This is a genomic window from Marinobacter sp. 1-4A (genome assembly GCF_016597725.1).
Taxonomy (GTDB): domain Bacteria; phylum Pseudomonadota; class Gammaproteobacteria; order Pseudomonadales; family Oleiphilaceae; genus Marinobacter.
The window spans coordinates 401,526-458,198 of record NZ_VCGY01000002.1 but is presented as its reverse complement, the minus strand read 5'-3'; the positions used below and the strand labels follow the sequence as shown (position 1 = coordinate 458,198).

The 56,673-nt window shown below is 53.6% G+C and carries 51 protein-coding genes; 26 read left to right on the top strand and 25 right to left on the bottom strand.

Going from position 1 to position 56,673, the window contains the following annotated elements; all coding sequences use genetic code 11:
• Positions 1–170: 170 nt before the first annotated feature.
• Complete coding sequence (locus FE845_RS05850; protein ID WP_200362316.1) at positions 171–920, bottom strand: THxN family PEP-CTERM protein; 750 nt, start codon at positions 918–920, stop codon at positions 171–173.
• A gap of 158 nt (positions 921–1,078) precedes the next feature.
• Complete coding sequence (locus tag FE845_RS05845) at positions 1,079–2,335, bottom strand: lytic murein transglycosylase (protein WP_320159667.1); 1,257 nt, start codon at positions 2,333–2,335, stop codon at positions 1,079–1,081.
• Between the two features lie 250 nt (positions 2,336–2,585).
• On the opposite strand from FE845_RS05845, the gene FE845_RS05840 reads away from it, so the two are divergent.
• The gene (locus FE845_RS05840) at positions 2,586–3,467 is read left to right on the top strand and encodes a response regulator (protein ID WP_200362314.1); all 882 of its coding nucleotides are present in this window, start codon (positions 2,586–2,588) and stop codon (positions 3,465–3,467) included.
• Here the strand turns inward: FE845_RS05840 and phoR are convergent.
• The 5 genes from phoR to FE845_RS05815 form a co-directional block, all read right to left on the bottom strand.
• The gene (phoR, locus tag FE845_RS05835) at positions 3,464–4,807 is read right to left on the bottom strand and encodes a phosphate regulon sensor histidine kinase PhoR (RefSeq protein ID WP_200362312.1); all 1,344 of its coding nucleotides are present in this window, start codon (positions 4,805–4,807) and stop codon (positions 3,464–3,466) included. The two genes, FE845_RS05840 and phoR, sit on opposite strands and share 4 nt — an antisense overlap.
• 36 nt (positions 4,808–4,843) lie before the next feature.
• Positions 4,844–5,536, bottom strand: coding sequence for a phosphate regulon transcriptional regulator PhoB (phoB, locus tag FE845_RS05830; RefSeq protein ID WP_200362310.1), 693 nt, complete (start codon positions 5,534–5,536; stop codon positions 4,844–4,846).
• A 252-nt stretch (positions 5,537–5,788) separates the two neighbouring features.
• Entirely contained in the window at positions 5,789–6,676 is an 888-nt protein-coding gene (ubiA, locus tag FE845_RS05825; protein ID WP_200362308.1) for a 4-hydroxybenzoate octaprenyltransferase, read from the bottom strand.
• Positions 6,677–6,785: 109 nt separating this feature from the next.
• The gene (locus tag FE845_RS05820; RefSeq protein ID WP_200362827.1) at positions 6,786–7,373 is read right to left on the bottom strand and encodes a chorismate--pyruvate lyase family protein; all 588 of its coding nucleotides are present in this window, start codon (positions 7,371–7,373) and stop codon (positions 6,786–6,788) included.
• Complete coding sequence (locus FE845_RS05815) at positions 7,354–7,911, bottom strand: hypoxanthine-guanine phosphoribosyltransferase (RefSeq protein WP_200362306.1); 558 nt, start codon at positions 7,909–7,911, stop codon at positions 7,354–7,356. Before FE845_RS05815 ends, FE845_RS05820 begins: the two co-directional genes overlap by 20 nt.
• Before the next feature lie 267 nt (positions 7,912–8,178).
• Here FE845_RS05815 and FE845_RS05810 point away from each other — a divergent pair, with 267 nt between their 5' ends.
• The 3 genes from FE845_RS05810 to FE845_RS05800 all read left to right on the top strand — a co-directional run bounded on the left by FE845_RS05810 (position 8,179) and on the right by FE845_RS05800 (position 10,529).
• Positions 8,179–8,346: a rubredoxin gene (locus FE845_RS05810; protein WP_200362304.1), complete on the top strand. Its 168-nt coding sequence runs from the start codon at positions 8,179–8,181 to the stop codon at positions 8,344–8,346.
• A gap of 19 nt (positions 8,347–8,365) precedes the next feature.
• Complete coding sequence (locus FE845_RS05805) at positions 8,366–9,520, top strand: NAD(P)/FAD-dependent oxidoreductase (protein ID WP_200362302.1); 1,155 nt, start codon at positions 8,366–8,368, stop codon at positions 9,518–9,520.
• A 154-nt stretch (positions 9,521–9,674) separates the two neighbouring features.
• Complete coding sequence (locus FE845_RS05800) at positions 9,675–10,529, top strand: acyl-CoA thioesterase (protein WP_200362300.1); 855 nt, start codon at positions 9,675–9,677, stop codon at positions 10,527–10,529.
• Between the two features lie 8 nt (positions 10,530–10,537).
• Here FE845_RS05800 and FE845_RS05795 read toward each other — a convergent pair whose 3' ends face one another.
• From FE845_RS05795 to FE845_RS05785, 3 genes are all read right to left on the bottom strand, one after another.
• On the bottom strand, positions 10,538–13,099 hold the full coding sequence (locus FE845_RS05795; protein WP_320159666.1) for an EAL domain-containing protein: 2,562 nt from the start codon (positions 13,097–13,099) through the stop codon (positions 10,538–10,540).
• 69 nt (positions 13,100–13,168) lie between these two features.
• Entirely contained in the window at positions 13,169–13,621 is a 453-nt protein-coding gene (locus tag FE845_RS05790; RefSeq protein ID WP_200362298.1) for a flavodoxin, read from the bottom strand.
• A gap of 75 nt (positions 13,622–13,696) precedes the next feature.
• A complete protein-coding gene (locus FE845_RS05785) occupies positions 13,697–14,800 on the bottom strand; it encodes a GGDEF domain-containing protein (RefSeq protein ID WP_200362296.1) in 1,104 nt (367 codons plus the stop codon).
• A 195-nt stretch (positions 14,801–14,995) separates the two neighbouring features.
• Here FE845_RS05785 and FE845_RS05780 point away from each other — a divergent pair, with 195 nt between their 5' ends.
• Together FE845_RS05780 and FE845_RS05775 are read left to right on the top strand one after the other, a co-directional pair.
• Complete coding sequence (locus tag FE845_RS05780) at positions 14,996–16,555, top strand: inorganic phosphate transporter (RefSeq protein WP_200362294.1); 1,560 nt, start codon at positions 14,996–14,998, stop codon at positions 16,553–16,555.
• A 97-nt stretch (positions 16,556–16,652) separates the two neighbouring features.
• Complete coding sequence (locus tag FE845_RS05775) at positions 16,653–16,919, top strand: hypothetical protein (protein WP_200362292.1); 267 nt, start codon at positions 16,653–16,655, stop codon at positions 16,917–16,919.
• Between the two features lie 148 nt (positions 16,920–17,067).
• Here the strand turns inward: FE845_RS05775 and panP are convergent, their stop codons facing one another.
• Entirely contained in the window at positions 17,068–18,744 is a 1,677-nt protein-coding gene (gene panP / locus FE845_RS05770) for a pyridoxal-dependent aspartate 1-decarboxylase PanP (RefSeq protein WP_200362290.1), read from the bottom strand.
• 327 nt (positions 18,745–19,071) lie between these two features.
• On the opposite strand from panP, the gene FE845_RS05765 reads away from it, so the two are divergent.
• Together FE845_RS05765 and FE845_RS05760 are read left to right on the top strand one after the other, a co-directional pair.
• On the top strand, positions 19,072–19,791 hold the full coding sequence (locus FE845_RS05765) for a hypothetical protein (RefSeq protein WP_200362288.1): 720 nt from the start codon (positions 19,072–19,074) through the stop codon (positions 19,789–19,791).
• A gap of 74 nt (positions 19,792–19,865) precedes the next feature.
• Positions 19,866–20,354 carry a hypothetical protein gene (locus FE845_RS05760; RefSeq protein WP_200362286.1) on the top strand — a complete coding sequence of 163 codons (489 nt, stop codon included), beginning with the start codon at positions 19,866–19,868 and terminating at the stop codon, positions 20,352–20,354.
• A gap of 157 nt (positions 20,355–20,511) precedes the next feature.
• Here FE845_RS05760 and FE845_RS05755 read toward each other — a convergent pair whose 3' ends face one another.
• The 3 genes from FE845_RS05755 to FE845_RS05745 all read right to left on the bottom strand — a co-directional run bounded on the left by FE845_RS05755 (position 20,512) and on the right by FE845_RS05745 (position 23,399).
• Complete coding sequence (locus tag FE845_RS05755) at positions 20,512–20,859, bottom strand: DUF503 domain-containing protein (RefSeq protein ID WP_200362284.1); 348 nt, start codon at positions 20,857–20,859, stop codon at positions 20,512–20,514.
• 204 nt (positions 20,860–21,063) lie between these two features.
• On the bottom strand, positions 21,064–22,764 hold the full coding sequence (locus FE845_RS05750) for an acyl-CoA dehydrogenase family protein (protein WP_200362282.1): 1,701 nt from the start codon (positions 22,762–22,764) through the stop codon (positions 21,064–21,066).
• 2 nt (positions 22,765–22,766) lie between these two features.
• Positions 22,767–23,399 (bottom strand): TetR/AcrR family transcriptional regulator, encoded by a 633-nt coding sequence (locus FE845_RS05745; RefSeq protein ID WP_200362280.1) that lies wholly within the window; start codon positions 23,397–23,399, stop codon positions 22,767–22,769.
• Between the two features lie 270 nt (positions 23,400–23,669).
• Between FE845_RS05745 and FE845_RS05740 the strand changes: the two genes are divergently transcribed.
• The 5 genes from FE845_RS05740 to FE845_RS05720 all read left to right on the top strand — a co-directional run bounded on the left by FE845_RS05740 (position 23,670) and on the right by FE845_RS05720 (position 29,749).
• Positions 23,670–23,900 carry a hypothetical protein gene (locus FE845_RS05740; protein WP_200362278.1) on the top strand — a complete coding sequence of 77 codons (231 nt, stop codon included), beginning with the start codon at positions 23,670–23,672 and terminating at the stop codon, positions 23,898–23,900.
• A gap of 158 nt (positions 23,901–24,058) precedes the next feature.
• Positions 24,059–25,087: a lipase secretion chaperone gene (locus FE845_RS05735; RefSeq protein WP_200362276.1), complete on the top strand. Its 1,029-nt coding sequence runs from the start codon at positions 24,059–24,061 to the stop codon at positions 25,085–25,087.
• 114 nt (positions 25,088–25,201) lie between these two features.
• Positions 25,202–26,218, top strand: a complete 1,017-nt coding sequence (hemB, locus tag FE845_RS05730) for a porphobilinogen synthase (RefSeq protein ID WP_200362274.1) — start codon at positions 25,202–25,204, stop codon at positions 26,216–26,218.
• Between the two features lie 80 nt (positions 26,219–26,298).
• On the top strand, positions 26,299–28,440 hold the full coding sequence (gene ppk1 / locus FE845_RS05725) for a polyphosphate kinase 1 (protein WP_200362271.1): 2,142 nt from the start codon (positions 26,299–26,301) through the stop codon (positions 28,438–28,440).
• A 22-nt stretch (positions 28,441–28,462) separates the two neighbouring features.
• Positions 28,463–29,749, top strand: coding sequence for a DUF945 family protein (locus tag FE845_RS05720; protein ID WP_200362269.1), 1,287 nt, complete (start codon positions 28,463–28,465; stop codon positions 29,747–29,749).
• A 60-nt stretch (positions 29,750–29,809) separates the two neighbouring features.
• Here the strand turns inward: FE845_RS05720 and coaD are convergent, their stop codons facing one another.
• From coaD to FE845_RS05700, 4 genes are all read right to left on the bottom strand, one after another.
• On the bottom strand, positions 29,810–30,292 hold the full coding sequence (gene coaD / locus FE845_RS05715; RefSeq protein ID WP_200362267.1) for a pantetheine-phosphate adenylyltransferase: 483 nt from the start codon (positions 30,290–30,292) through the stop codon (positions 29,810–29,812).
• A 116-nt stretch (positions 30,293–30,408) separates the two neighbouring features.
• Positions 30,409–32,001: a GMC family oxidoreductase gene (locus FE845_RS05710; protein ID WP_200362265.1), complete on the bottom strand. Its 1,593-nt coding sequence runs from the start codon at positions 31,999–32,001 to the stop codon at positions 30,409–30,411.
• A 56-nt stretch (positions 32,002–32,057) separates the two neighbouring features.
• A complete protein-coding gene (locus FE845_RS05705; RefSeq protein ID WP_200362263.1) occupies positions 32,058–32,693 on the bottom strand; it encodes a hypothetical protein in 636 nt (211 codons plus the stop codon).
• Positions 32,694–32,763: 70 nt separating this feature from the next.
• Positions 32,764–34,209: a coniferyl aldehyde dehydrogenase gene (locus tag FE845_RS05700; protein WP_200362260.1), complete on the bottom strand. Its 1,446-nt coding sequence runs from the start codon at positions 34,207–34,209 to the stop codon at positions 32,764–32,766.
• A gap of 177 nt (positions 34,210–34,386) precedes the next feature.
• On the opposite strand from FE845_RS05700, the gene FE845_RS05695 reads away from it, so the two are divergent.
• The gene (locus FE845_RS05695; protein WP_200362258.1) at positions 34,387–35,067 is read left to right on the top strand and encodes a TetR/AcrR family transcriptional regulator; all 681 of its coding nucleotides are present in this window, start codon (positions 34,387–34,389) and stop codon (positions 35,065–35,067) included.
• A gap of 186 nt (positions 35,068–35,253) precedes the next feature.
• Here the strand turns inward: FE845_RS05695 and yihA are convergent, their stop codons facing one another.
• On the bottom strand, positions 35,254–35,898 hold the full coding sequence (gene yihA, locus FE845_RS05690; RefSeq protein WP_200362256.1) for a ribosome biogenesis GTP-binding protein YihA/YsxC: 645 nt from the start codon (positions 35,896–35,898) through the stop codon (positions 35,254–35,256).
• A gap of 173 nt (positions 35,899–36,071) precedes the next feature.
• Between yihA and FE845_RS05685 the strand changes: the two genes are divergently transcribed.
• The 3 genes from FE845_RS05685 to FE845_RS05675 all read left to right on the top strand — a co-directional run bounded on the left by FE845_RS05685 (position 36,072) and on the right by FE845_RS05675 (position 38,333).
• Positions 36,072–36,680, top strand: a complete 609-nt coding sequence (locus FE845_RS05685; RefSeq protein WP_200362254.1) for a c-type cytochrome — start codon at positions 36,072–36,074, stop codon at positions 36,678–36,680.
• 146 nt (positions 36,681–36,826) lie between these two features.
• Entirely contained in the window at positions 36,827–37,462 is a 636-nt protein-coding gene (locus tag FE845_RS05680) for a thiol:disulfide interchange protein DsbA/DsbL (protein WP_200362252.1), read from the top strand.
• Positions 37,463–37,472: 10 nt separating this feature from the next.
• Positions 37,473–38,333 (top strand): endonuclease/exonuclease/phosphatase family protein, encoded by an 861-nt coding sequence (locus FE845_RS05675; RefSeq protein WP_200362250.1) that lies wholly within the window; start codon positions 37,473–37,475, stop codon positions 38,331–38,333.
• 66 nt (positions 38,334–38,399) lie between these two features.
• Here the strand turns inward: FE845_RS05675 and rpmG are convergent, their stop codons facing one another.
• The 3 genes from rpmG to radC all read right to left on the bottom strand — a co-directional run bounded on the left by rpmG (position 38,400) and on the right by radC (position 39,695).
• Positions 38,400–38,555 carry a 50S ribosomal protein L33 gene (gene rpmG, locus FE845_RS05670; protein ID WP_071263342.1) on the bottom strand — a complete coding sequence of 52 codons (156 nt, stop codon included), beginning with the start codon at positions 38,553–38,555 and terminating at the stop codon, positions 38,400–38,402.
• 11 nt (positions 38,556–38,566) lie between these two features.
• Entirely contained in the window at positions 38,567–38,803 is a 237-nt protein-coding gene (rpmB, locus tag FE845_RS05665; RefSeq protein ID WP_071263340.1) for a 50S ribosomal protein L28, read from the bottom strand.
• A gap of 217 nt (positions 38,804–39,020) precedes the next feature.
• Positions 39,021–39,695 (bottom strand): RadC family protein, encoded by a 675-nt coding sequence (gene radC / locus FE845_RS05660; RefSeq protein ID WP_200362248.1) that lies wholly within the window; start codon positions 39,693–39,695, stop codon positions 39,021–39,023.
• Between the two features lie 176 nt (positions 39,696–39,871).
• On the opposite strand from radC, the gene coaBC reads away from it, so the two are divergent.
• The 7 genes from coaBC (at position 39,872) to argA (ending at position 49,234) form a co-directional block, all read left to right on the top strand.
• A complete protein-coding gene (coaBC, locus tag FE845_RS05655) occupies positions 39,872–41,071 on the top strand; it encodes a bifunctional phosphopantothenoylcysteine decarboxylase/phosphopantothenate--cysteine ligase CoaBC (RefSeq protein WP_200362246.1) in 1,200 nt (399 codons plus the stop codon).
• A 1-nt stretch (position 41,072) separates the two neighbouring features.
• The gene (gene dut / locus FE845_RS05650; RefSeq protein ID WP_200362244.1) at positions 41,073–41,534 is read left to right on the top strand and encodes a dUTP diphosphatase; all 462 of its coding nucleotides are present in this window, start codon (positions 41,073–41,075) and stop codon (positions 41,532–41,534) included.
• A gap of 91 nt (positions 41,535–41,625) precedes the next feature.
• Positions 41,626–44,283, top strand: a complete 2,658-nt coding sequence (locus tag FE845_RS18905) for a phosphomannomutase/phosphoglucomutase (RefSeq protein WP_200362242.1) — start codon at positions 41,626–41,628, stop codon at positions 44,281–44,283.
• A gap of 51 nt (positions 44,284–44,334) precedes the next feature.
• A complete protein-coding gene (gene argB, locus FE845_RS05640; RefSeq protein ID WP_200362239.1) occupies positions 44,335–45,231 on the top strand; it encodes an acetylglutamate kinase in 897 nt (298 codons plus the stop codon).
• Positions 45,232–45,255: 24 nt separating this feature from the next.
• Positions 45,256–46,509, top strand: a complete 1,254-nt coding sequence (locus FE845_RS05635; protein WP_200362237.1) for an acetylornithine deacetylase — start codon at positions 45,256–45,258, stop codon at positions 46,507–46,509.
• Positions 46,510–46,536: 27 nt separating this feature from the next.
• Entirely contained in the window at positions 46,537–47,733 is a 1,197-nt protein-coding gene (argE, locus tag FE845_RS05630; protein ID WP_200362235.1) for an acetylornithine deacetylase, read from the top strand.
• A gap of 193 nt (positions 47,734–47,926) precedes the next feature.
• The gene (argA, locus tag FE845_RS05625) at positions 47,927–49,234 is read left to right on the top strand and encodes an amino-acid N-acetyltransferase (RefSeq protein WP_200362233.1); all 1,308 of its coding nucleotides are present in this window, start codon (positions 47,927–47,929) and stop codon (positions 49,232–49,234) included.
• Here argA and FE845_RS05620 read toward each other — a convergent pair.
• On the bottom strand, positions 49,208–50,284 hold the full coding sequence (locus FE845_RS05620) for an aminopeptidase (protein WP_200362230.1): 1,077 nt from the start codon (positions 50,282–50,284) through the stop codon (positions 49,208–49,210). The genes argA and FE845_RS05620 overlap by 27 nt on opposite strands.
• Positions 50,285–50,396: 112 nt before the next feature.
• Between FE845_RS05620 and FE845_RS05615 the strand changes: the two genes are divergently transcribed.
• Complete coding sequence (locus FE845_RS05615) at positions 50,397–54,176, top strand: DUF1631 family protein (protein ID WP_200362228.1); 3,780 nt, start codon at positions 50,397–50,399, stop codon at positions 54,174–54,176.
• Between the two features lie 39 nt (positions 54,177–54,215).
• On the top strand, positions 54,216–55,082 hold the full coding sequence (locus FE845_RS05610) for a phosphoribulokinase (RefSeq protein ID WP_200362226.1): 867 nt from the start codon (positions 54,216–54,218) through the stop codon (positions 55,080–55,082).
• A gap of 30 nt (positions 55,083–55,112) precedes the next feature.
• Here FE845_RS05610 and speD read toward each other — a convergent pair whose 3' ends face one another.
• Positions 55,113–55,907 (bottom strand): adenosylmethionine decarboxylase, encoded by a 795-nt coding sequence (gene speD, locus FE845_RS05605; protein ID WP_200362224.1) that lies wholly within the window; start codon positions 55,905–55,907, stop codon positions 55,113–55,115.
• Between the two features lie 171 nt (positions 55,908–56,078).
• Positions 56,079–56,501 carry an OsmC family protein gene (locus FE845_RS05600; protein ID WP_200362222.1) on the bottom strand — a complete coding sequence of 141 codons (423 nt, stop codon included), beginning with the start codon at positions 56,499–56,501 and terminating at the stop codon, positions 56,079–56,081.
• Positions 56,502–56,673: the final 172 nt, after the last annotated feature.

Genomic DNA, 56,673 nt, shown 5'->3' with positions numbered 1-56,673 from the left:
TTATGCTTGGAATGCGGGTTCAGATCACGGGAAGAAGGGTATGTTGAAAAAAACGTAGGTGTTAAAAAAGCTGACACCCCGGCCGGATGTAAGCGCGGGGTGTCAGCTTTGTGCTCATTTACATTCTGCGCACTACAGGGTTAGCGTACTCCTGTTTGTGCGCCAGCCGCTCAGGCTTTGCGGCGACGTGCCATGCCGAGGCCGGCTAGGCCAAGGCCGAGTAGGGCTAGGGTGCCAGGCTCAGGTACAGCGACAGCTGCAGAACGTACATTCAGCCTTGCAAGAAGGTTAACGGACGTCGCATCACCTTCTGAAGTAGATAGCTCATTTATACCACCGTCGAAGCCCAGCAGGGATAACCAGTAGATATTGGAGCCGTACTGAAACTCTGAGCTTTCGATCATGTTGTCTAAGCGAACAATGTCATCCACATCGCGATTTGAACAGCCAAAGATAAACGCAAGTGGACCGCAGTGAACGTTTGGTGTTTCAGTATGGCTGAAATCAAACGTGTAAGGTCCGGTGATATTGCCATCACTTGGGTTTGTCGAGAACGAAGCATACACATCAAGGGCAGCGCCAGAGATGCTTTCGCCAGTGATGCGGTTGTTAAAATGGGTGAATGTTCCAAGCACGAACGGATCATTAGAGGTCAGCGTTTGCGGCAAATTGTTAGGCCCTTCGAAGCTGAAACCGCTTTGCGGTCCATTCGAGCACTCTCTCCACCAAAGAATTCCTGAGCATGACACCTCGCCCGTACCCCAGCGAATGCTCTCTGATCCGACTCCTTGAATATGTGATCCGCCGACAGGCGACTGCCATTCGCCGCTCACAGAGTCAAGATTTACAGGGTATGCCGCTACACTCATAGCGGCAGCCAGCAACAACGCACCAATGGATCCTTTCGCCAACATCTTCATGGCATAACTCCTAGCTCTGAACGGTGAAACAGCACATTTCAAGTTGTGCTTTAAGTTGCTACAGTTAAGCTATTTTCATGCCAACTAAAAATCCCTATTAATAACAGCTGCTTAAAGCTGTCTTGTTTTTTGGATGTAAAGAAAACTGACGGCCAGAGCTAGTTGCCTATCTTAAGCCGGTCAAGCAACTCCTGCCCCGGAAATCCATCCGCGATCATCCCTTCATCGTGCTGAAACTTACGAATTGCGGAGCGGGTTGCAGGCCCGGTGATACCATCTGGCTTACCGGCATCGTATCCGCGTTCATTGAGAGCGGCTTGCAATTCAAGAACTGTGTTTCTGGACAACGCCGGTGCATCTTCTGGCGGCGGGTTCTGAAGCATTCCAGCCCCGGCGATGCGATCAGCCAGATGGCCTACTGCTATGGCGTAAAACTCCGACCGGTTCCAGCCCATGATTACTTTGAAGTTGTGGTAGGCAAGAAAGGCTGGTCCCTCATGGCCTGCCGGGACGATCAGGGCTGCGGTGATATTTTCTCGGCCAAGAGGTTTACCGAACGCATCGGTAATGCCCAGCTTGCGCCATTTATCCAATTCAAGACGTCTGCCGTCGGCCATTGAGTAGTCGAAGTTTTTTGGCAACAAGACTTCCCGGCCCCAGCGGTACTCTCCGTCCCAATTCATGGATTCCAGAAAGCGCCCTGCAGACATCATGGCGTCTGGCAGGCTGTTCCAGAGATCGCGCCGGCCATCGCCATCCGCGTCGACAGCGTGTTTTAGAAACACCGTGGGCATAAACTGCACATGACCCATGGCGCCAGCCCAAGATCCTTCCATTTGTTCTACAGGAATGGCCCCTTCATCGATAATGTGCAGCGCGGCGATCAGTTGTTCGGTAAAAAAGCTGCTTCTGCGGGCATCGCATGCCAGAGTTGCCAGAGAGTCGGGCACAGACATTTTTCCGAAGTAGCTGCCGAAGTTGGTTTCCAGCCCCCAAAAAGCAACAAGGTATGGCGCGGGTACGCCGGTTTCTCTGGTCACCCGTGCCAGCAACTCACTGTGCTCTTTGATTAGTTCGCGGCCTTTGTTCACCCTGCTGTCATTAACTCGACGGTTCAGATAATCCGCAAATGTTGTAGTGAACTCGGGTTGCCGACGGTCCAACTCGATTACCCGGTCTACATGCTTTACGCCGGTCATAACGTCTTGGGCCGTTTTGGCGCTAACCCCGGCGGCAATAGCTTTTTCTTGCAACTGCAGCTTGCACTCTTCAAAGCCGTCGGGCGATGCCAATACGGCGTCGTTGTCCGCTACAGCGGACATGGCAGGCAGTGAAGAGGTTGCCAAAAAGGCAGATACAGAAAGACGGCACGCCATGCGCCGGTTGGGCAGAATCCTTGCAAGCTTGGTCAGCACGCGAAACCTCGGTAAATAGGAAAGGGGGTGAACGTTAAAGACTGAGATCATGGTAGCGCGTTTTCGGCCTGTTGAAACACCTTACAAGGTTGTTGGTGGTGACAGTTCTTTAACCTCTAGGTTCGGTAGGCCACACAACAGGCTTTTTATCGGTTTTTAAGTTCGAAGTTTGTGGTTTTTTGTAGCTTGCAGGTTTCCCGCGCGGGCCTTTGTTCTATAGTTGGGGCATACATTCCTAAGAGTTTGAGACATGGCAACGCTGAAAGCGCTGGTGGTTGATGACGCCAGTTTTGTGAGGGATCTGGTTAAGCGGACGATACGTCAGCGCTTTCCCGTTATCGAGACGACCGACGCGCAGAATGGTCGTAGGGCGCAATCGCTTATGTCCCGAGCGAGTTTTGATCTGATTTTATGTGATTGGGAAATGCCCGAAATGTCAGGCCTTGAACTGCTGCAGTGGATGCGTCAGCAGCCTCAGTACGAGAAAGTGCCTTTCATTATGATTACCAGTCGCGGCGATAAAGATCATGTGATCGAAGCAGTGAAGGAAGGTGTGTCCGAGTATTTGGGCAAGCCTTTCAGCCCGGAAGGTCTGAGCAAAAAAATCATAAAGGTGATGGGTAGCACTCTGAGTCATGCGATGGGCCGCAGTGGCAAATCCATGGCTGGCCCTGCCGATGCGTTTAAGGAGTCGGCGGCGTTGCTCACGCAAAAAAGGGAACCGGCGCCGCCGGCGGCAGAGCAGCCTACGCCAGCACTCGGCGCGCTCGCACCCTCGGCCCCGGCTAGCCCAAAACCCGCAGCGGCGAAGGGCAGTATGAGCCTTGCTTCAGTGCGCTTTGCGGAGAGCACACTGAAATCCGTTGTTAAGGACATCAACCTAACCGAGGTGCGGGTTATCGCGAAGCGTGATCAGTCATTTCCGGGCATTTTGGATCAAGCAGTCGTGGATATAGACATTGGCGAAGGGCAGATGGCACGGTTGAACGGATACGTACATCAGCTGCAGGCTGTGGATAAACGTCGGGATACAGACTTTGTGAGCGTCACTATTCGCTTTGTAGATGAGGATCCGAAAAAAATGGAAGACTTGTCTCGCTTCGTTGCGCGCTTTCGGGCCGGTAAGCGCTAAGCTTTGTCTTCGTCGGATGTTTGCTGGGGCGGTGCAGCTGAAGCGGCCGTCACCAGACGCTCCGCTGGAAAGTGGCAGATAAACTCGCTGCCTTCACCAAGTTGGCTGCGTATCTCCAGATTGCCATCGTGATTGATCAGCACATGCTTAACGATAGCCAGCCCCAACCCCGTCCCGCCGGTATCTTTGTGTCTGCTGGGGTCGGCTCGGTAAAAACGCTCGGTTAGGCGAGGTATATGAATCTGGTCAATACCCGCGCCTGTATCTTTCACCGAAAGGTGGCCTCCGTGACTATCGGTGCTCCAGGAAACGGAAATTGTACCTCCGGCTGGGGTGTATTTAACGGCGTTGAATATCAGGTTGGAAAAAGCACTGCGCAGCTGGTTTTCATCACCGTCTAGCCATTGCTGGCTACTAGCTTCAAAGCGAATATCATGCTGGCTTTTGCCGCTCAACGTGCGGGCGTCTTGGCAGACTTGCTGAACTAGGCGGTCAACATTCGTTGGTGCGTCATTCGCGGCGTGTTCGTCGGTCTCTATTCGGGACAATAGAATGAGATCGGTAATAAGTGTTTCCATGCGAACCGACTGTGTTGCCATTGTGTTGATGGCTCGCCGCCATTTCGCAGGCAAGTCATCGGCGTTGTCCACTAGAGTTTCCAAGTAGCCGCTGATAACCGTTAGGGGGGTTCGCATCTCGTGGGATACGTTGCTGACAAAGTCTCTGCGCATCTGCTCTAGTTGGTGCAGGCGCGTAATATCCTTGGCGACAATAAGGCGGTCGTCTTCGCCGAATAGGCTTATCTGGATTTGCAGGTGAATATGAGGCTTTGCGGGCGAGTGCAGCTCTAGAGGCTCGCGGTAGTCTTTGGCATCAAAGTAGGATTTAAAGGCTGGAGTGCGGATGAGGTTATAAATAAACTGACCTTGATCTGTCGTTCGGCGAAAGCCCAGCAAGTGCTCTGCTGAGCCGTTCCACCACTCCAGAGTCCCGCGTGCGTCGGTCATAATCACGCCGTCACGCATGGCGTTGGTAGACTCCTGTATACGGTCGATGCGCGTTCGCAGCCTATCCTGTGTATGTAGATAGTTCTGGTTAAGTTTGTGCAGTTTTTCAAAAAAATCGCCCCAGATGCCTATGCTTTGGGGGGCCTCTTCAACAGTAATCGGGTCTGCTAACCACTGCGACAAGCGGCGAGTTTGGTAGAGCGTCCAGAGTAAGTAGAGGCTCAAACCTGAGATCAGCCCGTAAACCGGATGCCCGAAATAAAACCCCAAAAATGTTGAGCCTGCGAGGCCTGCAAGCGTGTAACGCAGATGTCGCGACCAGATTTTCTGCATGGAAGATTGCCTTGTATGCTTCTGGTAAGTTGCGCGTTAGGCGGGTTGGGTAGAGAACCTGTAACCTGCGCCTCGCACTGTCTGAATGAGATAATCGTGTTGCTCCCCTAAAGCCTTGCGTAACCGTCGGATGTGCACATCAACCGTTCGCTCCTCAACGTAAACATTGCCACCCCACACCTGATCCAAAAGCTGTGATCGTGTGTAAACCCGTTCCTGATGCGTCATGAAAAACTGCAGCAGCCGATACTCCGTTGGTCCTATGTTCAAGGAGCTGTCGTTTGCAGTGACGCGATGGCTTGAAGGGTCGAGTATCAGCCCGTCCACCTCAATGGGGCTGTCGATACCTGGTGGTGTTGCCCTGCGAAGAACAGCCTTTAAGCGGGCCACGAGTTCTCTGGGGCTAAAAGGCTTGGTAATGTAATCATCTGCACCAACCTCTAGACCGCGGACTTTGTTATCTTCTTCAACCTTGGCCGTTAGCATAATAATGGGGATGTCTGAGGTGGTCTCTTCTTTTTTCAGGCGTCTTGCCAGCTCTATGCCGCTGGTGCCCGGCAACATCCAGTCCAACAGAATAATGTCTGGCTGTTTGTCGATAATCAGAGCATGAGCTTCGCGAGCGTCTGCAGCTTCCATGCAGTGGTAGTCGGCCATTTCAAGAGCAACGGCGATCATTTCGCGGATGGCGGGTTCGTCGTCGACTATCAGGACGGTTTTTCCAGACATATTCTATAACCTGTTTCAGACCATGATTTGTTGCTGACCTATTACAATGCCTGAGTGTTACAGCTGTGTGACAGGCTCCTACTTATTGTCTCCAAGCCTATGAAGTTGGGAGTACCGGCGAAATGGGCAGGGCTGTCACAAACACGCCGTGAACCCATCCATGGGGGCTCGGCATTGCCATCCTTGGCAATGCACGGTTTGTGACAGCCCTGCCCATTCCGCCGTTGTGAGCCTTGTGCTTTTACCGTCTTCTCATGTAATAAGCAGGTCTATAACCAGCCCGGCAAACACCGCAAATCCCGCCCAGTTGTTGTTCAGGAAGGCTTTGAAGCAGCCGTCGCGCTCGCGATCCTTGGCCAGATATTGCTGGTAGATAAACAGGCAGGCCATGGCAACCAATCCTAAGTGATAGAAAGTTCCCAGCTCATAACGGCTGCCGACGATCATCAGGATAAGCACCACCATGGCCTGAAGTGCGCCGATGATAGCGCGGTCGGCTTCGCCGAAGAGAATAGCCGTGGATTTGATGCCCACTTTGACGTCGTCGTCGCGGTCAACCATGGCATAGAAGGTGTCGTAGGCCACGGTCCAGAGCACATTGGCGGTGAATAACAGCCAAGTGACTTGGCTGAGTTCGCCCGCCTCTGCGGCCCATGCCATGGGGATAGCCCAGGAGAAGGCAGCGCCAAGAAACAGCTGGGGTAAATGCGTGAACCGTTTGGAGAAGGGGTATATAAACGCCAGCAGTGCGCCGCCAAAGGAAAGGTAGAGTGTGAAGGTATTGGTAAAAAGCACCACCATCAAGAAAGAAAGTATACACAGGCCGCCAAACAGGGCGACGGCCTCCCACGCTTTAACTCGGCCGGTGGTCAGTGGGCGATCTTTGGTGCGTTTTACGTGCTTGTCCCAATCCCGATCTGCAAAGTCGTTGATGGCACACCCAGCGGCCCGCATGAAGAACACACCCAATGTGAAAACGATGACATTGCCGATGCTTGGGCTACCGTCACCGGCAAGCCAGAGGGCCCAGTATGTGGGCCAAAGCAAGAGTAGTGTGCCAATAGGACGGTTGATGCGCAGCAACTGGGCGTAATCGGCTAATCGGCTCCGTATATTTTCTGGCACGGCATTAAGCAACATGGGTCTATCCGGTTGAGGCATGGAAAACGAGACAACGGTAAGTGAAAGTGCAGGGATTATAGCCAGTGGGTGGGCAGGGGTAAAAGTTGGAGGTTTTCTGCGGGAAGCTTCAGTCCTGACGATAGAGTATCGGGAGTAGGTATTCTCCCACAAGCAGGGCGCTGTTTTTGTTGCTGAACAGTGAGCGGCGGGCAAGTTGGGGCTGACTGGTGTTCGATGGGTTTTGGCTTTCGTGGTTGCAGAGTCCTGTTTCAAGCGGCCCCCGCTGCCAGTTACGGCTACTGAACAGAAAGGCGCCCAGAGGCTTGCTGCCGAGATAAAGAAGCCGCCGACCTTCGCCCGTCAGACAGGCAAGTGGAATAACTGTGCGTGCGAGAACCCATGGCTTACCGTCTCCGCACAGGCGCACCTCGCGAATCCATGCTCGTTGGCGATGCGGGATGCCGAGGCGCATGGCTTCTTCAGGGGTGGGTGTGGCGAAGCCTTCTCGCTGAACTTCAACGTGAAATGAGCGAGCGCATTGGTTTTGCAGGGCCCGGGTAAAGGAGCCCTCTACCTTTAGCCAGTAGCGCGCCGGGCCATGAACCTCGGGGTTGCGCAGCCCTGCAGCAGCGAAAGAGCTGTACCAATCGGTTGGCGGAATTATCAGGCTGGGGCTGGGATCCGACGTGTTGATGTCAGAGGCCTTTAACGGCATAAATCCCGGGCGCATTGCGCCAGTAACCTTTGTAATCCATGCCATAGCCAAACAGGAAGCGATCTTCCACGTTTAACCCGGTGAAATCTGCTTTAAGATCCGGGCGGGCTTTGCGGTCGTGCTGCTTGTCGACCAAAACGGCGGTTAGTACCTGCTTTGCGCCATGGGCCAGACAATAGTCCGCGATGGCACAAAGGGTGGTGCCTTCATCAAGAATGTCGTCAATAATCAGCACGGTACGGTCTTTCATGTCTGCTTGAGGCTGGAGCTTCCACTCCAAAATGCCACCGGTAGTTTCCTGCCGGTAGCGCGTCGCATGAAGATATTCTGCCTGCACCGGGAACTTGAGCTGTGGTAGAAGTTGGCCGGTAAAGATCAGGCCACCGTTCATCACACAAAACAGCAGGGGGTTACTGTCTTTAAGGCGGCCGGTAATGTCGTCGGCTAGATTGCGGATGGCAGCCTGTACCTGTTGCTCATCAATCAGGCAGTCAGCTTCGGCCATAACCTGATTCATTTCGGCGACGGTATCGGTCATAACGGTCGGTCCTGTCGTAAAACCGGCGATTATACCGGAGAGGGCCGGTCTAGGGGAGGGGGTGTTCTACCAACTATTGGCAGAAAAACCCGGTTGGGTGCGTCCTTGCTGGCATTGGTGAATCCTGATGTGCCGGGTATTATTGTGCCGCAACGCAGACAGGTGCTCGGGACACCGGGGGTTTCGGTGTCTGTGCAAGGAGCTTTTTTTGATGTATTGTTCGACAATTATTATAGCGGCCGCAAATGTGTGGTGGAGAGATTGTTTATGAAGAAGTGGCAGTGCGTAGTGTGTGGCTTGGTTTATGACGAAGCAGAAGGCTGGCCGGAAGACGGAATTGAGCCCGGGACTGCTTGGGACGATGTGCCCGATGATTGGGTTTGTCCCGATTGTGGAGTGGGCAAGGAAGATTTTGAAATGATCGAGATCGGTTGACCCCTAACGGAGCATGGCTATGACAGAGCAGAACCCCATCATTATTATCGGGACCGGTTTGGCGGGGTATTCTCTCGCGCGGGAAATCCGCAAGCAGGATAAGGACGTGCGGATTGTGATGGTAACCGCGGATGATGGCGTTAGCTACTCCAAGCCCATGCTGTCGACGGGTTTTACCAAAGGCAAAGATGCTGATGGTCTGGCTCAGGCGGCCACTGATGCCATGGCGGAGCAACTGAAGCTGGAGTTGCGGACTTTCACCACCGTTACCGGTATAGATACCGATGGCCACAGGTTGCTCTTGGGTGACGAAAGCCTATCTTACAGCAAGCTGGTGCTGGCCTGGGGCGCGGATGTTATTCGCCTGACTATTCCCGGTGATGGGCAGGAGCGGGTGTTCCCGATCAACGATCTGGAAGATTACCGGGTGTTCCGGAAAGCGTTAAAGCCGGGAGGTCGGGTGGCCATCATGGGAGCCGGGCTTATTGGTTGCGAGTTTGCGAATGATCTGCGCAATGGCGGTTATGACGTCGAGGTAATCGCACCCTCCGATGCGGTTATGCCAAGCCTATTGCCTCCGGTTGCCGCTAAGGCTGTGCAGAAAGAGCTGGAAGCGCTGGGTGTGCGCTTTCATCTTGAAACTCTGGTTGAGCGGGTGGAACCGGCGGGCACGGGGGTAACCTTGTTCCTCGCCAACGGTGAGACCTTGCAGGCGGACCTTGTGATTTCCGCAGTGGGACTGCGGCCTCGAACGCAACTGGCCCGTGCCGCCGGAATCGATACTGGTCGGGGAATCACGGTCAACAGATTACTGGAGACCTCGGCCCCGGATGTTTATGCGCTGGGTGATTGCGCGGAGGTAGACGGCCACGTATTGCTTTATGTGCTGCCTTTGATGGCTTGCGCCCGCGCTTTGGCAAAAACCCTGACCGGAGCGCCCACCGAGGTCACATACGGCACCATGCCTGTGATGATCAAAACCCCCTGTTGTCCAGCTGCTGTTTGCCCGCCACCTTCAAATGCTGAAGGTAGTTGGGAAACCGAACAGGATGGCACTCATGTAAAAACCTTATTCAAGAATGCCAGTGGCGAGGTTTTAGGCTTTGCGGTTACTGGTCGGTTTGCGCTGGAAAAACAGGCGCTGTCCAAGGTAGTGCCGCCCATCCACTCCTGAATATCACGCCGCCGCTGGTTTTTCTCTATTATGCTTATCTGGTTTTGCGGCCCGCACTGTGCAAGCAGATGCGGGCTGAGGCGGTTTTTCGTTGCGAATGGGGTCTGCTTAGGGTAGAAACTCTTCGTGTGCTAACGAATCAACAGGAGCAGGCATGCTTGATGTTACAAAGAAACTGGTGGAGTTGCTGTATCTGGAGCCAGCTGGCGAAGACCATTATCGCGGCGACAGCCAGGACTTAGGGTTTCCCCATGTGTTTGGAGGGCAAGTCCTCGGGCAGGCTTTGATGGCGGCCAGTCATACAGTTGAGGACCGCCTCTGCCATTCTTTGCATGCTTATTTTCTGCGCCCCGGCAACAAGCATATGCCCATCGACTATGAAGTTCAGCGCGTGCGCGATGGCCGCAGCTTTGCAGTACGCCGGGTTATCGCCCGACAAGATGGCAAGGAAATTCTAACGGGAACTATGTCGTTTCATGTCCCTGAAGAAGGCTTTGAGCATCAGGCAGACATGCCGGACGCACCAGATCCTGACACTCTTCGGTCTGAGCAGGAGTGGGGCAAAATCATGGCGGCACAAGCGCCAGAAAAATTGCGTGAAATTATGACCCGTGACCGCCCCATTGAAATCCGCCCGGTGAACCCGGTGAATCCGTTTGCTCCGGAGAAGCGCCCGCCGCACAAACAAAACTGGATTCGTGCACTTGGGCCATTGCCGGATGATCCGGTTTTGCACCGCTGCCTACTCATTTACGCATCAGATTTTTCGTTTCTGGGAACCTCGCTCAGTCCCCATGGCGTATCGTTTATGAGTAAAGGGTTGCAGGTTGCAAGTTTGGATCATGCCATCTGGTTCCATCGGGATTTTCGCATGGAGGATTGGCTCCTTTATGACAAAGACAGCCCGAGCGCTTCTTCTGGGCGTGGGTTCAATCGTGGCAATTTTTTCAATGAGGAAGGTGTTCTTGTGGCGTCCACAACGCAGGAAGCGTTGATCCGCCTACGTTAACCCTGCTGTCATCCCGAGCTGTGCTGGATAGCTGCGGTGTCGTGCCACTCCGCAAGCCAGATGAGCATTTGCTCAAACGGGAGCGGCCGGCTCAGCAGGTAGCCCTGAATCATATCGCACCCCATCCCTTTTAAAAGGTTTGCAGTTGCCTCATCTTCCACACCTTCGGCTACAACACGGTAGCCAAGGCTGTGACACATGTCGATGGTGGTTTGAACGATCACCCGGTCCGCCTCTCCGGTGGCCAAGTCTGTGATAAGCGATCGATCAATTTTAATCTCGCTGGCGGGCAACTGTTTGATATAGGAAAGCGACGAGTAGCCCGAGCCAAAATCGTCAATAGAAATGGGAATGCCAGCGCTCGCCAATGAGTTGAGAGCCTTCAGCGCGTTAACCGGGTCCTGCATCATGGATGTTTCCGTCACTTCAAAGGTAATGGTACCTTGATGCTGGGTGTTGGCACTTGTCAGCCTTTTTACGAACAGCGGGAAATCTTGCTCCCTGAGGTTGTTCGGCGAGATGTTCACCGAAAGGTCCAGTTGATAGCCGTGCTCAAGAAAGCGGCTGCGAAGTTGTAGCGACTGCTCCAGCACCCACCGGGTCAACGGCTTAATAAGCCCGGTTTGCTCGGCAAGAAGGATGATCTCATCCGCAGGAACTGGGTGCGCCCTCCCGGGCCAACGAATGAGCGCCTCCATGCTAGAAATTCTTCCGGTTTTGCAATCCAGCTTTGGCTGCAGATGAAGAGCAAGGCCATTACTCGCCAGCGCTTGCTGTAACTCGGACACCATCGTAAGTCGGCTAGCGCTGTAGGAGTCTATGGAGGGCTCGTAATAGGCTATTCCCCGCTCATGGGCACGGGCGGAACTCTCCGCAATTGCCGCCTTACGAATCAAGGATGTGGCATCTGTGCCATGGACTGGTGAGACAGCAACACCCAGTTGGGCATTAAGCGGTATCTGCATGCCAAGGTAATCAACCGGGCTGCGGATAGCGTCCAATTTACGCAGTGTCACTTTGGGGACTTGCTCTGCTATGTTGGCATCCACTACGCAGGCAAAGGTCTCCGGGTCTAGCGAGGCTAGAAAAAAGTTGCGACCGTTGTGCTGGCCTAAAGAAATAATCCCCGGCATCTCGCGAACCGTTGCATTCAGGCTTTTTGATGCCAGCTCCAGAATGCGGTCACTGTTCTGGTGTCCCAGAGTTTTGGTAACAGACTGCAGGTTGTTCAGGTGAATGACAACAATGCCATGGCGCCTATGCGGCGATTGCAGAATCAGGTCGTTTACCTGCATTTCAAAATTGGTGCGATTTGGCAGGCCGGTAAGAGAGTTGTGGAGGGCGTTCTCAATCAGCTTGAGCTCGGCCGAGCGCCGGGCGGTCATGGCTTTTAGCTCTGCTTCTCGGGCTTCCACCTTTTCATGCCGCTCTTGGTAAAGGCGGGTAGCCAAGGCCAGAGCAAGCAGCATTGCTTCAAACGCTGAGCCAATCTCCATGCCGTAGGTGGTAATGAAATTGCTGGGCAGCAGGCCGTACTTGTTGGCAGCCGTAATAGCGCTGCCAAGAGATAGCGCGCTCCAAGCCAGAGTGTAATAGACCGCTTGGGGCTTCCCCCGTATCCATTGCAGTGGGCCAATCACGGTGAGTAGGAGTGTGCTTGGGATGGCCATAGCGACGGTGATGCGGATGGCGCTGCTGTAATCCAGAATACCCGTCACCAGCGTCATGATGGCGTTTACCGTGATGAAACCAAGCACAATGCGATTGAGGGTGGGGGCTGTTTGTTTCAGTTTCAGAAAGGAGCGAGAGAATAACAGTGTGAATATAACGGCCAGCGGAACCGTGAGTAGCATGGAGCGATTTTGAATTTCGGGGCTTTCTGGCCAAAGCAGTTGAAAGGCTGTGCCATTGAGATTGCCTATCAAAAGCAGATAGCCCGTCGTCGACAGCACGTAAAGTAGATAAACAGGCTCGCGCAGTGCAAGAAAGACCAGCAAGTTGAAGAATATAACGCTGATGAGTATGCCGTAGTAAACCGCATGCAGTTGCTCTTCTACCGACGCATGCTCAAAAAACTCCTGAGTATTCCACAGCGCCATGGGCACCTGAAGGGTTCCGCCAGTGCTGATTTTCAGAAGAATTTGCCGATTTTCGCTGGTGTCTGGGCTGAACGGAAACAAGAAATGACGATTGAGAATAGGGCGCTGGGAAAAGGGATAGCGATCCCCGGAAACAACGGTGTCTACAAGCTTGCCGTTATCAATGAGATAGAAGGTGACATGGTCAAGCTGGGAGTAGGCTACCTCTAATAAATCGATCCGAGGGTTGGCAGGAACCTTAAAGCGAAACCACGCCGTATCTTGTGTATAACCAAAATTCGGGCTGCTGTTATTAAGCGGTTGCCAGTCATCAGAGGCGGAAGCGTCTGTGGGTGACAATTGTACGCCGGGCGGAATACGCAAAAACTCTACACTGGGAAAACGAAATGACTCCGCTCCCTGACAGCTAAATGCCAGAGGCAGAAGCAGCATCAGTAATGCAAGAATGCGAGACCATTGGTACCTTGTCACGATTCACCGCTTATTGTAGTTATCGTCTGAATCAGTATGAGCTGTAGCCGATAGCGACTCAAGTCGCTCTTATACGAATACAGCAGATACCCATTCACGCACCCAGGGTAAAGCCTCACTTTCTGGCTCTTGGGTTTCTAGCGCATCAATGCACAGGGTTTCGCCAACCTTGCGGGCGGCGGTTTCATACAGCGCTTCCTCCATCAGCTCGCCCGCGCCACAAAAAGTATCTCCATAGGAGCTATCACCCAAAACGATGATACCAAAAGGGCGGCCTGGCTGTTGTGGCAGCTGTTCACGTAAAGCAACATAAAAAGGCAGCAGGTTGCTTGGAACCTCTCCCTGCCCCGTGGTGGATGTGCAGACCAGCAAAGGCGATGTGTCAGACGTTATATCGCTGAGCACCGGGTTCTCCAAAACCTGTACCGAGTAACCTTCTGTATCTAATGTTTGTTTGATGGCTCTGGCGGTCATCAGGGCGCCGCCGTAAACGCTGCCCACCAGAATACGTATGTCTTTCATATCAATCCTTGTTTAATACCAAGCACAGTGCAGGGCTTTCGAGGCGCCAAATAATAACGGCAGGGCCAGCTGGCCTCAAATTTCAGGCTCGCTTTGGGTATCTGCCGTGTGGCTGCGCACCCGGGGTATAATCCTGTTTCGCCCAGCTTCTTTGGCGCTGTATAAATGCGCATCGGCTTGCTTAAGCATGGTTTCAATTGAATCCACCTGAGCAACGGAGCAAACGCCCGCGCTCATAGTGATTGGTAGCTCCTGACCGTGATAGCTAAAGCGATCTTGCTCCACTTTGCTGCGCAAGCGCTCAGCCAACGTGAGGGCGGGAATCAATGAGGTGTCAGGTAGTAGCAGTAGGAACTCCTCGCCACCCCAGCGAGCCGCTACATCTGTTTGGCGAATCACGGATTGTACCAGTTTGGCAAATTGCTTTAGAGCCGCATCGCCCGCGTTGTGGCCGTATTGGTCATTGATATTCTTAAACAGGTCCAGATCAATCAGGACAATGGAAAAGTGATGCCCCGCGCGCTTGTGCCTAGAAAATTCCTCCGATAAGCGGTTCAGGATGTCGCGTCGGTTGGACAGCCCGGTGAGCTCATCGGTTTTGGCGGCATGCTCGTGGGTCAGAGCTAAATCCAGAAGTTCATTGCGGGCTTTCAGTCGGCTTGCTTCCAGTACAAAGCAGAAAATTGACTCAAACGTTAGAGTAACGAAAAAACGGATTATGAAATCGTTTTCGTACTCCGCTAGCACAAATGGCAGATTAGGAAACTGGAATACGATAACGGCTACCAGATAAACCAGCAGAAGAATCATGGTGCCGGTTTTTAGGTTGGTCAGGAAAAACAACAAAGGTGGGAAGACATAGAACCAGAGCGGGCCGGTGTTTCCCTCGCCACCCGAGGCGATCAGATAAGTGAAAAGTACACTGACAACAACCAGAAGGCCGGTTTTTTGCACGTCACGATTACCAGTGCGGGCAAACCAGACCATGTTGGCCAGCACGGGCAGTATAAAGCCCCAGAGAGTTAGAGCGTGGTTGGTATGGTCTGAATGCCAAGCTTTGGCACCGATACCTACAAGGCACAGCACCGCTGCTAGGGACAGCCACGTCAATACCCGTGAAACCTGAGCCTCTTCACGTTCGCGCGCGGCCTCGTAGCCCAAGGATGTATCTTTGATCATAACGGCCCTATTCCGTGGCTCACTGGTTTTTGCCCATTATGAATCAGACAATGGTAGGTATGCATCTATTGTGAGTGTATTGTGTGACCAAGTTGTACAGATGCACATTTGTTTCAATTTAAAGGCAAAAAATTTATAGTTGCGCGCAGCACAGCGGTTCGTTCTCCATTTCGATCAAATGAGACCTTTTCTGTTATGGCCCGTTCAAGCGGATTTCTGGATACCCTTCTCACCAGCGACTCTACCGAGCGATACCGGATTGGCTTCAGCCTGCTATTCCTGTTGGGCGTTTGGCTCGTTGTTGGCGCCTTCAGCGAAGGTATGCCCAATAGCACGTTGCTAATGGCTGCTGCGGTTATTGGCGGCTATATGGCTATTAATATAGGTGCTAATGATGTTGCTAACAATGTTGGCCCCGCCGTTGGTTCCGGAGCTCTGTCTTTGGGCGCTGCGGTTATTCTGGCTGGCATTTTTGAGTCGGCGGGAGCGCTGATTGCTGGAGGCGATGTGGTCTCTACCATCAAGGGGGGGATTATCGACCCCACAAGCTTGGAAGATGGTCGAGCCTTCGTCTGGCTGATGACGGCAGCACTGCTGGCTGGTGCGCTTTGGTTAAATCTTGCGACCTGGATGGGCGCGCCGGTGTCTACTACCCACTCGATTGTGGGCGGTGTGCTCGGGGCGGGCATTGCAGCGGGCGGCTGGGGCATTGCTGATTGGGGCGTAATGGCCAAAATTGCTGGCAGTTGGGTTATTTCGCCGGTTCTTGGTGGTGCCTTGGCCGCTCTGCTGCTCTACGTCATCAATAAAACGGTGCTGTATCGGAAAAACGTGATACCTGCCGCTCGCATTTTTGTGCCCTGGCTCGTCGCCATCATGGCCTGGGCCTTCGGGACCTATTTGATGATCAAGGGTGTGAAGAAGATCATCAAAGTCGACTTCCTTGAAGCCTCTCTCGTCGGGCTTGGCGCGGCTGTCGTTGCCTTCTTTATCGTGCGCTCACTTGCCGCCCGTCGGGCAGCCACCATGGAGAACAGTGCTGGCGGAGTGAATACCTTGTTCACCTGGCCTCTGATATTCGCAGCGGCTCTGCTGAGCTTTGCCCATGGTGCGAACGACGTAGCCAACGCCATTGGCCCACTTGCAGCGATTAACGACGCACTCTCCAATGGCTCCATAGTAACCGCCTCAAGCATACCTCTGTGGGTGATGATGATTGGCGCATTGGGTTTGACCGTCGGCCTTATGCTGTTCGGCCCGCGTTTGATCAAAACCGTGGGCAGCGAAATTACCGAACTGGATAAAACCCGCGCCTTCTGTATTGCGTTGTCAGCGGCACTGACCGTTATACTTGCCTCACAGTTGGGCTTGCCTGTGAGCTCCACGCACATTGCCATTGGCGGCGTGTTTGGTGTTGGTTTCTTGCGTGAGTACCTGAAATCCAACTACGCCACACAGCTGCACAAGATTATGGAAGAGCGTGACGAAGACGACCGTGAACGGCTCAAGCCTTTCTTGGACGATTTCCGCAACGCCTCCGTTGAGGAAATGGAAAAGCTGCTAAAGCGGGCCAAGAAAAAGAAACACGTGCCTCTGACCAAGTCGGACCGCAAGCGCCTCAAAAAGATCTACAAAGAAGAAATGGTTAAACGGTCACACCTTGTGCGCATCGCGGCAGCCTGGATTATCACGGTGCCCGCCTCGGCAATTATGGCGGCTATTCTGTTTTTCACCTTGCGCGGGCTTTTTGTATAAGGTGCTGGCTGGTTGTAGCGCGCGGGTTTGGTCATACTGTATGTCTACCGAAGGAGCAACATGCTCCCCAAGAACTTATTTGCCCGGAGGGTGAGTTATGAGTACGCCAATTGAAAGCCGTCAGGCTAGGGTGATTGATGAGCTGCGCGTCTTCATCAAGAAGGTACTGAGCGATCCGACCATCGCGGTAAAGTCCATCGACATTGCCCGAAAGTACCGATCTGAGCCAGGTTCCGATGAGCTGATTGCGCGGGAAATCAGCGCTAACACCACCATTCGTATTCCGGAGAAGTGGAGCGAAGCGGATCGAATGTTTTTGGAGATTATTGACGAAGTGCTGGATGACGAAGAGGCTTTGTACTGAGTCAGGCTTCGGTGGAGCAAGCGGGACGGCGCGGTTTCAGAAACACGCTGTGAATACCTCCCTGTACGCTCGGCTCCGCCATCCATGGCTCCGCACGGTTTCTGAAACCGCGCCGTCCCGCTCACCGAATCTTTTGAGTTTGCCTTCTTTAGGCGTGCTTTAGGCCTTGCCCGTGCTGATTAAGCACCGCATCCGCCATTTGGTGCAGTATTCCTATTTCGTCCTGAATGCCTTCCTCCCCTGAAAGCTCTCTTTGCTCTTCCAGAATGTCTGCCAATATTTTTGGCGTGGTCAGGGGGTTCGCCAGAACCACCCGGAAAACAATGCACGGGAAGTTATAGTAACGAGCAGGCTCCAAACGGGTTCTTGAAACGAAAGCCTTGCCACGCTCCCGTTGGGTTTTCTGGATAAATTTAGTGATTCTGTTCAGGCAGGCGTTAAGTTTTTCCGCCTGCAGGGGGTCTGCTAGAGCCAAGGCTTGCTGCACGTTTTCCGGGCAATAGCGGTAAGTAAGAATGTTAAGTTCCGGCCGGGTAACCAGTTCAAAATCCGGCTGGGCTGAAATCATATCAGCGAACGTCGCCGCCTTCTCGATACCCTGATCAATCAGTATCTCGTAGCCTTCTCTGGCCAGAATTTTCAGGCCGGAATGAATCAGCATAGACATGCCGGGGCGTGAGCCTTCCAAGGTAGTGGTACCGAGATCCCGTGAGCCTTTGCGGATGATGTATTGGGCGTGATGCTCAACGGCATTGGCCAAGCTGGGGTCTTTGAACACGACCAGCCCAACGCCCATGGGCACATACAACTGTTTGTGGGCGTCGAAGGTAACGGAGTCTGCCTTCTCTATACCGCGCAACAAGTGCCGGTAGGTTCTGGAGAACAGTGTAGGCCCGCCCCAGGCTGCATCCACGTGGAAGTGGGCGCCGAATTCCCGCGCGGTATCTGCCATGGCGTCTAGCGGGTCAACGTTACCGGTTTCGGTCGTACCCGCAACGCCGCAGATGGCCAGTATCTTGATTTTTTGCTTCTGCAATTCCAGGCACTTGTCGCGCAACGCATCGGTTTGAATCCGGTTGTTGTCGTCGGTGTCCACCGCAACAAGAGATTCGCGGCCAAGGCCTAGTACATCCGCGGCTTTACCTAGAGAGTAGTGGCCACGACGCGATACAACGATGGCAGCGCCTTCGTAGCCGTAATACTTGAGAGCGCGGAACAGGCCTTCCTGATGCAGCCCCCGGAAACTGCCTTCAGCTGGAAACGCACGATTGCGAGCTACCCAGAGTGCGGTCAAATTGGCAACGGTTCCGCCAGAACACATGGCGCCAAGAGCGTAGCGGGGGTCGTGCATCCATTTCCGGTAAAAAGCGCCGTCCTCTTCGTACACCAGCCGATGAATCATGCCAAGAACCTGACGCTCCATGGGGGTAAACGCTTTGGAGGTTTCGGTTTTTACCAGATTCTGGTTCAGGGCAATCATGATTTTCGACAGCGGCAACATAAAGTAGGGCAGCGCTGAAGTCATGTGGCCTATAAAGGCTGGAGATGCTGTATGAACGGAGTTGGCAACCAGTTTGTCTAGCAGAAACTGGGCTTGCTCCGAAACGAACACGGGTTTTTCAGGGATGGCGTAGTCCGAGAAGTTTTTCTCGACATCTGCAAGGTCCCGTTCAACGGCAACGATATGCTCTTGCAGAAAGCCTGCAAGGTTGCTGGAAATATTCTGGTCAATACGGCTAAGCGTAGATTCCGGTGCTTCTGGCACAGTGAACACGCGATACATGGCTTCAATTGAAGCCTGAGCCGTTTTTTTCTTGCCGGTCATAGATACCACACACAATCAGTGGTCATCCGCAGGGTCGGTTCCGGATACCCGACGGATACAGCCGGGATTTGTTCCGGCATTGGTTACTTGTCGCCTGTTGTTTACAGGCACGCTGGCATCCCTGAGGTGGCGTAGTATACGGGCTGCTTTGCTGTTGTGCCACAGAGCTTTTTTTAGAGGACTTCGCGGTGAATGTCGAGTATTGCGGCGTCGATTTTTCACGTGTGAGCCAAAGATAGCCGTCAGCCCGTTGGTATTTTCAAAAAAGCAGGTGGTCGATCAGAATCGGAAATAGAGTCCCTCTACGAGCAGATTACGGGTTTTGCGTTGGGCACTATTCGTGACCACACAGGAACTGTTTCATCCTCTATTGTACTAGTTAAACTTGGCGCTGACATACATCGCTCAGGAACTTTATTTGCGACCTATCGTGTTATTTTACGCCAGGGGAAAAGTTACATTGTGCTTTCTGGATATGCTGGTTTACGACGGTATCTAACTGCACCAGTCTATGGTGTGGGAAATCCGAAAGTTATCAAAATGGGGATAGGGCAGGTAGCAGCGAAGGCGGCGTTAAAATCTGGTGCAGTGCTCACATTGATCCTCAGTCCCGCCGTGAGAACTCTGGAGTGGCTTTTTACCGATGAGCTGAAAACAATGGAGGCAATGCTGGCTCACATAGCGACAGACATTGCGAAAGGCCTAATTGCTGCCGGGGCTGCTTATTTTACAGCGGGAGTTGTTCCGGCCGCCCTTACCGCTCTAGGTTTTTCTGTGGTGGCGGTTATTCCGGTTTTTGCAGGAATCGGTGTGGCCATTGGTGCTGGCTTGGCTCTTAACTGGGTGGATAATAGTTTGGGCTTAACAGAGAAGCTCACTGATGCTCTGATTCAACATAAAGAGTCATGGGCTAGGACTATGGAAGAAAATAAAAGAAATATTGAGCAGGTCCAGAGAGAGGCAAGTTACTATTTCGGTACCGCTCGCGGTAACCTTGATTTTATTCGTCGCTTAAGGGGTTCTGGTGTTGGGTCGGTTGGCTGGTGATGGCTACGACTAATGGCTCAAGACCTCCCATAAATCGCCCCGTGGCGTTATGGACTGGAATGGTTCTGTCAGTTATGGGTGTTGGGCTGACAGCCTTATCTATTTGGATTCTTTGGTTAAATCATAGGGACTATGCTCAAGCTATACAAACGGGCGTGCCTATTTTTTTGGAAGATACGGGAATTACAGCCTTGTATCTTGCACCGATCACCTATTTAGGCCTCGCACTATTGGGTATGTGTGGGATTATAGTTGCGATCCGAGGTAAGGGGTTCACCAAATCCGTCGGTGGAAAGCTAAATAAAGCAGTAACGTTATTAATCATTACCGGCCTTTTCGGGATGTTCTTTGGCTCTTATACCGCCAATAAACTGTGGGCTGAACATTTCGAGAGTCAGGGTTATGTGGAGTGTTCACAACCATTCAGAATGACCAGCAAATGGTTCACAGCGGTATGGGTTGATTCGATATCGTTGTGTGACGATAGAAGAGTTCTGAAAATGTTTGGTGCCGGCAAGCGCGTTTCGTACATCAATAGAATTATTGAGGAAAGCCGACACTAATAGAGCCTGCAGTTGCGAGGTTTTTAGCTAGGTTTCGGGGCGGCTGGCGCTGCTCATCCAGTCGGTGGCCTCAGCTACTAAAAGCTTTCACTGTCTCGTATTTCTAACGAAGACTATGTCGGGCTTGCCTTTGAACTCTGTGGCTTGAGCAGTGCGGTTAAATTATTTCCCGATGGACATCAAGTATCGCAGCGTCGATTTTTTCTTCGATGGCTTTCTCTACTTGGTCCAAACGTTGGGTGATTTGTTGCGACGAGGTGCCTAGGGCCGCAATGGTCCAGGTTGCACAATCTAGGGCTTCTAGATCGGCGGTTTCTGCTACGGCTAAGTCGGGCTCTTTGCCCCATACGGCTCGCAGTGGGGTGAATACTTTGCGCTTGGCTTTGAGGTCCTCGCAGCCGTAGAGTTGAAAGTGCAGGGTGAGTACGCCTACATGCGGAGTAATCGCGGTGTTGTGTTGGGGCGCATTGCCTTCTTTGAGTAGTTTTCTTAGTGCTTCAGACATGGCTCTTCCGATTTGGGTGCAGGAACCGGCGAGGGCAGACTGCCCAAAACACGCTCCTTGCGGCACATCCCTGCTGACGCTTGGCCTCCGCCAGCCTTGGCTCCGCACAGTTTTGGGCAGTCCACCCTCGCCGGTTCTCGGGCAATTCAAGGGGAGTCCACACAGTTTCAGAAGCTGCTCCCCTAAGCTGCTAGTAGGTTTTGTTCAGCCTACTACAGGCGTAGCCCTCTTGATAATAGCCGCAGCGTCGGTGCCGGAGGGTAGGTTGCCATAGTTCATGCCGCCGTTGGATTCCAGTCGGGAGGCGCAAAAGGCGTCTGCTACGGCTTTGTCGCCGTTACGCAAGAGCAGGGAGGCCTGCATGGCCAAGGCCATTCTATCTACCAGGTTGCGGGCGCGGTATTGGAAGTCGCTGATGTCGGCGAAGTCGTTTTGCAACTGGGCGAGGAACTGGTCAAAGCGGCGGTCTGCGCCTTTGGCTTCGGCGGCTTCGTGGAAGAAGGCGTCGAGGGTTTCCGGTTCTTTTTGGATGGCGCGCAGAGTATCAAGACACTGTACGTTGCCGCTGCCTTCCCAGATGGCGTTCACCGGGGATTCGCGGAACAGGCGGGGCATGATGCAGTCTTCCATTACGCCGCTGCCACCGATGCATTCCATGGATTCGTAGGCGTGGTTCGGTGCGCGTTTGCAAATCCAGTATTTGCCGACGGGCGTGGCCAAGCGGGCCAACAAGCGTTCGTGTTCCTGATCTTGGTTGTCCAGAGCGCGGGCGATTCGCAGGGTGTAGGCGAGGGCGGCCTCGTTTTCCAGAGCCAAGTCTGCAAGCACGTTTTGCATTAGTGGTTGGTCGCTTAAACGGCTACCGAAGGCGCTCCGGTGGCGGCAATGATGCGTTGCCTGAGCGACGGCTTGACGCATACCGGCAGAGCTGCCGATCATACAGTCGAAGCGGGTCATGGCGACCATTTCTATAATGGTGGGTACGCCTCGGCCTTCTTCACCAATCATCCATGCCATCGCGCCGCGCAGCTCTACCTCGCTGGAAGCGTTGGCAACGTTGCCCATTTTGTTTTTCAGGCGCTGTATCTGCCAAGGGTTTTTGGTGCCGTCCGGGCGCCAACGGGGCATCAGGAAGCAGGACAAGCCGCCGGGCGCCTGAGCCAGTACCAGAAAGGCATCGCACATGGGGGCGGAGACAAACCACTTGTGGCCGACCAGCTCATAAGCTTGACCAGGCCCTTTGTTCCCTATCGGGTGAGCCAGAGTGCTATTGGCGCGTACGTCGCTGCCGCCTTGTTTTTCAGTCATCGCCATGCCGATGGTTACAGAGCTTTTTTCTGTGTCTGGAACGTTGCGGGCGTCGTAGCTGTTAGCGAGTACACGGGATTCCCACAGAGTCGCCAGCTCTGGTTGCTTACGGATAGAAGGAATGGCGGCAAAGGTCATGGTAACCGGGCAGCAGTGTGCTGCTTCTACTTGGGAGTGCATGTAATACTTTGCAGCGCGAGTCACATGCGCGCCCTTGCCCGGATTTGTCCAAGGACTGCTGTGCAGACCGTTTTCGAAGGCGATGCTCATCAGTTCGTGATAAGAAGGGTGAAAGTCTACTTCGTCGATACGGTGGCCAAACCGGTCGTGGGTGTTGAACACCGGTTTGTTACTATTGGCTCGAAAGCCAAGGTCGATAGTTCCCGCATTGCCGGCAAGCGCGCCATAAGTCTTTAGGTCGCTTTGAGCATCCCCGGCACCCTCGCGTTTTACCGCTTCTTGAAGCGCAATATCTTCGTCGTACAGGTTGTAGTTTTCCAACGCTGGCGGCTGATTGACTACTTCGTGGGTGACCGCCAAGTAACGGTCGCCATGATCTCCTGAAGCTATTTGGTGTTTGGGTTGCGGGGTGTTCATAGCTACCTCCTAGTGCCGGTCAACCCCTGTATGCAAAAGCGGATGATGGTGTTGACCAGCGGGTCGTTGTTGTCAGTTGCGTTTCTCGTTGTCTGTTCGTTCTGGGTTGGTGACAAGGGGCCCACCAAACTCTCTGCAATAGCACCAACCAGACATGTACTGCTCTGGCGGGCGTTTTGATCCGGAATGCACCCTTCTTTGATGCCTTCTCGAATCGCTTGTTCAAATAAGTCGGCATAAGCCTTTCGATACGCTAGCCGCTCTTCTTCAACTTTCGGATCCACAGGTTCGGCAATAAGCGACCAGGCCATAACAGGGCCTTTCAATGCGCGCTCGGCAAATTGTTGCAAGGCCTTTTCCAGTCGCTCTATTGCGCTACCGGGTGTTGCCAGCGCTTCCACAACTTTGTCTATTTCGCGTTGTGTGGCGACGCGGAATATTTCGGCAAACAAGTCTTCTTTTGACTCGAAATGACGATAAATCGACCCTGTAGCTACACCTGCAAGCTGAGCAATGCGCGTAATCTTTGCATTACGAAAACCTCCCTCCGCAACGCATTGATAGGTGCACTCTGCGATACGCTGACGCGCGGCGGCTTTGCGCAGTCGCATCTTTTCAGTTTCACGATAAGCCATTTCGGGCCTCTGTAATTAGTGAATATTGGTTCATTCTTTGGCTTGATGCAAATGCTTATTTTCACTTCATGTTTTAGTTTTTATATTCAATAACTTATTTCACGTTACAAATATTTACGAAAATTGTATTGTCAAATAATAGCGCTGTCATGAAAAGCAGATTATAAAGACGCCAAGACGCTGCCGCAGTAGCGGCTGGTCGAGACGGAGCGTGGCATCTCCTACGGGTATATCACGCTTGTAACACTGTTTTCGTTGATGGAGAGAGCCATGAGTGAGTTCGACGAAAGCAATTTGGAACAATCCGGGAACTGGGCTAGTGCGAGTAATGAAGTCGACGACACCCATTCGATCGCAGGCAGGGCACGGGTGCGGGAACAACTGCAGCAAGATATTGACGCATTCCTGAGCCAAGGTGGCACCATTCAGGAAGTCGAGACATCTTTCCGCGTTAGCTCTCCTCGTAAGGTGGATACCGGCTTTAACAACCGCGCTCTTTGAGTATCGCCTTTGCAGGCCGGGGTATGTACCTTGGCCTGTTTTTGCGGTCTGTCTCGGTCAAAAGCCTTATCTCCCTCTATCATTGCTCGTGCAAAGTGCCTAACGCCCTTGCTATGGGGTTTTAGTCAAGCCACCCACGGCCGGACCTATCCATTACCATGAAAGCTGCTTCCAGACTCTCCTTTATCGTTCCTGTGATCATAGCAGTTGTGATCGCACTCTGGTTGCTTGCTGATGGTGCTCAGAACCAGCCTGCATCTGCTCGTCACGACGACAAGTCAGCAGATGTAAAAACCAAGAACGCCGACTTTTCCGAAGCTCGCCAGCTTCCCCCTTCCAAACTGGTCGCCGAGGCCTCCGAGGTAGAGGTTTCGAATTTGCCAGCGTCTTTGGCGGGCACCTCGGAACCGGGTGGTTGGGCCATAACGGATCGTTTTGGCAATCTTATCCCTACAAGCGAGTTGCGGCAGCTGTTCGAATATTACCTGTCGGCTTTGGGCGAGGAGTCTCTGTCGCAACTCGTGGCGAGAATCCGGCTTGCTCTTTCGGCATTGGATGAGCCCGCAAGAGGGCAGGCGCTTGATACCCTTGGCCGTTACCTGGACTACAAGCTGGCGCTATCAGATTTGGAAGCCGCTTACGGAGAAGCCGGAGCCTCTGGCCCGGGAGAAATGGAGCGGCGAATGTTGGAAATCCAGGCTTTACGCAGGACGTGGTTGGATGCAGATACAGCAGAGGCATTCTTCGCAGACGAAGAAGCGATAGACCGCTTCCAGCTAAAAAAGCGAAGCCTCAGCAGGGACAGCAGCCTAACCGACGAGCAGCGTGAAGAAGCTCTTGCAGAGGCTGAAATGGCGTTACCTGAGCCTGTGCGGCGGGCCCGGCAGCAAACTCGTAAGTTTGCCCGCTATGAGCAGGTGCGGGAGGCCATGGCCAACGATCCAGAAGCATTGCGGGCCTGGCGGCGACAAGAATTCGGCGAAGAAGCTGCCCAAAGATTGGAAAATCTGGATGCGGAGCAAAAAGACTGGGACAGACGGTGGCAGTCCTATACCAAAGAGCGCGATGCCTTGAAGGCCTCGGGTCTGGCAGAGCCTGAGCGCGAAGAGAGCTTGAGCCAACTGCGCGAGAAGTATTTCAGCGAGACTGAGCGCATTCGCGCCAAGGCGTTGGATTCTATTCAGTAGCTTGTCAGTAGCCTGCAACCAAAGCCCCCTGAGGTGTATGATGGTGCAAACGGTGCCTTTCGGGCACCTGGCTTTTCAGTCCAACTCGTTGTCGTGCCACTCAGGAGGTTTTCCGTGCCTTTATCAACACCCCGCACTTTTCCCGCTACCCGGTTGCGTCGCAATCGCGCCAGTGATTTTTCTCGGCGATTGGTGAAGGAAAACCAGCTCACGCCGGATAACCTGATCTATCCGGTTTTTGTACTTGAAGGTGAAGGTTTGCGAGAGCAGGTGCCGTCCATGCCGGGTGTCGATCGCCTCAGCATTGATTTATTGGTTGAACAAGCGGCAGAGCTGGTAGAGCTTGGCATTCCTGCAATAGCCTTATTTCCTGTGGTCGCGGCGGATAAAAAGAACTTGTCCGGCTCCGGTGCCTGGGACTCGGATGGCCTTGCACAGCGCGCGGTGCGAGCGCTAAAACAAGCGTATCCCGAACTGGGTGTTATCACTGACGTAGCGTTGGACCCCTTCACCACCCATGGTCAGGATGGCATCATTGATAATAACGGCTACGTACTGAACGATGTCACCGTTGAAGCGCTGGTCAATCAAGCGCTGTCCCACGCCGATGCCGGTGCGGATGTTGTTGCTCCTTCCGACATGATGGATGGCCGTGTTGCCGCCATCCGCGAAGCTCTGGAGTCTGCAGGGCATGTGAATACTCGCATTTTGGCTTATTCAGCGAAGTACGCATCTGCTTATTACGGCCCCTTCCGGGACGCAGTCGGCTCTGCCGCAAACCTCGGCAAAAGCAACAAGTCGACCTACCAAATGGATCCGGCCAACAGCAACGAAGCAATCCATGAAGTTATGATGGACCTTGCTGAAGGGGCAGACATGGTGATGATCAAACCCGGCATGCCGTATCTAGACATAGTGCACCGGGTGAAAACCGAACTGCAGGTGCCAACCTTCGTATATCAAGTCAGTGGCGAATACGCGATGCACATGGCCGCGGAGCAGAACGGCTGGCTTGATGGTGATGCCGTCGTTATGGAAAGCTTGATGTCTATGCGCCGTGCCGGCGCGGACGGAATCCTGACTTACTTTGCTGTGCGAGCGGCCCGCCTGATGCGGGATCAGAGGCGCTAGAACCGCTGCTGGACTATCCACCGCCGGACTATCCTCCGCAAGGAGTTGGCCAGCGGTCAATCAGACAGGAACTGAAAGCCATGAGAACGGAAATCGCCAGAAATCTGACCGCGGAAGGGGAGCAAAGCGTACCCGCTCCGATAGAAATTCCGCCGGTGGGTGAAGTGATCAACTTGGACGCCAGTGAAAACTACTTCAACCGAGAACTGAGCCAGCTTCAGTTTAATTATCGGGTGTTGAAGCAGGCGCTTGATACCACCCATCCACTGATTAACCGGCTGATTTTTTGCTGCATTTTTAGCAGCAACATGGATGAGTTCTTCGAGATACGGGTAGCTGGCTTGCGTCAGCAGATTAAGTACGGCCGGGAAACTCTGGGCGCTGACGGCATCATGCCTGAACAAGCACTGAGCGAGATTAGCCGTGTTGCTCATGAGTACATTGATGAGCAGTACGACATTCTGAATCATGTGCTGATTCCCGAAATGGAAAAGCAGAATATTCACTTTGTGCGCCGCCGGGAATGGACGCCAGAGCAGGCAGAGTGGGTGCGCAACTATTTTGAGGATGAGATTTTGCCTGTGGTGAGCCCTATAGGGTTGGACCCATCACATCCGTTTCCCCGGCTGGTGAACAAGAGCTTAAACTTTATTGTTGAACTTGATGGCAAGGACGCGTTTGGGCGCGAAACCGGGATGGCCATTGTGCCAGCGCCGCGTTCACTGCCAAGGCTGGTGCGCTTGCCGGACGACGTCTGTAGCGGCGGTGAAAATCTGGTGTTTTTGTCGTCAATGATTCACGCCCACACCGACGAGCTTTTTCCGGGCATGGAGGTTAAGGGTTGCTACCAATTTCGGCTAACCCGTAATGCCGACTTGGAACTGGAAGACGACCTTGAAGATTTGGCGTCGGCTCTGCGCGGCGAGTTGCTCAGCCGTCGTTTTGGCGACGGAGTACGGTTGGAAGTGGCGGATAACTGTCCTCAGGAGTTGGTGCAGTTTCTGCTGACGGAATTCGGCCTCGGGCAACGAGATCTGTATCAGGTAAACGGGCCGGTAAACCTGACACGGTTGATGGCCGTGACCGGCTTGGTCGATCGCCCAGACCTACTGTATTCCAGCTTTTCGCCCACCATACCGCGGCAGATTCGCAGCAAAGAAACGTTGTTCGATGCCATTCGAAAACGGCCGATTTTACTGCATCATCCGTTTCAGAATTTCAGCCCGGTAGTGGATTTTCTGCGACAGGCCGCGAAGGACCCGCAGGTGCTAGCCATTCGCCAAACGCTCTACCGCACAGGCGCCAATTCAGAGATTGTTGAAGCTTTGGCAGATGCCGCGAGGCGGGGCAAGGAAGTAACGGCGGTTGTTGAGCTGAGGGCACGATTTAGTGAGGCTGAAAACCTGGAGCTGGCAAGCCGGTTGCAGGAAGCCGGTGTGATCGTGGTGTACGGCGTTGTGGGTTACAAAACTCACGCCAAAATGATTCTTATTGTACGCCGGGAGGAAGGTCGCCTACGTCGTTATGTGCATTTGGGAACGGGCAACTACCATGCGGTCAACGCGCGCTTGTATACCGATTACAGCTACATGACCTGTGACGAATCCATTGGTGATGACGTCAATAAGCTGTTCCAGCAGCTAACCGGTATGGGCAAGGCCTTAAAGATTAAAAAGCTGTTCCATGCGCCGTTCACGCTCCACAAACGATTACTTAGTCTTATTGAGCGTGAAACAGAGCTCGGTGAAAAAGGGCGCATCATTATCAAGATCAATGCCCTCACCGAAATTCAACTTATTAAGGCGCTGTATCGGGCCTCTCAGGCCGGGGTGCAGGTAGACTTGATAGTGCGTGGTATTTGCAGCATCAGGCCCCAAGTTCCGGGGCTTTCGGATAACATTCGTGTGCGCTCCATTGTGGGGCGGTTTCTGGAGCATACCCGCGCCTACTATTTTGGTAACGAGGGTAAGCCAGACGTTTACTGCTCCAGCGCGGATTGTATGGAGCGCAACTTGTTAAGCCGGGTTGAAACTGCCTTCCCTATAGAAGATCCGGAGCTGATAGCGCGGGTGAAGGAAGACTTGGATACCTATCTTGCAGACAACTGTCAGTCCTGGATGTTGCAGCCGGATGGTGGCTACATTCAGAACCAGCCAGCCGAGGGTGAGGAACGAGTGGCCTCACAGGTGGTGCTGTTGGAACGCCTGACTGGCAAAACCTGACATTTCCAAACGGAGAGAGTTCTTGAAAGCAAAATGGATTATTGCCGGTGCGGGGGTACTGGTTGTCGCAGGCGCAATGCCGTGGGTCGTGGGTTATGTAACCGAGCAACAGTGGCAGCAGGTTAACCATGAGCTGAATCAGTCGCAGCCGTTTTTACAGATGCAAACGGAAGACTACCGCAGGGGTTTTCTTAGCTCGAACTTGAACGGCGCTATAACTGTGTTTAATCCCGAAACCGGCGACACTCGCCGCATAGAGTATCGGGCCGATGTAACCCATGGCATTACCGGTAGCTTTATGGATTTTGTGCCAGTTGACGGCTGGGCGCCTGAAGGCGCTGACTGGTTTCAAGAGCGACCAAGGCTAACCCTCGAAACGCGCCTTTGGGGTGTTGCCATACTGGAGTTGGAGGCACCGGCCATTGCGATCAACAACCCTGATAGCGGCGAGTCGCTTAGAACCAGTGGTGGTGTTGCGCGTATTGAAATCAGTGATACTGGATCTCAAGCGGAGGCGCTGATTGTATGGCCGCAACTTAGCCTCTCCAGCCCTGAGATGAGTGTTCGGGTTAATGGGTTCCGTGTAGAGCAGAGCATGGCCCATCTGGAAGGGGACGTTTGGACAGGAAGCATGGAGGCGTCCATAGATTCTGTTGCTTTAACGTCTCCCGAAATGTCGCCGCTAACCATAGAGGGTGTCTTTGCCCATAGTAGCACCGAGGCAAAACGTGACGGACAGCGCCTAGATTCGAAAATGACGATTGAGTCGGAGAAGGTTCTGTTTGAAGACGAGGTTTACGGCCCGCATAAACTGGCATTCGCACTCGAAAATCTAGACGTAACGAGTTGGAACATACTGGCTTCAAGCATGACGGAACTGCAAAGTTTGACCTTGGCGCCTACTTCCAGCGGTCCTGAAATGTTTGAGCAACAGATGGCGGCCATGGGGCAAGTTAATACGGCTATGCGCGATCTGGCGGCTGCAGGGTTTTCCGTGGGCTTCTCCGAGCTAACTCTGGATACACCTGAGGGCGAGGTAACGGGCCATGCAGTTATTCGCCACCCGGAACTCACAGCAGATGAGAAAGCAGGAATGCTGTTGGTGATGCAGCAGCTCACCGGGGACATGAGTTTGAGCGTGCCTTCTGTGCTGGTAGATGACTACCCAGCGGTTCGCTTGCAACTTGCGCCGCTTGTTAAGCAGGGCTTATTGGTGCCCGATGGCGACAGGTTGGTGCTGGCGGCGAAGTTGAACGACATGATGGTCGAGGTTAACGGTCAGAAAATTCCGTTGCCGCCGCTGCTCTAAAGTAGCATCAAGTAAGCAAAAAGCCCCTGCTTGGGGCTTTTTGCTTATACGGCTTTAGGCTTAAGCCTCTCTGAATTTCTCTTTCAAGGCAGCTTCTACCACCGGGTCAACAAACTCAGATACATCTCCGCTTAACGAGGCGATTTCGCGGATAAGGCTGGAGGAAATATAGGACAGGTGGTTAGACGGTGTTAAAAATACGCTTTCCAACTCCGGTGCCAAGCGACGGTTCATATCTGCAAGTTGAAATTCATATTCGAAATCGGAGACGGCCCGCAGGCCACGAAGTATCACTGTGGCGCCTTGGTCACGAACAAAATCGGCGAGTAAATAGCTAAAGCCTGTCACGCTGACATTTGGGATGCCGGTGGTTGCTTGCCGCACCAACTCGCAGCGCTCTTCCAGATCAAATAATGGCTGTTTCTTCGAGTTATAGGCAACGGCTACCACAACCTCATCAAACATACGGCTGGCACGTTTTATAAGATCTGTGTGGCCGTTGGTGATGGGATCAAAGGTGCCAGGATAAATGACTTTAGGCATGCATAGCTCCTTGTTTTAATAGGCACCCAGAATATCAGCATTTCAGCGCATTCTGTAGACCGGTTGGCAGCCCTCCTACGCCGATGCGTAGCGCTGAGAGCTTCCGATCGGGCGTTTTACGCTTTGAGCCTTTGGGCCAATCGCGTGCTGTTTCGTGCAGCCAAGGCATACACAGACAGTTGTGGATTTGCGCCAATGCTGGTGGGGAAAATCGAGGCGTCATGTACGCTGAGGTTGTTAACCTGATGGTGCTCGCCAAACCCATTGACCACCGATTCTTTCGGGTTGCTTCCCATACCGCAACCGCCCATCTGGTGAGCAGTGAACAAACGAACCCGGTGGGGTTTCATGGAAAATCCATCGATGGCCGCTTTGGCATCAGCCCAGCTGGAGTACCAGTCAGAGTCCAAATGCATCAAGCGCACTTTTTTGGCGCCGGCGGCGAATTGGATTTCCGCCATGGTGTAGAACGCGTTGCGCAGCCCCTTCCAAAGATAATCGCTGACCGAGTAATCCAGCATTGGGATGCCGTCGTCTCGCAGAGATACTGTGCCGCCGGTGCTGTTTTCGTGAAAACCGTCCCGCACCAATGCGATAACCGACTGCATCCAGGGTAAACCAGCCAGATTTTTGGCCTGTTCGTCGCCATGCCCTGGCACAACACCGGCAGACATGGCCGGGTGCAGCGGTGGTACCTCCAACTTGTAGCCTGCGTCGCCATCTACACCGTTGCGGAAGTTGAACTCGTCGGAATAAACCGACTGCGGCGCACCGTAAAACGGATCTACCAATTTCGGCATGTGTGCAACGCTGGCGTTCACCGGGTGAATAAATGATCGCTTTCCCAAGCGCTCGTAGGGGTCGGGCAGTTTGGAGCGTAGCAATAGGCCGGGGGAGCCTATCGCACTGGCGGCAACCACAAAGTGCTTGGCTTTAAGCGTAACGGTTATATTGGTAGGAGTGATCCCGTCGCTGGCCATTGCTGTGGCTTGCAAGGTGTCAATTTTGTCCTGTTTCATCACCAGCCGTTCAGCGCGCAGCCCGTGGTACAGAGTGGCATTATTATCTAGCGCACCGGGAATGGTGGTCATTAATGCACCCTGTTTGGCGTTGGTTGGGCAACCCACGCCACAGTAACCCAGATTCCAGCAGCCTTTGACGTTACGCGGGATCACCTGCCAACTAAAGCCCAGCTTCTCGCAACCTTGGCGCAGTATGTCGTTGTTAAGGTTGGGCGCCATTTCCCAGGGTGACATGGAGTGCCGTGCTTCACGGCCTTCAAACCAGGGTGCCATAGCCTGCGGGCTCAGTGCCTCTAGGCCAAACTGCTTCACCCAATAGTTGAGCGTTGCATCCGGGGTGCGAAAACTGCTGGTCCAGTTGACCGTTGTCGAGCCGCCTACGCAGCGGCCTTGCAAAATCGCAATGGCACCGTCTTTAGTCGTGCGGCTCATGCCCTCCTGATAGAGATTGGCATAGGACGTAAGTTCGTCCATTTTGAAGTCTTTTTGGTAATACAGGCGGCCCTCTTCCACCAAAATAACGGAGAGGCCGCTCTTGGCGAGAATTTCTGCGGTGGTTCCGCCACCTGCGCCCGTACCTACAATAACCACATCCGCTTCTGCCGTGTGATTTTCGGTTAGTCTAGCGCCGTCGATGACTTTCCAGCCGGATTCCAGACCCTGAGCAATGCGATCGTTGAACGACATGATTGGTGGTTTCCCTTTAATAAAAATAACAGCGGGCTTAATCCGCAGGCTGAAGATCAGGCTTTACGGAATTGCGGCAAGGCTTGAACAGCCCACTCGGGTGGACCTGGATAACCGGAAAGATGCCAGTTCTCCTGATAACCGTAAAACGCCACGTTGCTGATTTTGGTCAGGGCCATGTAGCCATTGTTGAGCAGCCCGATACTGCTTGAGCGCCAACGTTCGAGAAATCCGTTGGCTTGTTCCGTGGTGACATTCGGCCAAGGTGACCAAATCCGTGCGATGGTGACCCGGGTAATGCCTAAGTTGAGCAAATCAAACAGTTGTCTGAGTTCTTTTTGGTTGGCGGGGCCGAATTTGTGAATACCGGCGTCAATGCGCTCGACTGTGCTGGCAATAGCCATGCGTCGGGCGTTGGCCTGCTCCGGCAGTGCGGAACCGAGAATGGCCGGTAGCAGAGCTTCGAACAGTTTGATGTCGTCTGCTGTCAAGAACTGGAACCTGTACCGTGCATCCATGCGTGTTTCAACAGCGCCTAACCGCCCAGCTGGTGAAGTTGCGCAGCCACTCAGGCCCGCAGTGACACTAATGGTGCCCAAAAATAAGGCGCCACCCAGCCCGGTGCGAAGTAAGCTGCGCCGATCCAAAGATATCGAGTCCTGCCCTTCGGGTAGGGTGAGGGGGTCGGTCATAATTGGCTCACTCTTATTGTTAGTATGGCGATAACCGGGGCCCTAGCGCCCCGGTTATAATTCAAGGCGCTTAGCGGATAAAGAATTTGTAGATCATTTTATGGGCGGCTGTCCCATAAGGAGGATAAACAAACTTGCCGCTGTTGAATTTCTGTTTGGCAAAAATAGCCCGTTGGTGCGAGAAGGTCAGGAAGCCTTCCTTGCCATGGTAGTGACCCATGCCTGAATCGCCCACGCCACCGAAGGGAAGGTCGTCCTGGGCGACGTGCATCAGGGAATCGTTAATGCACATGCCCCCCGAGAGGGTGTGATCGATCACTTGCTTTTGCTGGTCGCGGTCGTAGCCAAAAAAGTACAGGGCCAGAGGTCGCGGGCGGTCGTTGATGAACTGAATCGCTTCATCAAGGTTGCCGTAACTTACAATTGGCAGGATAGGCCCGAAGATTTCATCCTGCATAAGTTTCATGTCCGGCGTGGTTTTCAAAACCAGTGTTACCGGAATCTTATGAGTGCCATCGCCCATGTTTTCCTGTGCAGGGTTCATCTCAATCAGCTCGGCACCTTTCGCTTTGGCGTCCTCAAGGTAACCCTTCAGTCGCTTGTACTGGCGCTCATTGATAATGGCCGTGTAGTCGTCGTTATCCCGAAGGGAAGGGTACATTTCCGCAAACTGGGCGCGGAACTCGTCTACGAAGGCTTGTGTGCGATCAGCCGGGCAAAGTACGTAATCCGGTGCCACACAGGTTTGGCCTGCGTTGAATGCCTTGCCGAATGCAATACGCTGCGCCGCATCCTCCAAAGGCACGTCTGGAGAAACAATAGCGGGCGATTTGCCGCCCAGCTCCAGAGTTACGGGTGTTAGGTTCTCAGAGGCAGCCCGCATCACTAACTTGCCGACCGATGTGGAACCGGTGAACAGCATGTGATCGAAAGGCCGTGCGGAAAAGTCAGCCGCAACGTCGGCTTCGCCATTGATTACGGCCACTAGATCTTCCGGAAAAGTGGCCTCAATTAGTTCTTTGAACAGAGCTGATGTATGGGGCGTGAATTCGGACATCTTGATCATGGTTCGGTTTCCCGCGGCGAGAGAGGCAACAAGAGGCCCCACAGCCAGATACAGCGGGTAATTCCAAGGCACAATCACGCCAACAACGCCTTTCGGCTGGTAACAAACCTTGTTGCTGGCAGGCCGGAACAGAATGGATACGTGCCGGCGGGAAGGCTTCATCCAGCCTTCGAGGTTTTTCAAAGTGTAATTAATGCCCTGAATGGACGGCATAACTTCTGCGATAAGTGATTCGTCCCGGGAGCGGCAGGAAAAATCCCGGTCAATGGCGTCCACTATGCGATCCTGGTAGGACAGCAGGGCTTGTTTGAGTCGATTCAGGTTTTCCTGGCGCTCCGCCAGCGACGGCGTAGGGTGGTCGTGAAACGCCTTCTTTTGGACTTCAAACACCCGGTGGGTCTGCTGAATGTGACTATTGCTCTCTGTGAGCTGAACCGCGCTGGCACCCATGGTGTCCTCCTTTTGGCTGCGCCGTTTAGCGGCGATAGCCTGATGTATTGTTATGGCGAAAAAACGCTCAATTTGCACTTGAAGGTATTATTAGAGTATATACTCTAGTGAGTCAAGCAGCTCCAATGGCGAATCAGGCCATCTGTGGGCTGTAAAACAACAAACGCCGATGAGCCTATGAAAACCAGAGACAAAATATTGCTGTCGAGTCTTGAGCTGTTTAATGAGCAGGGCGAGCGAAACGTAACAACCAATCACATTGCGGCGCATTTGGCGATATCGCCGGGCAACCTCTATTACCACTTTCGCAACAAGTCCGACATTATTTACGAGATATTTCAGGAATACGAAAAGCTGGTGGATTACTACCTTGATATTCCCGAGGGCCGCGCGCTGACGTTGGACGACATGACGTTCTATCTAGAGTCGGTGTTTGATGGCCTGTGGAGTTACCGGTTTTTTCACCGTGATCTGGAATACTTGCTAGACAGGGATTCGCGCTTGCGCAACGACTACCGCGAATTTACCAACCGGTGTCTCGCGGCCATAAGCCTTATTTTCGAAAAGCTGGCAGATGGCGGCATTTTGGAGCCCCAGCCAGAAAGCCTCCGTTCAGCCATGTCGCTGAATGTTTGGTTGGTTATTACCAACTGGATGGCATTCCTGAAAACAGCTCATGGGGAAAAAGCGTCCGCCTGCCTGACATTGCGGGAGCTAAAGCAGGGTATTTATCAGGTGTTAACGCTCGAAATACCCTACCTGACGCCAGCGTACCGTGAGCAGGTTATGATGTTGCGGGAGAAATACCGGCCAAAGCTGCCTGAGCAGGAAGGTGAGTGTGAAGCTTCGCTGGGCTGACTTAAGGTGCACGGGTATTGGGCCGTGTTGCAACTCTCTGGCCCGGAACTTTTCCTGCAGGGGGTTGTCACAACTATCGGCGCCGGGAATTCGGACATTTCCAGCGCCTCCTGAGGGAGTTCTCAGGTTTTAGCACGTCGCAAACCCTGACGTTTTACCGGCCTGACTTTTTTCAGGCCGGTTTTTTCATTCCTGTCGTAGCTCTTCCCCGGCGTTTTCCAGCCAATCTGTTAGTGCCGCCCGGCACTCATCAACGCCACGTTTTGATGTTGATGAAAACATAACCAAGTGCTCGACACAGGTGAATTCCTGAAGCTTTTTGGAAATCTCCAGCATGGTGGTTTTGGCTTGCCCGAATTTAAGTTTGTCGGCTTTTGTGGCCAGAATCATCAGCGGCAACTTGTTATGTTCGCACCATTCCACCATCATTTGGTCAAATTCGGTCAGCGGGTGGCGGATATCCATGACCAAAACCAGACCGCGCAAACATCGACGGTCGTTCAAGTATTGCCCGAGATGCTTTTGCCAGTCATCTTTCATGTCTCGGGAGACTTTCGCGTAGCCGTATCCCGGCAGGTCTACTAGCCGAGCATTTTCGCGGTTTAGGGAAAAAAAGTTGATTAAACGCGTGCGCCCTGGGGTTTTACTGGTGCGGGCGAGTTTGCCGTTGGCAGTAATGGCGTTCATGGCGCTGGACTTTCCTGCGTTTGAGCGTCCGGCGAAAGCCACTTCTGCGCCAGTGTCTGGCGGGCAGTCTTCCAGTCGGGGCGCGCTTATCAGGAAGCGAGCGCTGTTAAAAGAGATGCTTTTTTGAGTCAGATCAGAGTCCACAGCGGTTGGCTTTCCTTTGGATTTCAGTTATCAGGGATTAATGTATAATGCTACACCAATTCCGGGCGGTACGCTTGGCGTAACCGCTGTCAGCCTTGGTCTTGAGCCTGACTGAACAGCGCCTGCCAGCTGCAAACTAAGAATATTTTCGAGATGAGAGAAGCGGAGCGAGCATGAAGAAACTGATCGCAGGATTTGTTTTCGGCCTTGGCCTTACAGCTATGGCGCACGGAGCAGGGGATCCTGAAGCAGGCAAGCAAGCGGCGGCAGCCTGTCAGGCATGCCATGGCCAGGGTGGAGCCAAGCCAATAATGGGCGTCTATCCGAAAATATCCGGGCTAGGCGAAAAGTATCTGTATAACCAGTTAGTGGCGATTCAGGAAGATGCCCGCCCGATTCCGGAGATGATCGGCCAGCTGACGGGCAAGTCAAAGCAGGATCTTGAAGATCTGGCAGCCTATTTTGCCAACCAAAAGATGGTTGTAAGCCAGGCTGACCCAGAGTTGGTAGAGAAAGGCGCTGCGCTTTATCGCGGTGGCAATATGGCTTCTGGCGTTCCAGCCTGTGCGGCGTGCCATAGCCCGCAGGGCAAGGGTAACGGGCCTGCCGGCTATCCGCATATTGGTGGCCAGAATGCTGAGTATCTAGTTAAGCAGCTAGAAGCCTACCGCGATGGTACTCGGGCGAACGGCGCAAATGCGGCAATCATGATGGACGTGTCTGCCAGATTGACCGATGCGGAAATTGAAGCGGTTTCCAGCTATATTTCTGGTCTGAATTGATACAAGCGTTCTCAGTTTGATGAAAAGCCCCGCCTTGTGCGGGGTTTTTCGTCTGTCGATCCTGTAATCCACAAACTGTGGAACTTTTCAGGCTCAGCAGGTCATAATTCCCCTATAACGACACTTATAAACTTTGGAGACACTTCATGTTTCGAGCACTTAGATCAGTTGGCTTGTTTTTGGTGGCTTTGGCCGTATTTGGTCAAGCCAATGCGGCAGACTGGCAGGAAGGAACGCATTACAAAAAGCTCGACACCCCTGTGCGCACAGATACGGATTCAGGCATCGAGGTTGCAGAGGTTTTCTGGTACGGCTGCCCCCACTGCTATAACTTCAAGCCGCTGGCTGAGAGCTGGGAAGCCAAAGCTCCAGATGATGTAAATTATGTGCGCATTCCTGCGGCTCTGGGGCGTTCCTGGGTTCCCCACGCTCAAGCCTTCTATGCGCTTGAAGCGATGAACTCGCTAGATAAAGTACACGATGCTCTGTTCGAGGCATTGGCGGGTCAGCGTCGGCCGCTAAATGATGGGGAGTCTCTGGCGAATTTTGTTGCGGATCATGGTGTCGATCGTGAAGAGTTTCTGAATAACTTCAACAGCTTCGGTGTGAATGCGCGTATGCAGCAGGCCCAGTCCAAAATTCGTGGTGCGCGTATTACGGGCACACCGACTATGCTAGTAAATGGCAAGTACACGGTTAGTGCGTCCATGGCCGGTAGTCTGGAGGCAACGCTGGCGGTAGTAGACTATCTGGTAGAGAAAGAGCGCTCTGCAGCGAAATAGCAGCAACACTATGTATAAACGCTTTAGGAAGCAGCTTAATGGCATTCTCAGCGCCCGGGATGAGTCGAAAGGCTCAAACTCGGGCCTTGAGCATGTGCCCGAGTTTGAGCCCCAGCGTCACCTCCGGTTGCTTACGTTCAATATACAAGTGGGTATCAACACCTCTTCTTACCGTCACTATTTAACCAGAGGTTGGCAGCACTTCCTTCCCCACCGCAATCGTATCGAGAATTTGGATCGCATAGCCTCGTTGCTTAGCAACTACGATGTAGTGGCGCTGCAGGAGTGTGACGGAGGGAGTTTGCGCAGCGGCCATATCAATCAGGTCCAGTATCTCGCCGAAGCAGCGGGTATTCCTTACTGGCATCAGCAGTTGAACCGTAACCTCGGGCAGATTGCCCAGCATAGCAACGGCTTGCTGAGTCGGTTCCGGCCCTTGGATGTAAAAGAGTACAAATTGCCGGGTCGGCTTCCCGGAAGGGGGGCAATTGTCGCCCGCTATGGTACCGAAGAAGATCCGCTGGTTTTGGTGATGATGCACCTCGCACTGAGTAAGTCGGGGCAGCAGCGCCAGTTGGGCTTTATCAGCGAGTTGATATCAAAGTACCGGCATGTGGTGCTGATGGGTGATATGAATGCCCATGCTGAGCAGTTGTTAACCCAGACCCCCTTGAAAGAGACAGATTTGATACCTCTGCCGGACAGTGCCCACAGCTTTCCAAGCTGGCGGCCCGAGAAGGCGCTGGATCATATTCTGGTGAGCCCGAGTTTGCAGATAAGGAACTCGGAAGTGGTGAGCTATCCCATGTCCGACCACTTGCCGATTGCCATGGATATAGCGTTGCCAGACGGGTATTTGAAAAAGTTCTGAGAAAATCGAAGTACATACAAAAAAACTCGGCAGCGCCGAGTTTTTTTGTGGATTCAAGATCAAAAATTACTTGATCTTGGCTTCCTTGTACGCAACGTGCTTGCGGACAACCGGATCGTACTTTTTGATCTCGATTTTTTCCGGAGTGTTACGCTTATTCTTCATGGTCGTGTAGAAGTGACCCGTGCCTGCTGATGAAACCAGCTTGATTTTTTCGCGCATGATGCGGCTCCTTATACTTTCTCGCCGCGGGCACGAAGATCGGCCAATACAGCGTCAATACCATTTTTATCGATGATGCGCATACCCTTGGTAGAGGTGCGCAGCCTTACGAAACGCTTTTCAGACTCAACCCAAAAGCGCTTGCTTTGCAGGTTAGGCAGAAAGCGACGACGGGTGTGGTTCATCGCGTGAGAAACATTGTTACCGGAAACCGGACGCTTACCGGTTACCTGACAAACTCTGGACATACTTGCCTCCGACCTGAGCAATGGTCTTAATAAATACGAATTCGATTTTAATGCGTCTCTGGTTGCCGAGGAACGGTTAGGTTCCCGTTTGCGCCCCTGAACTGAACGCTGCTCGCCAGACGCCGCCAGAAAGGGACGCTTTTATACCAGAACCAGCTCCCCAACGCAAAAAATTGTTGGGAATTTGGCCAGTTTTCCTGCATTCGCCTAGGATGGCTTACATCAATCCACGTTCTGCGAGTGATATTACCTCACCGTGGCCCACTACCATATGGTCAAGAACCCTGATATCCACAAGGCCAAGCGCTTCTTTTAAGCGTTTGGTTAAGGAAATATCAGCCTGACTGGGTTCGGCGACGCCGGAGGGGTGGTTGTGGGCAAAGATAACGGCGGCAGCATTATCTTCCAAAGCTTGGCGCACAACCTCCCGAGGGTATACGGCGGCTCCGTCAATGGTGCCCCGAAACAATTCCCGGTACTGGATAACCCGGTGCCTGTTGTCCAGAAATAAACCCGCAAAGACTTCGTGGGGATAAGTACCCAGCCTGCTTGTGAGAAAGCGCCGGGTATCCTCCGGTGAGCGCAGCGGGTCGCCTTGGCGCAAGGGTTCGTCCATCACGCGTCGGGCCATTTCCATCGCAGCTTGAACCTGTGAGTATTTCGCGGTGCCTAGCCCTTTTACGCCGCAAAATTGCCTGCGAGATGCCGTTAGGAGCCCGCGCAAGCCGGAAAACTCCTGCAAAAGAAAGCGTGAGAGCTCCATAACCGGCATGCCGCTTGTGCCGGTGCGTAGAAAAATAGCCAGTAGCTCTGCGTCAGAGAGGCTTTCGGCACCGTGGGCGAGCAATCGTTCACGAGGGCGTTCATCCATGGGCCAGATGGTATCGGTCATTTCGGCTTCCTTGCATATTGATTGAAGGGGTTTAGCGCTTCCTGTGCGCTTTTCAGTTACACAGACTACTCCAAAAAGTAACAATTGGTAAACGTGTGGAGGGTCTTGCAGGCTGTCGGTAATGTCAGAGCGTGCTATCTTATAAGCCTTTCATTTTAAGCGGATACGGAGCCTTTATGGCCGTCAGAAACATCCTGCTGGGCATAACCGGTGGCATTGCAGCCTATAAAAGTGCCGAGCTTGTGCGCCTGCTTAAAAAGGCTGGCTACGAGGTTAGGGTAGTTATGACCCAAGGGGCGGAAGCCTTTGTGACGCCTCTGACTTTTCAGGCCCTAAGTGGCGAGCCGGTGCGTACGTCGTTGCTTGACCCAGAGGCCGAGGCTGGCATGGGGCACATAGAGCTGGCGAAATGGGCCGATCAGGTGGTTATTGCCCCTGCCTCCGCAGATTTTATCGCAAGGCTCGCTCAAGGAATGGCTAACGACCTGCTAACGACGGTTTGTTGTGCAACCGTAGCCCCAATCGCTGTGGCACCAGCTATGAATCAGGCAATGTGGGGTAACGAGCGTACCCAGCGCAATATTCGTTTGCTGGCGAGCGACTCGCAAATTACGCTCTGGGGGCCGGATCAAGGTGAGCAAGCCTGTGGTGATCATGGGCCAGGGCGTATGCTTGAGGCTGCAATGATTGCTGACTTGATTATGGATAAGCAGCATGGCGCCAAAGGGCTTGCAGGAAAGCGTGTTGTTATCACCGCAGGCCCAACCCGTGAGCCGATCGATCCGGTGCGCTATATCAGCAATCACAGTTCGGGCAAGATGGGCTACGCACTGGCGGCGGCTGCAAGAGATGCTGGTGCCAAGGTTGTTCTGGTTAGCGGGCCGGTCAACTTGGAGGCTCCGGCGGGCGTCGACGTTCGCGCTGTCGTTACAGCCGAGGATATGTTGAAAGCAGCTTCGTTAGCTGTTGATGAAGGCTGTGACTTGTTCGTTGCAACCGCTGCAGTGGCGGATTACCGGCCTGAAAATTGCGCCAGCAACAAGATCAAAAAGTCCAATGAGACCATGACACTGCCTCTCACACGGAATCCCGACACATTAGCGACCATTGCAGCGCGCTCAGATGCGCCATTCACGGTGGGTTTTGCTGCTGAAACCTCAGACGTTGCCCGGTACGCCAAAGAAAAAATGCAGCGCAAAAAATTGCACATGATTGTTGCCAACGATGTGTCGGCTCCGGGGTTGGGCTTCAACAGTGATGACAACGCGGTGACGGTATTCTGGTCGGGTGGGCAGGAAACGATAGGCCCAGACACTAAAAAACGTATTGCCTCACGCTTGATAGAGCTTATTGGCGAACGGCTGAAGCAGGAATAATATGAGCAAAAAGAACTTACAGGTACGCATTCTCGATGACCGGATTGGTAACGAAATTGCCTTCCCAGAGTACGCCACTGAAGGCTCTGCCGGTCTGGATTTGCGGGCCTGTCTCGATAGCCCTATAACATTAGCGCCAGGCGAGACAGTGTTAATTCGAACCGGGCTTTCCATCCACATTGCCGACCCGTCTCTGGCCGCGATGATTCTGCCCCGAAGTGGGCTGGGGCACAAACACGGTATTGTGCTAGGTAATTTGGTAGGTCTGATTGATTCTGATTATCAGGGTGAGTTGATGGTGTCCTGCTGGAATCGTGGCAATACAGCCTTTACGGTAGACGTTGGGGAGCGCATAGCCCAGCTGGTGCTGGTGCCTGTGATTCAAGCCGACTTTGAAATAGTTTCGGAGTTTGATGTCAGTTCAAGGGGCGAGGGCGGATTTGGGTCTACCGGAACCCAGTAGCCTTAAGCCTTAACGCAGAAACCTGTCGTGGCGTCTATACTTTGCCGATACGTGCTTGTCCAGGACAAAAAGATAATTCGCAGGATGAACTATGAAGCTGGGTAAGAAGAAGTCGTCTGAAGCAACTGCTGATGAACAACCGGCTGCCAAAGCAGAAAAAAAACCGAAAGCCCGGGCTGCTGCAGGCTCTAAGCTGAAACACCTTGGCTCGACGGCTGTAAAGCAATCGTTGGTCGTTTTTGCGGCGGGACTGGTTGCCGTGGTTCTAATGCATTTTCTGGTGCTGCAGCCAGCTGCCGACAAGCGTTTTAATGCTTGGAAAAGTGTGGAAGCCGACGCTGCCGCTCAGCGCATAGGCCAATACCTCACATTGATGCAGCAGAGCGTCAATGGTTTGGCAACCCAACCTCACGTGGTGGGTGCGTTAATTGAGGGTGGGGATTCCGGGGCCGTTCAGCAGAGACTAAGCACCGCTTTACCGGGCGTGCAGGCGGCGTTTCTGTTCCCCTATCGCCAAGTTCCGCGGACCGGCAGCGGTCTGCTTGGATTCGCCGGGCTAGAGTTGGCCCGGCGGGCTGAAAACAGCCAGCCCTTGCACCCGGATGCCTTCCCCCGTGAAAACCGCTGGTATGTGCAAATGGCAGCGCCGGTGCGCAATCCGTCCAGCAAGGCTATTGTAGGGAGTCTGCTCGTGGTTTTTGATGCCTCTGTGCTGCAACCGCTGCTTTCCGTGGTTAATACGCAGCTCGGAGGAGAATTGGCGTTGATACAAACCGTTTCCGGCGCCTCTCGTACGTTCCTCAGTGGCGGCACCAGTTCAGGCGTAGCCGCAAGCGCAACGGAGACCAGAGTCCTCGCTAATCCCGATTGGAGCATTTCCTATAAGCCGGGTGCTTTGGCAGCGCCGCCGGTTAATATTCTGTTGCTCGCACTGCTGGTTGGCGTGCCTGTACTCATCGCCGCCATAGTGGTGTGGGTGTTGTTGGTTAACGCTCAAAAGAGCCTGCGCCACGAAGTAACCAACCTCGTGCAGTGGGCCCACAAGGTGTTTAGTGGTGAGCGACAAAAGCTGCCCAACTTCCAGTGGGATATAGTTGGGTCCACCTCGGAGGTGCTTTACAGGCTGTCGCAGGTTGTGGATAAACGTTTGGCGAAGGCTTCCGAGAAGGTCAAGCCTATGCCTGCTGCCCCCACCAAGGGTGCAAGAGCGGTTGAAACAGACGATGCCGAGCCGCTGTTTCAGGATAAGGAGCTGCCAGACATTGACATGCTCGATGGCGATGAAGACGTTTTAGGCTTTGGCAGCAGTAACGACGAAAGCTCGTTTTTTAGCGACGAAGACATTCTGGGAGTTGAAGAATCCAGCGAGCCTGCCATTGAAATATCGCCCAATATATTCCGGGCTTACGATATCCGTGGCATTGTTGGCGAGACGCTTTCGGCAGCCATTGTTGAGAAAATTGGCGCCGCTATAGGCTCCGAAGCCATCAGCCGCGGCTTGGCATCACTATGCATAGGTTACGATGGCCGCCACTCAAGCCCCGAGCTGGCGGATGCGCTTGCCAGAGGGGTTATGGCATCGGGCTGTAACGTTATCCATGTGGGTGCGGTACCAACGCCTGTGTTGTATTTTGCAACCCATCATCTTGAGAATGGTTCGGGTGTCATGGTGACGGGTAGTCACAACCCGGCAAACTACAACGGCCTCAAGATCATGTTGGGGGGTGAAACCCTCTCCGGCGACGCAATCATGTCTCTATTCCAGCGCATAAAGTCGGGTAATCTTGCGGCTGGCCGTGGCACTCAATCGTCTGAGGACGTGCGTCGGGCGTACCTTGATCGCATCGTGGGTGATATTGCCGTTGCGGCGCCGCTCAAAGTGGTTGTCGATGCAGGTAATGGTATTGCAGGCGAGCTGGGCCCCATGTTGATTGAAGAGCTTGGTTGCGAAGTGGTCCCGCTGTACTGTGAAGTTGATGGGGATTTCCCGAATCATCACCCGGACCCCGGCAAGCCAGCCAATCTTGCAGACTTGATTGAACGAGTCAAAGCGGAAGGTGCAGATCTTGGGGTGGCCTTTGATGGCGATGGCGACCGGCTGGGTCTGGTGACCAATACCGGCAAGATTATCTGGCCGGACCGTTTGTTGATGCTGTTTGCCCGTGATGTGGTTTCACGGAACCCCGGTGCGGATGTGCTTTACGATGTGAAATGCAGCCGTCGGCTTGCCAGCGTGATTTCAGAGTCTGGCGGGCGTCCCATTATGTGGAAGACCGGTCATTCACTGATGAAGGCCAAAATGAAAGAAACCGGCGCCTTGTTAGCGGGTGAGATGAGTGGCCATATTTTCTTTGCAGAGCGCTGGTACGGCTTTGATGACGGGTTGTATGCTGCCGCCAGACTTCTGGAGATACTGGGCATTGAAGACCGCCACAGCGAAGAAGTGTTTGAGGACTTCCCTGAGGACATCAGCACACCGGAGCTTAATGTAGAGGTCACCGAAAGCAGCAAGTTTTCCATTATGGAGCGGCTGGGCCAAGAAGGAGAGTTTGGCGACGGCAATATCAGCACCATAGACGGCATTCGAGTGGATTATGCAGACGGCTGGGGATTATGCCGGGCTTCTAATACGACGCCAGTTTTGGTACTTCGCTTCGAAGCTGAAACAGAAGAAGCTCTGGCGCGGATAAAAGACATTTTCCGGAGCCAGCTACAAAAGGTGGCGCCGGACCTTGTGGCTGAGTTCTGACGTATGCCCCTAAGGTTTTTGATTTTAATTTTGATTTATTAAGGCAAAAAAATGACGCTGGATCGTGAAACGGCAATGCAGGTGGCTACCGTACTTAGCCGGGGTTTACCTTATATTCAAAGGTTTACCGGCAAAACAGTAGTTATTAAGTACGGCGGCAACGCCATGGAAAACGAAGAGCTCAAGAGCAGCTTCGCCCGTGATGTTGTGCTTATGAAACTGGTGGGCATCAATCCGATTGTTGTTCATGGCGGTGGTCCGCAAATTGGTGAACTCCTGCAGCGCTTGAATATTCAGTCCCGCTTTGTGAATGGCATGCGTGTAACCGATGCGGCAACCATGGATGTAGTGGAAATGGTATTGGGTGGCCAGGTGAACAAGGAAATCGTGTCCTTGATCAACGCCCAAGGTGGCACCGCCATCGGCCTCACCGGAAAAGATGCCAACCTCATTCGCGCTCGCAAGCTCGAAGTGGTCGATCGCTCACCAGAGTTGGAACGCGCTGAAATTATCGATATCGGCCGTGTTGGCGAGGTTGCCAGTATCAATGTGGATGTGATTGACATGCTCACCCGCAGCAATGTAATTCCGGTCATTGCGCCTATTGGCGTTGGGCCGGACGGCGCCTCTTACAATATCAATGCGGATCTCGTGGCTGGCAAGGTTGCAGAAGCCATGAAGGCTGAAAAGCTAATGCTTCTGACCAACGTGTCTGGACTTAAGAGCAAGGAAGACAAAGTGCTCACTGGGCTAACCGCGCAGCAAGTGAATGATCTAATCGAAGACGGTACCATCCACGGCGGCATGCTGCCGAAAATTCGGTGTGCGTTAAGTGCGGTGGAGAACGGTGTGCGCACCTCCCATATTATTGATGGCCGAGTGGCACATGCATGCTTGTTGGAAATCTTTACCGATGAGGGTGTGGGTACACTTATTTCCCGTAACTGACGGCGCCGCTGAAGGATTTTTTGGATGAAACGCCTGTTCACAACTCTGGTACTGGCTGCTCTGATTGGATTTGCCGCATTCAAGGCCGGAGTTTGGTGGCTGGCGGACCAGCGTATGGCGGAAGCACGTCAGGCGCTGAGTGAGACCGGTGTTTTAGAGCGTGGCAAAATTGGCTCGGGCATTGAAGGTCGTCTGGTTCTATCCGGAGCCGCTTGGCAAGGTTTTGAACTTACCCAGCCTCTGGTGATTGGCCGCGCGGAATTCGACGCAGGCTCCCCTGTTGCTTTGCTCGAAGCACTTGCTAATCCGGCTGAGTTGCCAGTCAATTGGTCGTTGCAGGCCGAGGGATTGGCGTTGGTGCTTGAAGCAACCATGTTCCGCAACTGGGTAACGGCAGGAGGCGTCGACGGTCGCGAACAAGCAGCGTTGTTCGCACTTCCCTGCGCGCCAGATCCACGCCAACAGCTAGGTAGTGGTGACCTTTTGCGCATGGGGATCACCCGTCTGACTGGCGAGCTGGTCCTTAGCCAGACACCCGGACAGCTCCATATTGAATTGAACACGGCCAATACCGGCAGTCTGGAGATTAACTGGCCGGGCGCCCGTATCAGCCTTGTGTCTCCCGAAACGACGTTAACGAGTTCGACCCAACCCCTAGAAGTTACTCTAAGAGACGGCGGGCTTATGCGCCGGGTCGCAGCTTATTGCGCCAGAGAGTCGGGGCTGGAGGCATCGCAATGGGCTGCACGGGCACTGGCAACCTTCGAAACCGGGCTGAAAGCCCGAGGCTGGCGCCCCAGCGGTCAACTATTGGCGCTCTACCGGCAGTGGTTGCTTGAGGGCGGAGAAATAACAGCCTCTGTGCAATCGGGCTCAGAAACCCTCGGAATACCTGTGCGCGCGCAGGATGAAAGTGCGGATGGCACTTTGGCCTGGGCAGTGGAATACAATGGCGCCATGGTACCGGATGTGTTTCTGAAAAAAGCGGAACCCATTGTGCAGGAACCACCCAAAGCGGCGTTGGAGCCAGTTGTCCCCCGCGAGAACCCGGAGGTTGCTAGCTGGCACCCGGAAAACCTTGAGACAGCAACCGCATGGGTTGGCCGCAAGGTGCGGGTGACCCTCTCGAACGGGAATTTGGTGAAAGGTCGCCTGGCGAGTGCTGACGAACAGGAACTGGAAGTCGCCCGTGAAATGGCGGGAGGCGAGGTAGCCTATCCCATTGCTATCCGAGCAATTACAGCGTTTGAAGTCTGGCGTCGGGGCCAGACACAATAACGCTCCGTCCCGGAGCGAGGAGAAATAATGCCGCAGTTAGGCAACGATGTTGGCAGTCGCAAGGTAATCAACAGAGCTGAAACAGTCCCCGATGTGCGGGAAATGCTAACTACACTGATCTCGCTGCCATCCATCAGTAGCGCATCCGCTGAATGGGATCACAGCAACGAACCCGTAGTGCGAACACTTGGCGAGTGGCTGGAGGCACTGGGTTTCTCTGTTGAGTTGCTGGCAGTACCAGAAATGCCCGGCAAGTATAACCTCATTGCAACGCTGGGCAGTGGCTCCGGCGGGTTGGTTCTTGCTGGCCATACGGATACGGTTCCTTTTGATGACAAACGCTGGCAGAGCGACCCTTTTACCCTAACCGAGCGCGACAACCGCTGGTACGGTTTGGGCACCTGCGACATGAAGGGCTTTTTTCCTCTAGCCATCGAAGCCGCCCGAGAATTCGCCGCTGCTGACCTGAAGCAGCCGCTGATCATTCTCGCCACCGCTGACGAAGAAACCTCCATGAACGGCGCCAGAGCGCTTGCGGAAGCGGGCAAGCCGAAAGCCCGCTACGCGGTTATCGGTGAGCCCACGAGCCTTCGGCCCGTCCGCATGCACAAAGGTATCATGATGGAGCGGCTTACCTTTGAGGGGCAGTCCGGCCACTCCTCGGACCCGGGTTTAGGCCGCAACGCCCTCGAAGGCATGCACGAAGCCCTCGGTGAGCTTCTGACCTTGCGCGCTGATTGGCAGGCACAGTACACCAACCCGAATTTTGATGTGCAAGTGCCAACACTTAACCTTGGTTGCATTCATGGTGGCGATAACCCCAACCGCATTTGCGCTCGGTGCGAGCTGCACTTTGACCTGCGCCCGTTGCCCGGAATGAGCATGGAAAATCTGCGTCAGGATATTTTGCACCGGCTTCGGCCATTGGCGGAGCGTCGTGAACTGGCGATGGAGTTTGAGCCGCTGTTTGATGGTGTGCCGCCATTTGAGACGCCAGCCGATGCGGCGCTGGTGAAGGCCTGTGAACAGCTTACTGGCCACACCGCACATGCCGTTGCTTTTGCAACCGAGGCTCCCTGGCTGCAAAAACTTGGTATGGAAACTCTGGTGCTTGGCCCAGGTTCAATTGACCAGGCTCACCAGCCAGATGAGTTTATAGAGCTCTCGCAACTGGAACCCACGGTAAAGATACTCAAAGGCCTAATCAGGCAGTTCTGTCTTTGAGCAATTTGGCGCGCCAGAATGAGGGGTGGAGCGCTGTCAGGCACCCACCCCAAAACACGCCCGTAAATACGTCCATGTAGGGCTCGGTCGCGCCATCCTTGGCGCTCCACGGTTTTGGAGTGGGTGCCTGACAGCGCTCTCCGAGTATGCGGGCGTACGAAAAAACACGGAAAATACGATTGGGGAATAACATTTGAAAACCAACGGCTGGCTGCATTCATTCCGCCACTCATCGCCTTATATCAATGCACACCGTGGCCGTACGGTTGTGTTGACCCTGCCCGGTGATGCGTTTGAACATGAAAACTTTATCAACATCGTTCACGACATCGCCTTGTTGAGCAGTCTGGGTGTGCGACTGGTTGTTGCCTTTGGTTCACGCCCGCAGATTCAGAGGCGTCTGGACGAGGCTGATCTAGAATCGTCTTTTTCCCGCAACTTGCGTATCACCCCGGAAAACCATTTGCCATTGGCTATGGAGGCAACGGGAGGCTTGCGCGCATACCTAGAAAGCCAACTGTCCATGGGCCTTGTGAATTCCCCCATGCACAATGCTCGCATTCGGGTTAGCAGTGGCAATTATGTAACCGCGAAACCGGTCGGTGTGCTGGATGGCATCGATTTCGGCTACACAGGCAAGGTGCGCCGTGTAGACGTCGCTGGCATTGAGAAGCTACTGGAGTTAGGCCATATCGTATTGCTGCCGCCCATGGGCTATTCGCCCACTGGAGACGCTTTTAACTTGTCCTACGAAGACGTGGGCAGTCAGGTTGCGGCCGCACTGCAGGCAGAAAAGCTGATTGTGTTTATTGATGACCAAGGCTTGCTGGAGCAGGACGGCTCTTTGATTCGCGAGCTTTCAGCCAGACAAGCCCCCGAGAGGCTGGCGGACGGCACAGTAACGGGGCACGATGCCGACTTGCTGCGAGCTGCCTGTGACGCCTGTGTGAGAGGTGTTCGGCGGGCGCATTTTATCAGCTACGAGAGCGACGGCGCTTTGCTTGAGGAACTGTTTACCCGAGATGGCACAGGCACTCTGGTGAGCGGCGATCACTATGAACAGATCCGTCAGGCCCGGGCTGAGGACATCGGCGGTATTTTGGAGCTGATCGAACCACTGGAAGAGCAGGGTATTCTGGTACGGCGGTCGCGGGAAATGCTGGAAACCGATATTGAACATTTTGTTGTTGCCGAGCGCGACGGCACCATCGTGGGTTGCGCTGCTTTGCACAACTATCCGGATGAGGGTGCGGGTGAGCTCTCCTGCTTCGCAGTCGATTCCGCCTATCGCCGTGCAGGTCGTGGTGATGAAATTTTGCTGATGGTGGAAAAGCACGCCCGCAGCCAAGGCATCCAAAAGCTGTTTGTACTCACCACGCAAACCGAACACTGGTTTCGTGAGCGCGGCTTCCAGCCCAGCACTGTTCAGTCGCTGCCCGGTCCAAAGCTAGCGGCCTACAACACACAGCGTAATTCAAAAGTTTTCTTCAAACCGCTCTGATAGGACGTCCAGTGTTGGCTGGCGACTTTCATCCGGCTGCTCGGAGAGAGATTCAACGGCACGATAAAAAGCCGGAAAATCATACCCGGTCTCTTTCAGTAATTGTCGAAAGGCAGGTACGTACTGGTTGTATTGAGTAAAAAGAGCCACCCGGGCGTTGTTGAAGTCGACAGGAGGGTGGCCGAACGGGCCAATTTTGCTCAGGGTCTCGCTGGCTAGCAATTGTTCATAGTGTGTATTGAGTTCATCAAAAAGGTGCTGCTTGCGCTTGCGTAAACTGTCTTCAGAAAGCACATCTTGTTGTTGAAAGAGCTGCTCCAGTTTGGCATTTGTATCTGCCACCAGAGCATGGGTATGGTTGCGGAGCTCAAGCCGCATTAATGCCTGCTTAAAGGCTGCCGGGTCGCCTTCTTGCGTTAGCCATAGCTTTAAACCTTCGAGCTCGACGGCGGTGGCAAAACTCTCGTTGAAGGCGGTGTCGCCTTTGATGTACACCACCTGATGGGCCAGCTCATGGAACATTAGAGCCACCATGCGGTCATTGGCAAGATTGGTAAAGCCGGAGTGCAGTGGGTCGTCAAACCAGCCCAGCGTTGAGTAGGCAGTAACGCCACCAAGGAAAGTGTCGTAGCCTTGAGCACGAAATTTCGCTTCTTCTTTTCGAGCATCTTCAAGGTGGAAGTACCCGCGGTAAGCCTGGCATCCCAGTATCGGGTAGCACCATTGGTGCGGTTGCAGAGAGAACTCGGGCACGGCAACAAGGTTAACCACAACCCAGGGCTGCTCAAGAACCACGTAGTCGGTGAAGGCATCCCCGGACGAGAGCCCGAGGTGCTCATCTGCAAAACGCAGTGCCTGCCGGGATAGAATCAACTTGTCACGGAGCTCTGGTGAGGTGTCTTCACTGTTGATAAAGCTGTCTACCGGCTTACCGGCTATGGTCAAAGCCAAGTGGCCGCGAATGGCCTGAGAATAGTAGCTGAAAGTCGTACAGCCACTCAGTAGTGCCACCAGTAGTAAAACCGTATAGATCTGACTAAGCTGTTTCATAGGTACGATGTTATAGCTTTGCGGATAACGTGTCTGCGATGGGTCGCTATAGTACACTTATGGTTTGAGTTATAAGCTTAATACTCCGGCTTTGCGCAACATCAGGTAATCCATGGATCCGAGAGAACGTCGAAGCAGCCCCCGCAAACCTATCAAGCTTGCTGCCCAGATTGATCTGGGCACAGGTGAATCTTGGCCGTGCCAAGTGGCGGATTTCTGCCCGGAGGGCTTGTTTGTCCGCTACTCGGGTGAAACCTCCCGCAAGCTTGATCGAGCCTTTGCTACCGCTAATCCTTCCGAGTTAATCGTGCGCTTCCGGGATCTGGATGGAAAGCGTCGGCATGAGCTTCATGTTAGCGTTGTTCGGCGCATCGACGGTGCCATGGGTGTGAATTTTACCCGCAACAATCCCGAAGCTGTTGCATCTATGCTGCAGCAGTGCGGAGGCTCCGGTGGGCAAGAGCGGGCTTCCTTGCGTGCCCCGAGCGAACGGGTCCAGTTTGTCCTCCATCAGTCGGCGCGAGCCGTTGTTCAGCATATCGAACCACTTATGGACGCCTGTTTCGTGCAAATGGCCGAAGCTTTGAAGACGGCTGCGCAGAAAGCTACGAACGATCAGCAGGCAAACGAACTGATGGACTTTTCGGGTCAGGTTCAGGCGCGGCAGCGGGTCATCTGGCACCAAATTGCCCGCAGTCTAGAGTCGCCGCTCAAACCAGCCCCCAAAGGTTTCCCTGGCTCAGAGCTCTCTGTCGTCGACAAAGGCGAGTTTGAAGACTGGCTGACTATTCGGGTAATGGTCACCAAGGCTGACACTCAATACCGTAAAGATCTTCTGCAGCTTAAGCTGCGCTTAGACAAGTTGGGTATTGCCAATGCCACTGGGCACCACAACCCTCTTGGGCCATCATTAGTGTGTGAGTCTTTCCATGCCGGCCTGAGCCAACTGAAAGCTTCCAGAGATGTTGAGAAGATTTGCCTGAAGGTGTTTGAAAAATCCGTTCTGCAGCACCTCGGACCGCTTTATAACGAGCTTAATAACATTCTGATCCGCCACGGAGTACTGCCAGATCTTGACCTAAGCAAGTACCTGAGTGAGCAAACGGTGGGCAGCACTCCGAGTAAGCCAGAACCGAAAATAAGCAAGCAAACGCCGCCCCCTGAAGAGGTTAAACGCGCAAGCCAGCAGAGCGCGGAACGGGTTGACACTAACGCGGCTCCTCCCCCGGTTCCTGATGCTGGCGCAGGAAAACATCGCTCCGGAAGCGAGTTTCGAGGTTATGCTCAGGCTGCCCAAACAGCCTTTGCCACCGTGCGCAGTCTACTTGGGACACTTGCGGCCAACCGCGCAACACGGGGTAAGGCAGAGCCTGCTCCTTTTGCCGCCAATGCCCGGCCCATGTCGCCCGGTGAGCTGCAGCGCGAGCTACAGCAACTGCAAACAGAGCCAGTTAATACCAAGAGTAATGTTATTCCGCTGCGGGAGCGCGTTGTAGAAAAAGTTCGAGAGGCAGATGGAAAAAAGCTCGACGATGAGCAGCAGGGTACGCTGGATGTTGTAGATCGGTTTTTCAACTCTGTGACTGAAAGCCCGAAGCTAAGTGATTACGCCCAGGAGCGGATGCGCCAGCTCGAGGTGCCGGTTTTGAAAGTGGTGATGCGCGACCCTGCTTTCTTTGACGACAAGAACAGCCCCGTTCGGGGAGTTATGAATCGGTTGGCCCAGTTGGGTGTGAAGGGCGGTCGCTTGAACCCTGTGGTGCAGCGCAAAGTGGATGAGCTTATCCAGCGCATCACCACCGACTTTGAACAGGATACCGGTGTTTTCGAACACACAGTCCATGAACTCGATGGCCTCATTGATCGCCAGAATTTGGTGTATCGCCGTAATGTCGAGCGCGTAACCGCGGCTGCCGAAGGCGCCCAAAAGGTTGCCGAGTCCAAAACCGCCGTGGCGGAAGTGCTGAACCGGAGGCTGGAGGGGCGAAAAGTCCCGAAAGCCATTATCAGCTTGCTGGAGGGCGGCTGGAAGGATTTGTTGTCGCTAACTTGGATTCGTCAGGGGCCGGATAGCCAGATTTGGCAGGACTACCTTGCGGTTGTTGACTCCTTGCTGGCGTTTGCAGAAGACCGAGACATTGCCGTGAATCTACCGGAATTGCTCCGGATGATTCAGGATGGTCTGGCGTCTATTTCCAGCAACCACATGCCTTCGTCCCAGATACGGGACGAACTGAAACGATTTTTGGTGCGTAGCCCCGATAGCCCACCAGAAATGGTGGAAGTTCCCAAAGTTCAGCCCGTTGAGGATCTAAAAAAGTCGCTTTCTGAGCGTGAGCAACGCAGCTTGCAGCGCTGGATCAATCGCGCCCAAAGATTGCGCACGGGCGACTGGTTACGGGATCAAACAAAACCTGACGAGCCCCAGTACATTAGACTGGTTTGGGTAGCGCGCGGCTTTACCCGTTTTGTTTTCGTGAACCATCAGGGCATGCGGGTTGTGGAGGTTGAGCTTGACGCTCTGGCCCGCCAGATGCGCAAGGGAATCATCGTACCGGACAGCCAGTACGAGCGGCCTCTGGTGGACGAGAGTATCGACCGCATGGTGCGCAAGGTTTATGACCAGTTGTCCTGGGCATCCACCCATGACGAACTGACAGGCCTTCTGAGCCGTCGTGAGTTTGAGCGCATGCTAGACCAGCAGTTGGCCCGGCGTGAAGACGAGCGCTCGTTGCTTAGGTTGGATCTGCGCAAGTTCCGTTTGTTGAATGACACTGCTGGCTACCAAGCAGGTGACGATGCACTCAAACGTGTGGCTGACCTGTTACGCAACCACGTAGGGGATGGCATGCCTCTGGCGCGGCTGGCGGGCAACGAGTTTGGCATGCTGGTGCCGTCCGAGAACGCAAGGGGCGCGGCTCAGGACCTGATTGCTGCTGTAGAAGATGCCGAGTTCGTTTATGGGGGACGTCATTACCAACTGTCTGCTTGTGTTGGCGTGGTGCCGGAGTTGCCGGGTTTGATCAGTGCCGAACTCTGGTTAAGGGCGTCTGAGCAGGCATTAAGTGATGCCCGTGCGAAAGGTCTCGGCAAGCTGGCAGAGTACACCCTTGACCCCGGAGATCAGGCCCGCCAAGAGCAGATAGCGGCCAAGGTTGCCAGCCTCGGTGATCTGGACGAGGAGCGCATGCTGTTGCGCTGCCAGAAGATTATCCCGCTGCACGGCCGGACGAAAATGGCAGCCCAATATGAAGTGTTGATCAGCATGTACGATGATGCCGGAACACTCATTACCGGTCGTGACTTTGTTCGCATGGCGGAGCGTTATGATCGCATGCAGGCCGTTGATCACTGGGTAGTTGGGCACATGCTGGACTGGTTGAGGGTGCAGGCGCCAGACCCGCGTCATCTGGGTGGAGTGTGTATCAACCTCTCGGGGTACTCTTTGAATGATCAATCGCTGCTGGAGTACATTTACGAAAAGCTAAGTGAAAAAGACGCGCCCATCGAGCGCCTTTGGTTTGAAGTAACCGAAGCTTCAGCCATTAATGATGTACAGGCAGTGGCTGACTTTATTATCGAGATGAAAGAGCTTGGCTGTCGATTCTGCCTCGGGAACTTCGGAAGTGGCCCCAGTTCGTTTGAATTCATGCGTTCGCTGCCTGTGGATTTGATCAAGATCGACAGCGCATTCACTGGCCAACTTAATACCAGTGAAACCGACCGCGCCATGGTGCAGTCTATGGTCGATATGGCGCATTATATGGACAGGGAGGTGATCGCTAGCCAGGTTGAATCACGTGCGGTTCTGGATACACTAAGGCAGCTTGGGGTGGATTACGCACAAGGTTTTGTAATTGAGAAGCCCCGCTCGCTCGACAGTCTTACCTGACGTTTCTCGTTTCTATTCAACCTCTGGCGCACCTCAGCTATGTCAAAACGACACCCTATTATTGCGGTCACCGGCTCGTCTGGTGCTGGCACAAGCACCACAGGACAGATTTTTCGGCGCATGTTTGCGAACGAAGGTCTGTCGGCTGCCATGGTGAGTGGTGATAGTTTTCACCGGTATAACCGCGAGCAAATGGCACGTCTGGCGGCCAAGGGCCAGTTTGGTGAGCGTAACCACTTCGCGCTTGCCGCCAACCACATAGATAAACTGGAGGCGTTATTTTACGACTATGGCCAAACGGGGAATGGCCGGTATCGCCAATATGTTCATGACGAAGATCGCGAACTGCAGGCTGAGGGCCACAAGCCGGGTACATTCACTGCTTGGGGCTCTTTGCAGCCCGACACCGACATACTGTTTTATGAAGGGCTACATGGGGCGGTTGTGAGTGAGGCGTACAACATTGCCCAGTATGTGGACTTGCTTATAGGTGTGGTACCTATTGTAAATCTGGAGTGGATTCAGAAAATACATCGCGACACCCACCAGCGCGGTTACAGTCAGGAAGCCGTGGTCGCCACCATCATCAATCGTATGGACGATTACGTTCACGATATAGTGCCGCAGTTTTCGCACACCCATATTAACTTCCAGCGCATCCCGCTTGTAGACACGTCCAACCCCTTTGTTGTTCGGGACGTACCTACTGAAGATGAGAGCATGCTGGTGATCCGGTTTCGGGACGCCTCAGAAGTGGATTTTGCTTACTTGCTGCAAGCAATACAGAACAGCACACTTTCCCGCCATGACACTCTGGTTATTCCGGGCACAAAAATGGCGCTGGCCATGGACCTGATAGTGAGACCCATGGTGCAGCGCCTGATTGCTCAGAAATCGTTTGCCTGAACCTTGTCGGCTCCCTTTACCGGGTAATCCTTACTCCATGTTGCGGGAGTAGAATATCTCCAGTTTTTCGCGCTTTAGGCGCTCTTCAATAGACTGAGCAATTTCAGGGTCCAGATCTTCGGCATTTTCACCAAAAACGTGGTTGTCGAGATTGAACTCTTTCACCATCATCTTGGTATGAAAAAGGTTTTCCTGATAAACGTTCACATCAATCATCTGATAGGCGTTTTGCGTATCTTCGGTCAGATAGTTCTGAATCGAGTTGATATCGTGGTCAATGTAATGCTTGGTGCCGTCGACATCGCGGGTAAAGCCGCGCACACGGTAGTCAACGGTAACCACGTCAGAGTCAAAGCTGTGAATCAGGTAGTTCAATACCTTCAAAGGCGAGATCAATCCGCAGGTGGACACGTCAATGTCTGCCCGGAAAGTGCTGATGCCCTCGTGAGGGTGGCTTTCCGGATAGGTGTGCACGGTCACATGACTCTTGTCCAAGTGAGCCACGATGGTATCGGGTAGCGGGCCGGGGGATTCTTCGTTGTCTGGTTCCTCGCCAGTGGTTAGTTCATGCTCGGCGATGAGCATGGTAACCGACGCACCGTGGGGCTCGTAATCTTGGCGGGCGATGTTAAGAACGTTGGCGCCGATAATTTTGACCACATCAGTCAAGATCTGGGTAAGACGCTCTGCGTTATACATCTCATCGATGTAATCAATATAGCCTTCACGCTGCTCTTCAGTCTGCGCATAACAGATGTCGTAAATATTGAAGCTTAGAGATTTGGTCAGGTTGTTGAAACCGTGCAACTGGAGTTTTGGTTCCATGCTCAGCCCCTCCGATTTATGGAGATGAATGACAGCAGAGCGGCAATTGTGCGCTCTGCGTAGGCCGCCACCGAAGACTGATCAGGCTGTTCACCTTTTGCGCAGACCGGCGGAGAAAGGGCGGTATTATGCACACAGCGGGGGGCGTTGAATAGTCGTTGAAGATATAGGTTATTCCGCGCTGCGGATTTCGTGGCTGTGGGTGATTTCCACTCCGGCTTTTTCAAGCATGATTGAAGCCGAGCAGTATTTTTCGGCAGACAAGCTAACTGCGCGCTTTACTTGATTTTCCTTGAGATTATGGCCGGTCACAACAAAGTGCAGGTGAATCTTCGTAAACACAGATGGCACGGCATCTGCTCTCTCTGCTTCCAGTTCAGCGTGGCAAGCGGTAACGTCCTGACGGCTCTTTTTCAGAATGCTCATCACATCAAATGAAGAGCAGCCTCCAAGGCCCATGAGCAGCATTTCCATCGGGCGGGGGCCAAGGTTCTCGCCACCATGATCGGGTGGGCCGTCCAGTTGCACAGAGTGCCCAGTGCCACTGGTGGCCCGGAAGCTGGCATTGCCTGTCCAGTCGACGCTTGCTTTCATAAAGGGTGCTCTCCTGTTGCTCAGTGGCGGGCATTAGGCTGCCCGGAAATAACGTGAAGGAGCAGAATGCTAGCACAACCGATGTGGTCTGACAGTTGGTGCTACATGCTCGAGATGCATCCCGCATGCGGTTAGCGGTTGCTCGACGAAGGTCTTCTTGCTATAAGTTGTT

Excerpts from the sequence above, each read along its gene's own strand:
- FE845_RS05635 (WP_200362237.1), top strand. The coding sequence starts at position 45,256 with ATGAAACGCCTGTTCACAACTCTGGTACTGGCTGCTCTGATTGGATTT.
- speD (WP_200362224.1), bottom strand. The coding sequence starts at position 55,907 with ATGGAACCAAAACTCCAGTTGCACGGTTTCAACAACCTGACCAAATCT.
- FE845_RS05780 (WP_200362294.1), top strand. The coding sequence starts at position 14,996 with ATGGCCCGTTCAAGCGGATTTCTGGATACCCTTCTCACCAGCGACTCT.
- FE845_RS05755 (WP_200362284.1), bottom strand. The coding sequence starts at position 20,859 with ATGTCTGAAGCACTAAGAAAACTACTCAAAGAAGGCAATGCGCCCCAA.
- FE845_RS05840 (WP_200362314.1), top strand. The coding sequence starts at position 2,586 with ATGGCAACGCTGAAAGCGCTGGTGGTTGATGACGCCAGTTTTGTGAGG.
- FE845_RS05745 (WP_200362280.1), bottom strand. The coding sequence starts at position 23,399 with ATGGCTTATCGTGAAACTGAAAAGATGCGACTGCGCAAAGCCGCCGCG.
- argB (WP_200362239.1), top strand. The coding sequence starts at position 44,335 with ATGACGCTGGATCGTGAAACGGCAATGCAGGTGGCTACCGTACTTAGC.
- rpmG (WP_071263342.1), bottom strand. The coding sequence starts at position 38,555 with ATGCGCGAAAAAATCAAGCTGGTTTCATCAGCAGGCACGGGTCACTTC.
- FE845_RS05740 (WP_200362278.1), top strand. The coding sequence starts at position 23,670 with ATGAGTGAGTTCGACGAAAGCAATTTGGAACAATCCGGGAACTGGGCT.
- FE845_RS05600 (WP_200362222.1), bottom strand. The coding sequence starts at position 56,501 with ATGAAAGCAAGCGTCGACTGGACAGGCAATGCCAGCTTCCGGGCCACC.
- FE845_RS05815 (WP_200362306.1), bottom strand. The coding sequence starts at position 7,911 with ATGACCGATACCGTCGCCGAAATGAATCAGGTTATGGCCGAAGCTGAC.
- FE845_RS05760 (WP_200362286.1), top strand. The coding sequence starts at position 19,866 with ATGGGTGTTGGGCTGACAGCCTTATCTATTTGGATTCTTTGGTTAAAT.
- FE845_RS05850 (WP_200362316.1), bottom strand. The coding sequence starts at position 920 with ATGAAGATGTTGGCGAAAGGATCCATTGGTGCGTTGTTGCTGGCTGCC.
- FE845_RS18905 (WP_200362242.1), top strand. The coding sequence starts at position 41,626 with ATGAAGCTGGGTAAGAAGAAGTCGTCTGAAGCAACTGCTGATGAACAA.
- phoB (WP_200362310.1), bottom strand. The coding sequence starts at position 5,536 with ATGTCTGGAAAAACCGTCCTGATAGTCGACGACGAACCCGCCATCCGC.
- FE845_RS05800 (WP_200362300.1), top strand. The coding sequence starts at position 9,675 with ATGCTTGATGTTACAAAGAAACTGGTGGAGTTGCTGTATCTGGAGCCA.
- FE845_RS05820 (WP_200362827.1), bottom strand. The coding sequence starts at position 7,373 with ATGCCGTTAAAGGCCTCTGACATCAACACGTCGGATCCCAGCCCCAGC.
- FE845_RS05805 (WP_200362302.1), top strand. The coding sequence starts at position 8,366 with ATGACAGAGCAGAACCCCATCATTATTATCGGGACCGGTTTGGCGGGG.
- FE845_RS05680 (WP_200362252.1), top strand. The coding sequence starts at position 36,827 with ATGTTTCGAGCACTTAGATCAGTTGGCTTGTTTTTGGTGGCTTTGGCC.
- panP (WP_200362290.1), bottom strand. The coding sequence starts at position 18,744 with ATGACCGGCAAGAAAAAAACGGCTCAGGCTTCAATTGAAGCCATGTAT.
- FE845_RS05615 (WP_200362228.1), top strand. The coding sequence starts at position 50,397 with ATGGATCCGAGAGAACGTCGAAGCAGCCCCCGCAAACCTATCAAGCTT.
- coaBC (WP_200362246.1), top strand. The coding sequence starts at position 39,872 with ATGGCCGTCAGAAACATCCTGCTGGGCATAACCGGTGGCATTGCAGCC.
- FE845_RS05775 (WP_200362292.1), top strand. The coding sequence starts at position 16,653 with ATGAGTACGCCAATTGAAAGCCGTCAGGCTAGGGTGATTGATGAGCTG.
- radC (WP_200362248.1), bottom strand. The coding sequence starts at position 39,695 with ATGACCGATACCATCTGGCCCATGGATGAACGCCCTCGTGAACGATTG.
- FE845_RS05705 (WP_200362263.1), bottom strand. The coding sequence starts at position 32,693 with ATGACCGACCCCCTCACCCTACCCGAAGGGCAGGACTCGATATCTTTG.
- dut (WP_200362244.1), top strand. The coding sequence starts at position 41,073 with ATGAGCAAAAAGAACTTACAGGTACGCATTCTCGATGACCGGATTGGT.
- FE845_RS05695 (WP_200362258.1), top strand. The coding sequence starts at position 34,387 with ATGAAAACCAGAGACAAAATATTGCTGTCGAGTCTTGAGCTGTTTAAT.
- phoR (WP_200362312.1), bottom strand. The coding sequence starts at position 4,807 with ATGCAGAAAATCTGGTCGCGACATCTGCGTTACACGCTTGCAGGCCTC.
- FE845_RS05790 (WP_200362298.1), bottom strand. The coding sequence starts at position 13,621 with ATGAAAGACATACGTATTCTGGTGGGCAGCGTTTACGGCGGCGCCCTG.
- FE845_RS05810 (WP_200362304.1), top strand. The coding sequence starts at position 8,179 with ATGAAGAAGTGGCAGTGCGTAGTGTGTGGCTTGGTTTATGACGAAGCA.
- FE845_RS05610 (WP_200362226.1), top strand. The coding sequence starts at position 54,216 with ATGTCAAAACGACACCCTATTATTGCGGTCACCGGCTCGTCTGGTGCT.
- FE845_RS05685 (WP_200362254.1), top strand. The coding sequence starts at position 36,072 with ATGAAGAAACTGATCGCAGGATTTGTTTTCGGCCTTGGCCTTACAGCT.
- coaD (WP_200362267.1), bottom strand. The coding sequence starts at position 30,292 with ATGCCTAAAGTCATTTATCCTGGCACCTTTGATCCCATCACCAACGGC.
- FE845_RS05675 (WP_200362250.1), top strand. The coding sequence starts at position 37,473 with ATGTATAAACGCTTTAGGAAGCAGCTTAATGGCATTCTCAGCGCCCGG.
- FE845_RS05750 (WP_200362282.1), bottom strand. The coding sequence starts at position 22,764 with ATGAACACCCCGCAACCCAAACACCAAATAGCTTCAGGAGATCATGGC.
- ubiA (WP_200362308.1), bottom strand. The coding sequence starts at position 6,676 with ATGTTGCTTAATGCCGTGCCAGAAAATATACGGAGCCGATTAGCCGAT.
- ppk1 (WP_200362271.1), top strand. The coding sequence starts at position 26,299 with ATGAGAACGGAAATCGCCAGAAATCTGACCGCGGAAGGGGAGCAAAGC.
- FE845_RS05785 (WP_200362296.1), bottom strand. The coding sequence starts at position 14,800 with ATGATCAAAGATACATCCTTGGGCTACGAGGCCGCGCGCGAACGTGAA.
- FE845_RS05735 (WP_200362276.1), top strand. The coding sequence starts at position 24,059 with ATGAAAGCTGCTTCCAGACTCTCCTTTATCGTTCCTGTGATCATAGCA.
- FE845_RS05700 (WP_200362260.1), bottom strand. The coding sequence starts at position 34,209 with ATGGGTGCCAGCGCGGTTCAGCTCACAGAGAGCAATAGTCACATTCAG.
- argE (WP_200362235.1), top strand. The coding sequence starts at position 46,537 with ATGCCGCAGTTAGGCAACGATGTTGGCAGTCGCAAGGTAATCAACAGA.
- rpmB (WP_071263340.1), bottom strand. The coding sequence starts at position 38,803 with ATGTCCAGAGTTTGTCAGGTAACCGGTAAGCGTCCGGTTTCCGGTAAC.
- FE845_RS05710 (WP_200362265.1), bottom strand. The coding sequence starts at position 32,001 with ATGTCGTTCAACGATCGCATTGCTCAGGGTCTGGAATCCGGCTGGAAA.
- FE845_RS05620 (WP_200362230.1), bottom strand. The coding sequence starts at position 50,284 with ATGAAACAGCTTAGTCAGATCTATACGGTTTTACTACTGGTGGCACTA.